A 57,671-nucleotide genomic window follows, 5' to 3' on the forward strand; every position below is an offset into this window, starting at 1 on the left:
ACACCATCTTTTTTGCTTAATGAATCAAGTAAACGAGCAATAAGCTGCGCCGCACCTGGGCTGGTGCGAATAATTACCATCACATTATTATGCACAATATCGAGAACCAGCTGCTTTAACGGGCTTTTAGCCGTAGGCATGCCTAGCTCAGGCGGAAGGCAGTACACCATATCGCCGCGGGCATTGCGGGTACGTACCGCACCAAACTTACTTAGCATGCGAGAAATTTTAGACTGGCTAATATTGTCATGACCTTGAGTTTTAAGGGCATCCACTATTTCACCTTGAGATCCATAGCTTTCAGCTTTCAAAATTTCTTTAAAGGCTTTAATCAGTTGCTCTTGTTTTGCGTTGGCCATAGCATCCTGCACATCAGTTAGCGGTAATAAGTTAAATAATCATATATGTTATATTGTGCCTTACAGGTGACCTTTGCGCAATTTAATTGCATAATCATGCATGATAGTGAATATCGACATAAAAATGCCTTAAATGGCCGTATTAAGACCATCAGATGATTGAGTTTTCCCCCGCGTTGCATTAGTGTGACGTTCCGTTTAAATACGTGAGTAATCCCATAGGAGAAATGGTATGAAAGTAGCCGTGTTAGGTGCTGCCGGTGGTATTGGCCAAGCGCTGTCTTTGTTGTTAAAAACACAATTGCCAGCTGGTTCTGAACTAGCGCTTTATGATGTAGCGCCAGTTGTTCCTGGTGTAGCTGTTGATTTGAGCCACATCCCAACTGCAGTAAAAGTAACCGGTCACGGTAAAGATGACCTAGCTGGTGCATTAACAGGTACAGACGTTGTTCTTATTCCTGCTGGTGTTCCGCGTAAGCCGGGCATGGATCGTTCAGACTTGTTCAACATCAACGCTGGTATTGTTAAGAACCTTATTGAAGGTGTTGCTGACAACTGTCCAGATGCTTGTGTTGGTATTATTACTAACCCAGTTAACACAACAGTGGCAATTGCTGCTGAAACGCTTAAAGCGAAAGGTGTTTATAACAAGAACAAATTGTTCGGTGTTACTACCCTTGACGTAATTCGCGCAGAGACTTTCGTTGCTGAGCTTAAAGACGTAGACGTTGCTTCTGTACACGTACCGGTAATCGGTGGTCACTCAGGCACAACTATTCTTCCTTTGCTTTCGCAAGTTGAAGGTGTTGAGTTCTCTGATGATGAAGTTTCAAGCCTAACTACTCGTATCCAAAATGCGGGTACTGAAGTTGTTGAAGCTAAAGCTGGCGGCGGTTCTGCAACCCTATCTATGGGTCAAGCAGCTGCACGTTTCTGCTTATCATTGGTTGCAGCAATGCAAGGTGAGAACGTTGTTGAATACACTTACGTTCAAACTGACGACAGCGACGATGCTGCATTCTTCGCTCACCCTGTTCGCCTTGGTGCAAACGGTGTTGAAGAAATCTTGCCATACGGCGAGCTAAGCGCATTTGAAGAAAAAGCGAAAAACGACATGCTTGAAGGCCTTCGTGGCGATATCAAGCTAGGCGTAGATTTCGTAACTGGCTAAGGAAGTATTAGGCCCCGGCATCCGATTTGAAATAAAATCGTAGCCACGCCGTAAATACTTCCATGTAGGCTCCGCCACCGCATCCATGCGGTGGAGGGGCTACTTATTTAATTTCAACTCGTATACCTACCCACACATATTTGCCGCACTCAGTAAATTTCCTTTATGTAAGACAGCATCCATGCTGCTGACAGTTTGTTACAAGCTTACCAATCCTGCTTTTTTGTTTGTGGCACCCGCATAATAGCCACGCCATAAATACGTCCATGTAGGCTCCGCCACCGCATCTTTGGCAACACAAGGGCTACCTGTTAATTTCAACTCGTATATCGACCCTAACTTCACACTCAGGCGTACGATGCTGTTCTAGTTGGGGCGTGGTAAGGGACTTAATTGCGAACTCTATATAAGGTAAACGTCATGCTTTCTAGTGGTTTGTCCTTATAAACTGAATAAGCATAGCCGCTTAGAGAATCTGCTATTGGAAAAGTAAACAGGAGGGAGTTGGCAAAGGTGGGATGTGATGTTTTAACGGTATATACGCTTCCTTCCTTATGAATATCTTCAGGGTTGAAACTCGTTTGATTGGTATAACTGCTACCATTTATAAACCGGACTAAACGGCCTTCTTTATTTGGGTAAATCTCAATGCTTATGAGCTCATTTTTACCACTAATGCGCATTATTCCCACCCACAAGCCATAAATATCTTCAGTAGCCGAGTTGGCTAATTCTTCTATTGAGTCTCGGTATATATCTATAAAGTTGCGCACGGAAGATTGGTTCTTCTGCTTGTCCAATTGATAGGTGTTACTCAAGATAGGTTTACCGTTTTTACGTGTAGTCGATTCTAATACTTTGTAACCGGTATCTATGTAGGGAGATAAAATTAGATGTTTAACATACCCTTCATCAAACGAAGGAAATGTTACTTCACAATTTAGCGTACTACATTTTATATCTTCATTATCAAATGGTAGCCGTCGGATATGACGAAACGCATTGCCTATGCCAGCTTCAAACAGGAAGTGTTCCCCGTTTTCATTTATCTGGAGTAACTTATACTTATAGTCAGACTCACTGACGCCCTCCCATAACCCAGGGGGCATAGTAAGGGGTTCGGATTGCGCCAACATAGACGTTAGCGCCAAGTAAAAGGTGAGAGTCAGGCTTGCAAGTAGTCTGTTCAAATGAGACGTCCTGTCTTAAGGATTAACGACTGAATTCGATTGGCTTTATCCTACGACATATCAATAGAGTTTTACAAAAATAAGATAAAAGACCTAGAAAACTCATAATCATTGCCTACGCTTTCTTTAGTTAATTCTACATGAGTATGTTGATGGATAGATTTATAAGGTCTTGTTTTCTCAACGTAAGGTTTAATGATTTTCTAATCGTTAAACCTATTCGTCAGCATCGAAAAAACTCACTGTAGTAATGGTCATCTAATAACTAGAATAAAATAATACCAATTAATAGATTGTATTGATGAAATCCTTTGTCGAACAGCAAGAGGTAACAAACATGAGTAACGCGAAGCTAGGCGATGTAAATGACTCAGGGCGTAAGTGCCCTGTTATGCACGGCGGCCTGACAGCTACTGGCAGTACAAATATGGATTGGTGGCCTGAGGCGCTTAACCTAGATATTTTGCATCAGCACGATACAAAGACAAATCCAATGGGTGATGACTTCGATTACCGCGAGGCCGTTAAATCTCTCGATTTTAATGAATTGAAAAAAGACATGATAGCGCTAATGACCGATTCTCAGTCATGGTGGCCAGCAGATTGGGGACACTACGGTGGCCTTATGATCAGAATGTCTTGGCACGCCGCCGGTTCGTATCGTATTGCTGATGGTCGTGGTGGTGCGTCTACGGGTAATCAACGTTTTGCGCCGCTCAACTCTTGGCCGGATAATGTTAACCTTGATAAAGCGCGTCGTTTATTGTGGCCAATCAAGAAAAAATACGGGAACAAGCTTAGTTGGGCCGACCTTTTAGTGTTTGCTGGTACTGTTGCTTATGAAAGCATGGGGCTTAAAACTTATGGTTTTGCATTCGGTCGCGCCGATATTTGGCACCCAGAAAAAGACACCTACTGGGGTGCTGAGAAAGAATGGCTAGCGCCAAGTGATGAGCGTTACAACGATGTTGAAACCCCAGAAACAATGGAAAATCCATTAGCTGCTGTGCAAATGGGGCTAATTTACGTTAACCCTGAAGGGGTGAACGGTAAACCTGATCCACTTAAAACCGCATTGCACGTTCGTGAAACTTTCGCCCGTATGGCCATGGATGATGAAGAGACAGTGGCATTAACAGCAGGTGGTCACACCGTGGGTAAATGTCACGGTAATGGCAGTGCAGAGCGTTTAGGGCCAGATCCAGAAGGCGCTGATATTGTTGAGCAGGGCTTGGGTTGGATGAATCACGAATCACGTGGAATAGGCCGCGATACAGTATCAAGCGGTATTGAAGGTGCGTGGACGACTAATCCAACACAGTGGGATAACGGTTACTTTGAATTGCTACTTAACTACGACTGGGAATTAAAAAAATCACCAGCGGGTGCAGAGCAGTGGGAGCCTATCGACATTAAAGAGGAAGACAAACCTGTTGATGTTGAAGACCCTTCAAAACGTTATAACCCTATTATGACCGATGCCGATATGGCCATGAAAATGGACCCAATCTATCGAGAAATTTCTGAGAAGTTTTACAACAACCCAGACTATTTCAGTGAAGTGTTTGCTCGAGCTTGGTTTAAACTTACTCACCGTGATTTAGGGCCAAAAGTACGTTATATCGGTCCTGAAGTACCACAAGAAACGCTTATTTGGCAAGATCCTGTGCCTGTAGGCAGCACGTCTTACGATGTGAGTGCATTAAAAGCGAGTATTGCGGATTCTGGCCTAAGTATTGGTGACATGGTATCTACGGCGTGGGACAGTGCTAGAACCTTCCGCGGTTCAGACTTACGTGGCGGTGCTAATGGTGCCCGCATTCAGTTAGCGCCTCAGAAAGACTGGGAAGCGAACGAGCCGGAAAAACTAGCTAAGGTATTGTCGGTGTTAAAACCACTTGCTGAGGCCGCCGGTGCAAGTCTAGCTGATACCATAGTGTTGGCCGGTAATGTAGGTGTAGAGAAGGCCATTGAAGCAGCTGGTTTCAGTGCTGAGGTTCCTTTTGCCGCAGGCCGTGGTGATGCGACTGATGATATGACGGATGCTGATTCTTTTGCTCCGCTAGAGCCGCAGGCCGATGGCTTCAGAAACTACTTACCAAAAGATTATGTAGTTAAACCAGAAGAGCTGTTGTTAGACAAAGCACAATTGCTTGGGTTAACCGCTGCAGAAATGACGGTGTTAGTAGGCGGTATGCGTGCAATGGGCACGAACTACCAAGGCACTGCACACGGCGTGTTTACCGGTAGTGCTGGCTCACTAACGAATGACTTTTTCACTACTATTACGGATATGCAATACACGTGGAAGCCCACAAGTAAAAGCACGTACGGTATTGTAGATAGAGTGTCTGGAGAGCAAGTTTATTCAGCTACTCGTGTTGACTTAGTCTTCGGTTCAAACTCTATATTACGTTCTTACGCTGAGGTTTATGCGCAAGACGATAACAAAGAGAAGTTCGTTAAAGACTTTGTTAGTGCTTGGACTAAAGTGATGAATGCTGATCGCTTTGAATTACAAGCTTAACATTCAGTATGTAATATAAACTCACTAAAAAGCCCGCTTTACGCGGGCTTTTTTATTTGTGCTATTTGTTTCAATAGCATGATTATGTATCTATTAATTTAGGTATTAACCTGTATTACGCATACCGGTTGCGATACCTGTAATAGTTACCATCATGGCACGCTCTAAATCAGGATTATGTACATCATCTCCTGCTTTACGAATTCTGTCTAGCAACTCGATTTGTAAATAATGAAGCGGTTGCAAATAAGCGGCGCGAATTTCCATCGACTCTTTGCCTAGCGGATCGGTCTTCATAATGTCGTCTTCACCAGTAAGCTTCAGTAATGAGGCAATACTTTCTTTGAGCTCCTCTCGAAGTGCTGCACCGAAATGCTTAAGCTCTTCTGGTACTAAGCGCTCATCGTAGGCTTCACTAATACGGGGATCCGCTTTATGGAATACCATGTCAAGCATTGAAAGACGCGAACGATAAAATGGCCATTCGGCAAACATTTCATTCACGACTTTTTCATTTTCGGCATTTTTCACGCTATCGATAGCGCGCATTACACCCAACCATGACGGCAATACAAGGCGCGTTTGTGCCCATGCAAATATCCAAGGGATAGCACGCAGACTTTCGATACCACCTTGTGGTTTACGCTTAGAAGGGCGACTGCCTAAGGGTAACTTACCCAGTTCCTGTTCAGGCGTAGCCACGCGGAAATAAGGTACAAAATCTTTATCATGGCGAACGGTGCCGCGATAGTTATCACGACCTTGCCCCGCCATAGTGGTAATAAGTTCACGCCACTCTTCTTTTGGCGCCGGGGGTGGGAACAACATGGCTTCAATTATCGCGCTGGCATAAATGCCTAGGCTGCGTTTAGCCAGTTTAGGCATACCGAACTTATAACGGATGGTTTCGCCTTGTTCTGTAACACGGAATCCACCTTCCAATGAACCTGGAGGCTGCGAGTAAATAGCAGCGTGTGCAGGTAGACCGCCGCGACCAATCGTTCCGCCACGACCGTGGAACAAGGTAAGTGAGCAGTTAAACTCTTCAGCAATAGCCACAAGCGCTTCTTGCGATTGATACTGAGCCCAACCTGCCGCTAGTGCGCCAGCATCTTTGGCAGAATCTGAATAACCAATCATCACGAACTGACGGCCTTTCACATAACCGCGATACCAGTCGATAGAAAGCAATTTGCGCATAACACTTGGCGAGTTGTTAAGGTCGTCTAATGTTTCGAACAAAGGCGCTACTGGCATTGGCCAATCAACACCGCTTTCTTTTAACAGTAATTGAACCGCAAGTACGTCTGATGGCTCACTCGCCATTGAGATAATGTAGATACCAAAACCGTGCTTGCTGTGCTTAGCCACTACTTTACAAGTATCTAGTACTTCTTTCACATCTTCCGATGCGCCCCATTGAGCAGGGAATAGCGGGCGTTTCGAGCCAAGCTCACGTAGCAAGAAGGCTTGTTTATCTTCTTCGCTCCATTGTGAGTAATCACCAAGGCCAAGGTAACGGGTCAGTTCGCTAAATACATCAGCATGACGTTCTGAATCTTGACGAACATCTAAGCGAAGTAAGTGAATACCGAATACATGAGCGCGGCGAATGGTATCTAGCAATAAGCCTTTCGCTACCACACCCATACCGCAATCGATAAGTGACTGGTGGCAAAGTAGTAGGGCTTCTAATAGCTCGTCATTACTTTCAATCCAGTTCGACGTATCCGGATTTCTACCGGCTAAATAGTTAGCAATACCATCGCGGGTGGCTATAAAGCGGTCTAGTAATGGGCGAAGTAGGGCGCGATAAGGTTCGTTTGCATCGCCTACTTTTTCTCGCAGTGCATCATTACAGTCGTACATAGACAACTCAACTTGCAAGCGGTCTAAGTCTAAAGCGAAAAGTTTCGCGGCGCGTTTACGCGCTAACAATAATACTTGCTCGGTAACTTTAGAGGTTACGAACGGGTTGCCATCGCGGTCACCGCCCATCCAAGAACTAAATTGTACCGGTGAAGCATCTAGCGGAAGCGACACACTGTAGTCTTCTTGCAAACGGCCATCTAACTCGCGCAAGAAGTCAGGAACGGCTTCCCACAGTGAATTTTCAATAACTGAAAATCCCCAGCGAGCTTCATCGACAGGGGTAGGGCGCACAGAGCGAATTTCTTCGGTATGCCAAGCCTGACTAATTAAATCAGCAACACGGGTTTCAACTTTACTTCTGTCTGCGCCAGTGAGTGATTCTTGATGAACTTCTTGTAGGCAGTCTGCTAGCTCTTTGTGTTTATGAATAAGGGTGCGACGTGTTACTTCGGTAGGGTGTGCCGTTAACACTAGGTCGATATTTAATTTGCCTACTGCCTCTTGCACTTTATCAGCCGTGAGTTCGGCTTTATCTAGATGCTTAAACAATGCATCAATAGACGCGTCAACGTTCATGGCACTGTTATATTCTTGCTCAGCAATATTACCTAGATTTAGAAACTGTGCGAATGCACGACCTACCGTCAACAAGTCGCTGTCGGTCATCGTTTTGAAAGTTTCTTTCAGTTCGTCACTACAACTCGTGTCTCCCTGATAAGACGCTCGGCCGTCTTTTCGAATCTTCTCAATGCGATCAAGCCACTCTTGGCCTAATTGGTTTTTGATGGTTTCACCTAGCGTTTTGCCAAGGTATCTAACTGTATCTTTTAGTTCAGCATCGTAATGAGTGTGCATGCTATCCTCCCAATTATATGGCCTTCACCATACTAAGTACTTAACAAGTTGTAAAACCACTTTGCGTTATAATTTACAATATTTTGTTCCATTTGCACCCATCTATTTAATGCTCAAGGCAAGATAAATTCTGGTGTGCTACACTCTTGCACCGGAAAATGCAGAAACATATTCGTGAAACGCGGTTTGTTTGAAATTTGTACTGCATTTGTAATTTAATTTCAGGAGTTCTTGTGACTGATACATTCAACACAGTAGAAACCCAAGCAAGTTACGGCATTGGTTTTCAAATGGGTCAACAATTGCAATCTAACCCTTTCGAAGGTTTAGCGATTGACGCAGTAGTGACAGGTTTAAAAGATGCTTTCGCGGGTCAAGCTCCGCAAGTTGATAACGACGCACTGCGTGATGCATTCGGCGAAATCCATAAGCGTATGCAAGCTGAGAAAGAAGAAGCAAGCAAAGCGGTTATCGAAGAGGGTGTAAAATTCCTTGAAGAAAACGCAAAGCGTGAAGAAGTTCAAGTGACTGAGTCTGGCCTACAATACGAAGTATTGGCTGAAGGCGATGGCGAAACGCCAACTGCAGATAGCACAGTTCGCGTTCACTACCACGGTACACTTACCTCAGGTGACGTTTTTGACAGTTCTTACGATCGTGGTCAACCGGCTGAATTCCCAGTTGGCGGCGTGATCAGAGGCTGGACTGAAGCACTACAGCTTATGAAAGTTGGTGCTAAACTACGTTTATACGTACCACACGATCTTGCGTACGGTGAACAAGGTGCTGGTGCAGCAATCGCACCTTACAGCACGTTAATTTTTGATGTTGAATTGCTTGATATCTTAGGTTAATTCACACAAAAAGGTGAGCTCTTGTGGGGGCTCACCTTTTTATTCATGTGTAGTCATGATTCACTCCACATCATATTCAACGCCACATTTCACACTTCACTTTCCTGTCTTGGCCTTACTTATTTTCAGTTCGTAATATTGTTTCAACCCTCTGTTTCAACCCTCGTTTATTAATTTGCTTCTAGCGCAATAGTCGCTAATCACTTTTGTTTTCGTATACATTACATAGCGTTCCAAGATATTCTTTCGATATAGATTTAAAAAACCGCTTTCGAACTGCGCTACCCGTTTGTACATGTGTATCTTTTTGATGAATAAGGTGTTCGGTGCTTAGTTAGTGTCATCTGCTCCGAGTTGTTATAAGCCTTTGCACGTTTACAATAGGCGCACGCTTAAAAAAGGAAAATGATTATGGTTATCAAGCCTAAAGTGAGAGGCTTTATCTGCACAAACGCACATCCTGTGGGTTGTGCAACGTCAGTAGAACAACAAATTGCCTATATTGAAGAGAAAGGCAGCTTAGGTGATGGCCCTAAAAACGTGCTAGTTATTGGCAGCTCAACCGGCTACGGGTTGGCATCGCGTATTACTTCTGCATTTGGTTATGGTGCAAAAACCCTTGGCGTTTGCTTCGAAAAAGCGCCAACAGAACGTAAAACCGGTACAGCGGGTTGGTACAATACTGCAGCCTTCCATCAGCAGGCGTCTAAAAAAGGGCTTTATGCTGACACTATCAATGGTGATGCGTTTTCTGATGAAATTAAAGCGCAAACGATAGATAAGATTAAAGCCAATATGGGCAAGGTCGACCTTGTGATCTATAGCTTGGCGTCACCGCGCAGAACAGACCCAGATACGGGTGTGGTATACAAATCTACCCTTAAACCCGTAGGGCGTGAGTACACTACCAAAACTTACGATACCGACAAAGATAAAGTACATGATGTTACGTTAGAGGCAGCAAACGACGACGAAATCTTAAACACCATTAAAGTGATGGGCGGAGAAGATTGGGAGCGCTGGATGGATAAGCTTGCCGAAGCGGGTGTATTGGCTGAAGGTTGTAAAACCACGGCGTACACTTATATTGGTAAAGCCCTTACTTGGCCTATCTATGGTCAAGCGACCATTGGAAAAGCGAAAGAAGATTTAGACAGAGCCGCTGCCGCTATCATTGGCAAAAATACCGAATTATTGGTTGAAGCGAATGTCAGTTCGTTGAAAGCCTTGGTCACGCAAGCCAGCTCTGCTATTCCTGTTATGCCGCTGTATATCTCATTAATGCAAGAAGTGATGAAGCGCGACGGCACCCATGAGGGCTGTATTGAACAAATTCATGGTTTGTTCTCTACCTGTCTATTTGGTGATACGCCAACATTAGATGAGGCAAACCGCTATCGCATGGACGGCATTGAAACCAATGACGTTACGCAAGCTAAGATTCAAGCCTTATGGGACAAAGTGACCCAAGAGAACTTTCATGAACTAAGCGATTATGCTGGTTATCATCACGAATTTTTAAAACTGTTTGGTTTTGATATTGAAGGTGTTGATTACGAACAGGATATTGACCCACTCGTGAAATGGTAAAGGTTTACTATACTTAAATAAGCCTAATATTGAGTAGAGCCGTCGAATCAGACGGCTTTTTCGTTGTTTACTTACTACTTAAACGTAAATGGGGTTTACATTAAATTATAGAAAAGTTGCTCTTTATCTATGATTTGCGTGGCACAAACCGCTCGGTTAATGCTAAAATCCCGAAATTAAGTAGGGGTCTATTCTACTCCTACTCAACAACAGCGTTAATCGCAGTAATACAACAACAAAAATAAGTGTGAATTTTCACTGTTGGTCTATAAAAGAAAAGGCGTATAACGTCGCTTATACATTTGGAATGTAAGTTACGGCTTCATAACAGGCTGACCGTAACAGTAAGTAAATTCCGTCAATCTAAATATTAAAGGTGTTCTACACCTTAAAAATAGTACGCTTTTGCATGCTGATAAGCAGGGTTCTCTGCGGTCATGCAAAAGAGTATTTCTATTAGAGTAGTGCGATTACATATGATAAAAATCAAGAAAGGTCTCGACCTCCCAATAGAGGGAGCGCCGAAGCAGGAGATCACTGAAGGGTCTGCTGTTTCACGCGTTGCCATTCTGGGAGAAGAATATGTGGGTATGCGCCCTACCATGCACGTCCAAGTTGGCGATGTAGTGAAAAAAGGCCAGATGCTTTTTGAAGACAAAAAGAATCCTGGCGTTAAGTTCACTGCTCCAGCTGCGGGTGAAGTGGTAGAGGTAAACCGTGGTGCAAAGCGTGTTTTGCAATCAGTAGTAGTTAAAGTTAGCGGCAGCGATGCAGTTAGCTTTGATAAAATTGCTGCAGACAAAATCGCCAGTACTGAGCGGGAGCAACTCCAATCAATCCTTGTTGAGTCAGGTATGTGGACAGCGTTACGTACGCGTCCATTTAGCAAATCACCAGCCCTTGACTCGGTACCAAATTCAATCTTTGTTACAGCAATGGACACCAATCCGCTAGCCGCGGATCCAGCGGTGATTATTGCTGAGCGCAACGATGACTTCGTGAACGGCTTAAAAGCGTTAACGCAGTTGAGTGGCGGCAAGGTTTACGTTTGTAAAGCAGCGGGCTCATCAGTAGCAACTGGCGATGCCGCAGTAGACGTAGAAGAATTCGGTGGACCACACCCAGCAGGCTTAGCAGGTACACATATCCATTATTTGGATTCTGCTGGCTTGAACAAAACGGTTTGGCACATTAGCTACCAAGACGTAATGGCCTTTGGCGCATTGCTAACTACTGGTGAGCTAGACACACGCCGCGTTATTGCTATCGGCGGTCCATCTGCTAAAAACCCTCGCCTGGTTCGTACCTCTATCGGTGCTGATTTAGAAGAGTTGCTAGCAAACGAACAACAAGACGGTGACGTACGTGTCGTTTCAGGTTCCGTGTTAAACGGCGTAACGGCACAAGGTGTTCACGGCTTCCTAGGTCGTTTCCACACCCAAGTATCACTGCTTAAAGAAGGTCGCGAGAAGAAATTCCTTGGCTGGATCACACCTGGTTCAGACAAGCATTCTGTTACGCGCGCTTATCTTGGTCACTTAGGTGGCAGCAAGAAGTTTGATATGACAACAACAACCAATGGCTCTGAGCGCTCTATGGTGCCAATTGGTAATTACGAACGCGTTATGCCCCTAGATATCATTCCTACGCTTTTGCTTAGAGACTTGATTTCTGGTGATTGTGACAGTGCTCAGACATTGGGTTGTTTAGAGTTGGACGAAGAAGATTTGGCTTTGTGTACTTATGTATGCCCAGGCAAATACAACTACGGCCCGATTTTACGCGACTGTTTGACCACCATTGAGAAAGAGGGTTAGTCATGGGTTTAAAAGCGTATTTAGAAAAGATTGAACCAAATTTTGAGCCAGGTGGAAAGCACGAAAAATGGTATGCACTGTATGAAGCAGCGGCAACGATTTTCTATACTCCTGGTAAAGTAAACAAAGCTAACACGCACGTGCGTGACAGCATTGACCTTAAACGCATCATGATTTTGGTGTGGTTAGCAACATTCCCAGCAATGTTCTTCGGTATGTACAACATTGGTTTCCAAGCGCAAGAAGCTATTGCTGCTGGTGCCGGTACACTTCCTGATACATGGCAAGCAGGGTTATTCACCGCCTTAGGTGGAGACTTAGCGAATTCTGGTTTGCTAGGCATGTTCTTCTACGGTGCCTGCTTCTGGTTACCTATCTATGCAGTTACCTTTATTGTTGGTGGCTTCTGGGAAGTATTATTTGCTTCGGTACGTAAGCACGAAGTTAACGAAGGTTTCTTCGTTACCTCGGTACTTTTCGCATTAACCTTACCGGCAACTATTCCGCTTTGGCAGGTTGCATTAGGTATTACCTTTGGTGTGGTTATCGCTAAAGAAGTCTTCGGTGGAACTGGCCGTAACTTCCTTAACCCTGCATTGTCAGGTCGTGCGTTCTTATACTTCGCATACCCTGCACAAATCTCTGGCGACCAAGTTTGGGTTGCTGCTGATGGTTACTCAGGTGCAACGTCATTGAGCCAAGCGGCTTCAGGCGCGCTTGATTACGCTAACATGGACCTTTGGTTTGACAGCTTCTTCGGTACTATCGCAGGTTCTGCGGGTGAAGTATCTGCATTGGCTATCTTAATTGGTGGCTTGTTCATTATGTACATGCGTATTGCAAGCTGGCGAATTGTTGCTGGTGTAGCAATCGGTGTAGCCGTGTTTGCCACCTTGCTGAACATGATTGGTAGCGATACCAACTACATGTTTGCAATGCCTGCCTATTGGCACTTTGTTATTGGTGGTCTTGCCTTTGGTATGTTCTTTATGGCGACAGACCCTGTGTCTGCATCGTTTACCAACCAAGGTAAGTGGGCATACGGTATTTTCATCGGCTTTATGACAGTACTTGTTCGTGTGCTAAACCCAGCCTTCCCAGAAGGTGTAATGTTGGCCATTCTTTTTGCCAACCTTTGGGCGCCACTGTTCGACTATTTCGTCGCACAAAGCAATATCAAGCGGAGGGTAGCTCGTGTCGGCTAAGAAAGAATCTTTAGGAAAAACGATTGGCGTTGTAGTTGCCGTTTGTCTTGTGTGTTCAATTGTTGTATCAGGTGCAGCGGTAGGCTTACGCTCGCTACAACAAACCAATGCGTCGCTTGATAAAAAGAGCAACATTTTGAACGCAGCAGGGCTTTACGAAACAGGTATGACCGGTAAAGCAATCGAAAGTACATATAGCGAAAAGATTGAATCTCGCTACGTTGATTTGGAAAGCGGTGAGTTTGTAGAAGCACCTGAGCCTGATTACGATATGTATAAAGCAGCTAAACAAACTGAGTACAGCACAAAAGTAACTAGCAGCAACGTTGGCTTCCAACGTCGCCCTAATGTTGCCAGTGTTTATTTGGTACGTGACGAAGCTGGCGATGTATCTCGCATTATCTTGCCTGTGCACGGTAGTGGTCTATGGGATCTTATGTACGGTTTTCTTGCCCTTGACGCCGATGGTGAAACAGTTCGTGAGTTGATTTACTATCAACAAAAAGAAACACCAGGACTTGGTGGCGAAGTGCAAAATCCAGCGTGGCAGGACAAATGGGATGGAAAGAAACTATTTGAAGATGGTGAAGTGGCTATCCGTGTAGTGAAAAACGCAAACCCAAGCAATCCACACACTATTGATGCGCTTTCAGGTGCTACCTTAACCAGTAAAGGTGTTGAAAACACCATTCAATACTGGGTAGGCGAGCAAGGCTTCGGCCAGTTCCTGAAGACTCAGGCATGGCGTTCATAAGGGGAGTCTCATGGCAGATACTAAAGAAATGAAAAAGGCCCTCTTTGGGCCAATTATGGACAACAACCCAATTGCCTTGCAGGTACTTGGTATTTGTTCAGCACTGGCTATTACTACTAAGCTGGAAACAGCCTTGGTAATGTCTTTGGCGCTAACCACGGTTGTTGCGTTCTCGAACTTGTTTATTTCAATGATTCGTAACCAGATCCCATCAAGCGTTCGTATCATCATCCAAATGACTATCATAGCGTCGTTGGTAATCGTAGTTGACCAAATATTGAAAGCGTATTCGTACGAAATTTCGAAGCAGCTGTCGGTATTCGTTGGTTTGATTATTACTAACTGTATCGTAATGGGTCGTGCTGAAGCCTATGCAATGAAGAGCCCACCTCTGATGAGCTTTTTAGATGGTATTGGTAACGGTTTAGGTTACTCATTCGTATTGATTGTTATTGGTACAATCAAAGAGCTATTCGGTTTCGGTACTATTTTAGGTTTCGAAATTCTTCCTTTAGTTCAAAACGGTGGTTGGTATCAGGGTAATGGTTTGTTAATTCTACCATTTAGCTCATTCTTCTTAATCGGCGGTATGATTTGGGTTATCCGTACCCTTCGTCCCGAGCAAGTAGAGCCTAAGGAGTAAGTCATGGAACATTATTTGTCGTTATTTGTTCGCTCAATTTTTGTTGAGAACATGGCGTTATCACTTTTCTTAGGTATGTGTACCTTCTTGGCGGTATCGAAGAAAGTTAAAACTGCTATGGGTCTTGGTGTTGCGGTAATCGTAGTACTGGGTATTTCTGTACCGGTTAACCAAATCATTTATGTCAACATTCTTGCACCTGGTGCGCTAGCGTGGGCTGGTTTCCCTGACGCAGATTTAAGCTTCCTAAACTTCCTAACCTTTATCGGCGTTATCGCGGCATTGGTTCAAATTTTGGAAATGAGCTTAGACAAGTTTTTCCCTGCGCTTTATAACGCGCTTGGTATCTTCCTTCCGCTAATTACGGTTAACTGCGCCATCTTTGGTGGTGTAGCATTCGCGGTACAACGTGAATATAACTTGACCGAAAGTGTCGTTTACGGCGTAGGAAGTGGTATGGGCTGGGCAATCGCCATTGTGTTATTGGCCGCCGTACGTGAAAAGCTTAAATATGCCGATATGCCTGATGGTATTCGTGGTCTGGGCTCTGTGTTCATGATTGCGGGTCTTATGGCACTTGGCTTCCAGTCATTCACTGGTATTCAGCTGTAATCGAGCTCGGGAGCATATAAATGAATCAAGTAGAAATTTTCCTAGGCGTCGGCATGTTTATTGCCATTGTATTGGCGCTAGTATTTATCATCATGTTTGCCAAGTCGAAGCTGGTTCCAAGCGGTGATGTAACCATCACTATTAACGGTGACCCAGACAAAGCAATTAAAACTGAGCCAGGCGGCAAGCTTCTTGGCGCACTAGCTGATGCAGGGTACTTCGTATCTTCAGCATGTGGTGGTGGTGGTTCTTGTGGTCAGTGTCGTGTAGACGTGCATTCAGGTGGTGGTGAAATCCTTCCAACTGAACTTGATCACATCACTAAAGGTGAAGCCCGTGAAGGCTGTCGTTTATCATGTCAGGTTGCGATTAAGCAAGACATGGAAATCGAGCTTGAAGAGTCGGTATTTGGTGTTAAGAAGTGGGATTGTGAAGTTATTTCTAACGATAACAAAGCCACTTTCATCAAAGAACTTAAGCTTCAAATTCCTAACGGTGAAAGCGTACCTTTCCGTGCTGGTGGTTACATTCAAATTGAAGCCCCTGCGCACCACGTTAAGTACAAAGAGTTTGAAATCCCTGATGAGTATCGCGGTGATTGGGAACGTTTTGGCTTCTTCGATATCGAATCTAAAGTAGATGAAGAAACCATTCGTGCTTACTCAATGGCTAACTACCCAGAAGAAGAAGGCATTATTATGTTGAACGTGCGTATTGCTACGCCGCCACCTAATAATCTAAGCCTACCTGCTGGTAAAATGTCATCGTACATTTGGAGTCTTAAAGAAGGCGACAAGGCAACAATTTCTGGTCCATTTGGTGAGTTCTTCGCTAAAGAAACTGAAAACGAAATGGTGTTTGTTGGTGGTGGTGCAGGTATGGCGCCGATGCGCTCACATATCTTCGACCAACTTCGTCGCTTAAAAACTGATCGTAAGATGAGCTTCTGGTACGGTGCACGTTCACTTCGTGAAATGTTCTATACAGAAGACTTCGATGAGTTAGCTGCAGAAAACGATAACTTCAAGTGGCATGTTGCCCTTTCAGATCCTCAGCCTGAGGACAACTGGGAAGGTTACACTGGGTTCATTCACCAAGTTCTTCTTGAGAACTACCTGAAAGATCACCCTGCGCCAGAAGATTGTGAGTTCTACATGTGTGGACCACCTATGATGAACGCAGCCGTTATCAACATGTTGAAAGAGCTAGGTGTTGAAGACGAGAACATCATGCTTGATGACTTCGGTGGTTAATCCGAAATCTACAAGTGAGTAAAGGGGGCGAGAGCCCCCTTTTTGTTTAGTTAAAGGACCCAAAACGTGATTCGATTCTTTGCCAGAATAGCATTAGCGGTTATTGCTATGAGCATCCTTTTTATTGCCAGTTGCAGTGAAAAGCCACTTACGGTTGTGCATTTGCAAGGCCAAACTATGGGTACGACTTACAATATTAAGTACGTACTTGGTGAAGGTGAAACTGCAGTAGAAGGTTTGCAGGAAGAAATTGACGCTAAGTTAGTTAACATCAATAAAATGATGTCGACCTACGATACAACGTCTGAGTTGTCTCGTTTTAACCAATACCGATATTCAGATAACTTTGCGGTGTCTCCAGAAACACTTACCGTGGTGAATGAAGCGCTTCGCTTGGCCCGTTTGAGCGATGGTGTGCTAGATGTTACGGTAGGGCCCTTGGTTAATTTGTGGGGGTTCGGTCCAAATAAACGACCAGAAAAAGTGCCAACCCAAGCCGATATTGATGCCGTTCGGGATTATGTAGGTTATGAGAAATTATCTACTACGCCAACCGGTCTTATGAAAGCAAACCCCATGTTGTATGTTGATTTATCAACCATTGCCAAAGGTTATGGCGTGGACGAAGTGGCAGCCATTTTAGATGCTCATGACTTGCAAGACTATCTTGTAGAGATTGGCGGTGAAATGCGGGTTAAAGGCGAACGTGGTGATGGCAGTGAATGGCTAATTGCGATTGAAAAGCCGGTAACGACAGAGCGCGCGGTGCAAAAAGTGGTGTCCATAGGCACTAACGCCATAGCCACATCAGGTGATTATCGTAACTATTACGAAGAAGATGGGAAACGCTATTCTCATTTAATTGACCCAAATACTGGCTCGCCGATAACGCATGATTTGGTGTCGGTGACGGTGGTAAACCCATCTTCAATGATTGCGGATGGCTTAGCCACTGCGTTCAACGTAATGGGGTGGGAACGCGCTATCGACCTTGCAGAGCAAGAACAACTTGCTGTATTCCTCATTCGTCGCACAGCAGACGGATTTGAAGAGTATGCCACGGCAGAATTTGATAAACTGGTAGAAGTAAATAATTAAGGAGTAGGCTATGTCTACGTTTATTTTAGCATTCGGTTTTTTCCTCACCATGGTACTTGCCATGGCGGTAGGCTACTTAGTGCAGCGTAAAACGATATCGGGTAGCTGCGGTGGACTAGGCGCATTGGGTATCGCTAAAGCATGTGATTGCCCAGAGCCTTGTGACAGAAAAAAATCTCGCATGGAAAAAGAAGAAGCGAGAGAAAAGAAATTGAATGAATGGAAACAGAATCAGATCCTTTAATCTGATCTAGTCGCGCTTTTGCTAAGTCAGAAACAATACGCAACAGCGCCACAATGTATAAATATAGATGCGCGGTAAGTTAAAAGCTTACCGCGCTTTTTTGTATGCTTCATTTATTACTTGCGCAGTAATACCAGTCCGCATTGATAATTACCCTCTCAGCGAGACTTAAAATGTTCGTAATCGCGGCGTGTTACCACAGGTATAGTGGTTCTACACCAAGGTAACACAACAAAGAGTACGGACATTTTAAACTCGCCCTTCGGGAAGGTCTGGCAAGCTTCCTAGCTTCATTCTGGGAATTTGAAAGGGAACAGCCATTCCTGCATTCCCACGCTTTGCTAGGAAACTTGCCAGCGCCTTCTGAGTGGGCGATTATCTATGCGGATTGGTATAAGTAGTTGCTCACTATTCATCTCGTTCGCTGGTAAGGCGAATTAATATGCTCTAGAATACTGTCTTTCTATACAGTTTTTTGTAAAGCGGTTCAATTCGTTTGGCAGTTTAGGGGGCAATACGGCATGCGAAAAATCATCCATGTAGATATGGACTGCTTTTATGCTGCGGTTGAAATGCGTGACAACCCTGCGTTACGTAATATCCCTATTGCCATTGGTGGTAGCTCACAGCACCGTGGCGTTATCTCTACCTGTAATTACCCTGCCCGTAAATATGGCGTACGTTCCGCCATGGCCACCGCATACGCGTTTAAGCTTTGCCCAAACCTCACCTTAGTAAAAGGGCGCATGGAGGCTTATGTCAAAGAGTCTCAACGAATTCGCGAAATCTTTGCCGACTATACCGATTTAATTGAGCCACTTTCCTTAGATGAAGCTTATCTAGATGTCACCAATAGCCAGTATTGCGGGGGGAGTGCCACATTAATTGCCGAAGAAATTAGAAGCCGAATTGAAGCGGAATTGGGGTTAACCGCATCAGCAGGCGTAGCACCTTGTAAGTTTGTGGCCAAAGTGGCGAGCGATGAAAATAAGCCTAATGGTATTTGTGTTATTACCCCCGATAAATTAGACAGTTTTGTTAGCGCTATGCCCCTTAAAAAAATTCCCGGGGTGGGCAAGGTAACAATGCAAAAGCTGCAACGATTAGGCCTAGCCACCTGCAACGATGTGCGCTCTTACCCCTTTGAGCGTATACAAAAGGAATTAGGTAAGTTTGGAGCGGTTTTATGGGAACGAGCGCACGGTATTGATGACAGAGAACTATCGGTATCACGAGAGCGCAAGTCTATAGGCGTAGAACGCACCCTAAGCAACGATATTCACTCGTTAGAAGAATGTCGAGATTTTATGCCTCACTTACTAGAAAAGCTTCAGGAGCGCATGGAGGCCCATGAAAAGCGCACAGGCAAGCCTGTTCGCATACGGACTCAAGGGGTAAAATTGAAATTTCAAGACTTCCAACTTACTACTGTTGAACATCGATGCCCTTCGTTAAATGCCCATTACTTTGATACCCTATTGCAAGAAGCTTACGAGCGCGCCAAAGGCCGCGGTATACGATTAGTCGGACTGCATATTGGCCTAGGTGAGGCGCAAACCATACATCAACTTCCTTTGCCCTTAGAAGGTGAGTAGGGGAGTGAATAAAAAGCGAACAAAAAGTGACTAGCAGGAGCCATCATGACTACCCCAGAACCTAAAATCCCAGAGTCTAAAATTCCAGAGTCTGAAACCCCCGAACTTAGAACCCCAGGTCGCTACCGCCACTACAAAGGCAGTGACTATGATGTTTACGAAGTGGCGACGCATTCAGAAGATGAGTCTTCCTTAGTGGTGTATCGTCCATGTTATGGCGAAAAAGCCCTGTGGGTTCGCCCATTGAGTATGTTTCAAGAAGAAGTGGTGATAGAAGGCAAATCTGTTCCGCGATTTGCTTATATTGGTGACATCCCAGATGATGAAAAAATGATCTGAACCGGAAACTAGGTCATAGTGTATGTAGACCTAGTAAATAATAAGCACCTCCTAAGGAAACCCTAATGGCGCAACCACTTACCCGTAGTTTGCTACTTGCTGCAAGTTTAGTATCAACGACCTTCATTCCTGCCGCTTTTTCACAAGACCGTTTTGAAAAGGTTGAAATAGAAGCAACAGCACTTAAAGGTTCCGTGCATATGTTAACGGGGATGGGCGGCAATATCGGCGTTTCTGCAGGCGATGACGGTATTCTTATTATTGATGATCAGTTCGCTCCGCTTGCAGAGAAAATAGCTGCCGCGCTAGGGGAGCTGGGTAGTGATAAGCCCAAGTATGTAATTAACACCCATTACCATGGCGACCATACCGGTTCTAATGCGTTCTTTCATAGTCACAAAGGCGCGACTATTTTAGCCCATGACAACGTGCGTGTTCGATTGGCCAACGATGAAAAAGTCTCTCCTGATGCGCTACCGGCTATTACCTATGAAAACGGTATCAAGCTACATTTTAACGGTGAAACCATTCACATTATGCATCTTAAATCAGGACATACAGACGGCGACAGCATCGTATGGTTTGAACAGCCGGATGTCATGCACACTGGCGACTTGTTCTTCAACGGATTATTCCCTTTCATCGACTTAAATTCCGGCGGCAGTGTTAAAGGCTACATAGAATCAGTTAAACAAGTGATGGCGAAAATAGATGACGATACGGTCCTCATTCCAGGCCATGGTGCACTTAGTAACAAAGCCGAGTACACCAGCTTTCTTGCAATGATTGAAGAGACCTTTGCTTTTGTAAAAGCACAGAAAGCAAAAGGTATGAATCTTGAAGCCATTACTGAAGCAGGGCTTGATAGTAAATGGGATAAGTGGGCATGGAGCTTTATCTCGGAAGAGAAGTGGATTGCTACACTTTACGAAGAGGCCTAATCAAGCCGGTTTAGGAGCAGTCATAGCACTGCTCCTACTCCGACTCGTAGCTATATAGTTGCGTCAGTTTTATTCACCCCAGACTCCGGCATTAATACCTCATCAGTATGTGTACTATTGTTAGGACTAGACGCGGTGTCGATTACGCTTTTCTTTGCTGCTTCGTTTGTCGCTTGAGCAACCATTTTAGGTTTGCGTGGTGTTTTATATAGCGGCCAAACGAGTTGCTCTACCCAGTTAGCGTAAAACATTCCTTCAATACCATATTGAGCTGGGTATTTTCGCGTGATTTTGGCAGTTCCAAATAACACGTCCCAGAAAAACAATAGATTTCCGTAATTACCTTTATAGTTGGTGATGCCATCGTCAGCCTTTAGGCCGTGGTGTGCGCTATGGGTAGAGGGTGTCGATATTGTCCTTTCCACAATCCACGCTAGCTTGTTAAGCATTGGCGTTTGGTATAAAAATCTGTCCCATTTCCATTCGGCATGCGCACCGGTAATGACACTTAGCTTTACCACAAGATAGAACGCGTAGGTCCAACCTAATCCTAAATAGATAAGCGCGCCTGAAAACCAAAGCGACGGCATCAACAAGTAATAGAAGACGTTATTGCGATAGATAATGCGCACGCTCATGTACTTGCCGTTGTGGTGTGCACGATGCAGGTTATACAGGAAACGGGTGGAGTGAGACAGGCGGTGCCACCAATATTGCATCATGTCATCGAATATCAGCAGCAATGCAATATGCAGAAAAATTGATGAGTCGCCCAATGCTCCTTGATTCAAAGCCCCTTGATTTAGCGCCCCTTGGTACTGAGGCACAATAAGCAACATTAGCGCTCCAGCACTAAAAAGCACCAAAGGTTGGGTAATGACAAAAAGCACTAAGGTGCCAATGAGTTCGACTTTTCCATCATCACTCACTTCTGCGCTTTTCTTAAAAAGCTTACCTTGCTTTGCTTCCAGTAACGCAAATATCAAGAAAATACCGATAATCGCAATTTGATAGTTCATAGTTCTCTCCACGTATTGCAGTAAAGTTAACACCCTATTAACATGGTAAATATATAGAACTATAGATTTGGTGGAAAAGTGTCTTATATAAAAGCGCTCAATCAAATTATCATGCCTGAATCATTACTTGCGCTGTGCACGCAATTTGGTACGCCAATTGAGTATGACAAGGGCGCTATGATCCACAATCGAGGGGATTTAAAACCTGGGCTTTCTATCGTGGAGGCTGGGCAGGTGAAGGTGGGCAACTATGGCGTGGACGGTAATTATCAACTTACTACAGTGCTAGAGCGGGGCGACACTTTTGGTGAATTCACTTTATATGCATCGTTAGCCAGAACCCACCATGCGCAAGCAATGTCCGACTGCACCGTGCTGCAAATTGATGAAAGTCGCTTTCGGCAACTCGAAGCTGCGCACCCTGAAGTGGGTGTGTTTTTAACACGCAATCTTGCCATAAAGCTTCACGCTACCTTAGAGCGGTTAGATGACATTTTACGCTTACCGACTCATGTGCAGTTGGCAAAATTGATTTACCAAACCAGCGTAGCGCAAGCAAACTCAATTGAAACTAACACCTTTCAAGCTGACTCTTTTCAAGCTCGCTCAGGCCAAACTAGCACTGCAGTAGCGCTTAGGCAAAGCGACTATGCTGAGCGTTTAGGGGTAACTGTGCTAACCGCCCACAAAGCGCTAAATAAGTTGGTGTCCCTTTCACTAATTCGAAAGCAATATGGGAAAGTGGAGATTGTTGATATGCAAGCAATGTCGAAGTGGCTAAATGACAATGTATCTTTGTTACCTGTCTGAGACGTGATCGCTCATTGAAATCTCCGCTTTATCCAACCATTTCAATTGCGCGAGGGGATAGCCTAAAAAGAACTTTTCTCTGGATAAAATAATCCGATTTTCAATGCGCTTAATACCAAGCTCTTCTCTGTCACTAAGCAATGTACAGGCGTCGTTGAGTTTAGCGATATTTGCAAAACAACTGAACGACACATAATCCACTTTCCCCGTTATTTGCATGCAATCCATGAACTCAGGTATTTCTTGAATAGCGGAAATGAAGCGCCGTTTGAAAGGGGCGCTGTTATCATGCAAGGTAAATTCAACATACGCAAAAACATGTTCGCACATAGCTTCAATATTCACGTCTGCATGAAAGGTACGAAAGTAGCCGGCTTCTTTTAGTGCCTTTACCCGCTGGAAGCAGGCACTAGGTGAAAGGTTAACGCGTCCCGCTAATTCCACGTTGGTGAGGTCTGCTTGCAAATGTAATATGGCCAATATCTTTTGATTGTAGCTGTCTAAATGAATAATCTTTTTCATAAGGTGATTTCTTTTGCCTTAAACACACGTATTGCCACATTTATGATGGTCTTGCGCGCCGAATGTTATTACTCAGCTACACCAAATTGCACCTAGGTAGGAGATAAAGCATCTTGTGTATGTGAAATAATATTTTTAGGAAATAGTAATAAGTTCGTGATTGTCGGTGATTTCAGTACTCAGGTTATCAAAAGTTAGCAATTAACAAAATATTATTTTGTGGAAAGTTTGCACAATAGTGTTAGCCGTTTAAATAGGATGTGTATAGCGATTAATGCTTCGTTTAACGTGTGCGTTCTTTATACGTCAGCCAAATAAATTCAAACCAAAAATGCGGGAAAGCGTAAGCTGTTTTGCCCAACATTTGTCGAAAGCCGCAACCTAACAGGGATAACAAATAGATGACGTCTGAAAGTACAACAGATACTAACGACTATGCCCTAGAGCCTGTGCCTGAAAGTGCACAAACAAGCGGTGTGGCGGTAGGTATGATCAACGGGGCATTGGCCTTTGCGGTACCTGGACTAATTACAGGTATAGAAATAGGCGAAGCGTTAGGTTTTTGGGATAGCCTTGCCGCTTTTCTGGTAGGCGGCTTAATTTTAGCTTTCTTTGGTACGGTGACTGCGCTGGTCGGGCATGCTAACCGGCTAACATCGTTTGTCACCATACGGCATGTGTTTGGCGTGTGGGGCGCAAAGCTGGTGTCATTTTGTTTTGTGCTGTCGTTACTCGGCTGGTACGGCGTCAACCTCGACTTGTTCGCGTTGGCCACCAACGGTTTGTTAGTTGATTACTTGGGCATAACCTTTAACACCAGTGCTATTGAGTGGGGCGTTAGTGCCGTGATTGTTATCACTACCTTATACGGCTTTCAGCGGATGGAAATATTATCCACTTGGCTGGTGCCCATAATGGGAGTGGTCACATTATTCCTATTAATAAAAAGCGCCATGGCGATAGAGCCCTCAGGCGGCTTGGCGGTGGTAGAGTCTTCAGGAGGCTTGGCGGCGGTCGAGCCTACAATGGGTTTTGGTACGGCGGTATCGGCGGTGGTAGGAAGCTTTATTGTGTCTATTGTTTTACTGCCTGACTTAGCACGCTTTTGTCGAACAAAACGAGATGCGTGGTCAGCGTCTTTCATTCCTTTCTTTCTACTAAGTACGTTTGTATACATCGCTGCCTCTTTAGCCGCAAATGTATTCGGCAGTGACGATATTCTTGCGCTTATGGTAAAAGTGGGACTAGGGCTAGCTGCCTTTGTACTACTTATTTGTTCAAGTTGGCTCACCAATGTGTTGAATCTATATAGCGCCTCATTGGGAGCTGCGGCAGTTATTAACGGCGGGAAACAAAAGGTATTGATCATAGCTATGGGTGTGATGGGAGCTGTAGCGTCATCCCTTAATTTGCTTGATAATTTTTCTGAGTTTTTATTCTCGTTGTCCATCATGTTTACCCCGGTTGCCGCTATCTACTGTGCTGATTTTTTCATTCTAAGAAAGCAAGCTGTGTACCGGGCGCATGACTTTATTCCCTCTTTTAATGTTTGCGCCATAGCAGCGTGGATAACCGGCATCCTGTTTAGCTTTACAAGCGCTGAAACAGGGCTGTTCATCACGCCCATTGAAGCAATAGACGCTTTGATTGTGTCATTAGCCAGCTACCTCTTTCTATATTACATGACGTTTTACATGACGCGCGCCTTCGGGGCTAAGAACAACAGATTAACCAGCAACACAGATGGCAGCATCGATAGCCCTATCAAGAACAGTACTAAGAGAGAAAACCCATGAAAGAGTTAAGCTTTCAAGATATGAAAGACATTTTGCTAGGCTGCACTGTGCTAGGTACAGGGGGCGGTGGCGAAATGAGTGAAGGCCTAGCACTCATTGATGAGGTAATCGAAAAAGGCTTGCCAATACGCCTAGTAGGGCTTGATGAAGCGCCTGATGATGCATGGATTTGTACGCCTTATTTACTGGGTGCGCTAGATTTAAGCGCCAAAGAGGCCGACGAATACAAAGCGCTACCTAGAAATACTGAGCCAGCAATTTGCAGTGCGTATAGCCGCATAGAATCTTATTTTGATAGGAAGTTTTATGGCACCGTGTGCTGTGAAATGGGCGGTTCTAATACGGCAGTGGCATTTTATACCGCGGCGTTGAATAACGGTGTGGTGATTGATGCTGACCCTGCTGGGCGGGCAGTACCAGAAATTACCCATTCAACCTATTATCTAAATGGCCTTGATGCCGCGCCTGTTATTGCCGCCAATAACTTTTGCGAAACCTTTGTGTGTGAAGGCTTGCGTGACGATCAAAGAGCCGAGCATGTTATGCGTGCACTTTGCCAAGTGAGCGCCAACGACATTGCGGCTATCGACCATGCTATGCCTGTAAAAGACATTCGCCACGCTCTTATTGGCGGAACGATTTCAAAAGCATGGGCGCTAGGTAAAGCGGTGTCGGCTGCCAAGCTGCAAGGTGGTGATGTTGCCAAAGTGATTGCAGACGTGGGTAAAGGCTTTGTTGCCTTTAGAGGCAAAGTGACCGCCTTTGAATTTGATACGGTAGGCGGTTTTTCTGTTGGAACCGTCGATTTAGCTGGCACCGCTGATGACGAAGGCTATACCTATCAGATAGGGGTTAAGAACGAAAACTTAATTAGTTATTACGATGGTGAAGTAGATGTGACTATCCCAGATTTAATCTGCGTGATAGATGATAATACGGGGGAGCCCGTGACTAATCCGCATTATGAAATTGGTCAAACGTTAGCGGTTATTATCTTACCTGCCCCTGATGCGTTTTTGACCCAAAAGGGTTTAGCCACCTTTGGCCCAGCCTATGTGGGTGTGGACGCGCCTTATCGCCCTGCTAGCTTGCAAAATAGACATAATAAATAGGTGTAAATTAAACGTATTGCGCGTTGCTTAGCGCGCCAAGCTTGTTTATGCTCAATGCCTGCTAATATTTACGTTCTAAAAAGGGTATATCGTGTGTGAACTGCTTGGCATGAGTGCCAACACGCCAACTGATTTGTGTTTTAGCTTTACCGGCCTCACCCGACGCGGTGGCGAAACAGGCCCGCACAAGGACGGTTGGGGTATGGCATTTTATGAAAGCAAGGGCATACGCCTTTTTCACGACCCTGAACCCTGTGCTACCTCTCAAATTGCAGAGTTTGTTTCCCATCTGCCGATTAAAAGCGAAACGGCTATTTGTCATATTCGCCAAGCCAATGTCGGCAATATTAACCTAGCCAACACTCACCCCTTTACCCGAGAAATGTGGGGTAAATACTGGGTGTTTGCACATAATGGGCAGCTACCTAACTTTGTGCCTCGTGAAGGCATGTATGAAGCGGTAGGTGATACCGACAGCGAAGCCATGTTCTGCGATTTAATGAATCAAGTGCGGGAAAGCCTGCCTCGAGATGCTATGCCGCAACAATTGGCCGATACGCTGGTAAATATCGCCAAAGGCTACGCAGAGCAAGGTGTATTTAATTGCTTGCTCAGCAATGGCGAATGGTTGTTTTCATTTTGCAGTACTAAAATGGCCAGTATTACCCGCCGCGCGCCGTTTGGCCCAGCTTGCTTAAGTGACGTGGAAGTAGAAATTGATTTTGCCGCTGAAACCACACCCAATGACGTGGTAAGCATTATTGCCACCGCGCCGCTTACACACGACGAACAGTGGGATATATACGAGCGTGGTGAATGGAAGCTATGGCAGCAAGGCGAAGTGATTGCTAGCGGCAAAGTAGATGTACCCGTTCATAAATCTGAAGCCGCTATGACCAGCCCCGATCCCGATTTGAGTGCTCAACAAGCAAGTTGACCTCGCATCGCGTGTGACTTATCTAATTGATTTGGTTGATTTAATTAACTTAGCTAATTTCGAGCGCTTCAACAATTAGCGATTGAATTTTCTGATAGCGAAGTGGCAGTGAGCGGTGTGGCGTTTTCACAAAATACAGCGGCTCTGTTACATCGTGCTTCGCGGGGTAAATGGTTAAGCTGTTTGCCGCATCAGCAAAACTATCAAGCACCTTAATAGGCAGTACGGTGAAGCCTAACCCTTTGCTAACCGGCAATAAAATTTGAGACAGTTGGTTTATATAACCACGCTGTGGCAATCGGTTAGGATCTAACTGCATCAGCGCTTGCTCGCCGCTGTGACTAAAATAAAGCTTTAAGTAGTGCATGGCATCTGGGTGATTTATCAATCCAAGGCCGAGCAATGTATCGTCAATGGTCTCATAAGGCGTACCCTTGGGTAAAATAAGCCCCAGTGATTCATGGCCTATCTTTTCAGATGAAAACAATTCCTCGTCAGGCTGCTGGGTAACTATGCCTAGTTCAAGGCTAGACGCTTGAATGTTGTTTAATATGGTACGGTTTGGGGCAACTTCTAAATGTATGCTCAAGCGAGGATGGGTGACTTGTAGCTCAACTAACACAGGGTACAAACGCTGTGCTAATGCACCAGAACACCCAATTACGCACTTACCTTCATAAGGTGCATCAAACTTTAAACTCTCTATAAGTGCCTGCTCATGCTTACTCAAACTTTGCGCATAGTCGTAAACTCGCTGGCCTTGTTCGGTCAGTTCAACCCCTTTACCCAAGCGAATAAGTAGCGCACAGCCACAGGCCTCTTCAAGCTTCTTAATATGCTGGCTCACGCCTGGCTGGGTCATAAACCGTTGTTCTGCGGTGCGGGTAAAATTACCCGTTTCAACTAACACCTTAAAGGTGTCGAGCCACAAAGGATTCAGCATGCTATAAATTTATATTATGGATTTGAGAAATAATCATAATTTCCAGTAGTGGGTTTGTCTAGTTAATATACCTGCATACTTTACATCGAAGAGATAAAGATGACTGAAGCAGTTAAGACCCCTTATCCACGTACGTTTTCACATATTGGTATTTCGGTTCCAGACCTTGATGCCGCCGTTATATTTTACACTGAAGTACTAGGCTGGTACTTAATCATGAAGCCAACTGAAATTGTTGAAGATGACTCAGCCATTGGTGAAATGTGTACTGATGTATTTGGTGCAGGTTGGGACAAATTCCGCATTGCTCACCTTTCAACGGGCGACCGTGTAGGTGTTGAAATATTTGAATTTAAAAACCAAGAAAATCCTGAGAACAACTTCGAATACTGGAAAACGGGTGTATTCCATTTCTGTGTTCAAGACCCTGATGTTGAAGGCTTGGCAGAAAAGATTGTAGAAGCCGGTGGTAAGAAACGCATGAAAGCCCCGCGTTACTACTACCCAGGCGAAAAACCGTACCGCATGATTTATATGGAAGACCCGTTTGGTAACATCCTTGAAATTTATAGCCACAGCTATGAACTTCATTATGCGAGCGGTGCCTACCAATAAATAAAGAAGCCAGTAGGTAAAGAAGCGCAATAGGTAAAGGCGAGTGGCTCACTCGCCTTTTTTAATGGGCAGAAAACTGTTCTATTGGCTCTTCTACTGGTTCTTGTATTAACACGTCTTATAGCCACTCAACCCCATTGCGATGCAACGTAAGGGTTACTGTCTTTTTCTTTTGCTACCGTGGTGGTAGGGCCATGACCAGGATAAATCACCATATCATCAGGTAGCGTTAAAATATTCGCGTTTATTGAATCGATCAGCTGTTGATGATTTCCCTGAGGGAAATCAGTGCGGCCAATTGAACCAGCAAAAATCACATCACCCACAATAACCTTGTTACTTATTCGCTCCACGAGAACCACATGGCCAGGGGTATGCCCCGGGCAGTGCAATACTTCAAGCGTTAGCTCGCCAACTGAAATGGTATCCTTGTCGTTTAACCATAAGTTAGGTGCAAAGGGCGTGGCAGGGGGAAAGCCAAACATTTGGCTTTGCTGCATAAGCGCATCTAGCCAGAATTTGTCACCTAAGTGTGGCCCCACAATCGGCACATCGTAATGTTTAGCCAGTTCGACAGTGCCGCCTACATGGTCTAAATGACCGTGGGTAAGAATGATTTTTTCAATAGTTACCTGATTATCTGACGCCGCGCAGATGAGCTTCTGTATATCTCCGCCAGGGTCAACAAATGCCCCTTGCTTGCTACCTGCGTCCCAAATAAGCGAACAGTTTTGAGCAAATGGCGTCACCGGTATAATAACAATTTCCAATGTGCTTCCTCCCAACAACGGCTATTTCGAAAACACTTTTTTGCCTGCTATGTAGGTAGCCTGCACTTGGGTTTTCCAAATATCCTTTTTATCTATGCTAAAGATATCTCTATCAACCAATATAAAATCCGCCCATTTGCCCGGCGTAAGGGTGCCAAGGGTGTCTTCCATATGTCCCGCGTAAGCAGCATCTAAGGTAAAGCCTTTAAAGGCTTGCTTAATCGTAAGCGCCTCGTGGGCATACCAGCCTTTAACGGGTTGGTTTTCTCTGTCTTGGCGAGTTACCGCAGCATGTAATCCATAGAAAGGGTTAGCCAACTCTACTGGGAAATCTGAGCCTAGAGGCAAAGGAATACCTGATTCCAGTAAAGTTTGCCACGCATAAGCGCCTTCCATTCTGTCCTTGCCAATACGATCTTCAGCCATGTTTTTATCGCTAGTAGCATGTGTTGGTTGCATGGATGGCAATACATCTAACTCGGCAAAACGAGCGAGATCTTCAGGCGCGATAACTTGCGCATGTTCTATCCGATTACGTAATTCACTACCGCCAATAGCCGTAAATGTTTTTTCAAATTCATTAAGCGCAACATGATTCGCTTTATCGCCGATGGCATGATAATTCAATTGGAAACCAGCACCGATTACCGAGGTAAATAACGGTGTCATATCCTCAGGCTGAGTGAGTAATAAACCATGCTGGTGGGGAGCGTCAGAATAGGGGGCTAATAAGGCTGCGCCTCTACTGCCAAGCGCACCATCGCCATAGGCTTTGACTGAACGAATATATAAATAATCGTTAGCGTCACGAATGGGCCCTTTTCCTAATAGTTTACTTAAGTCGGGGTCAGTGGCGCTGATCATGGCGTATATTCGAATAGGTAATTCAGCTTGAACCGCTTGTTTAATATAAAAGTCGTACACACCACGGCCGACACCTGCATCATGCATTGACGTAATGCCATTTGATAGTAAGTGCTTACCTGCTGCATCGAGTTGGCGTTTATATACCCCATTACTTTGCGTCGGCAAATAGGGTTCGACTAATGCCATGGCATTGTCGATTAATACCCCCGTTGGTTCACCATTAGCATCTTTTACAATTTCACCACCAACCGGCGTGGGTGTATCTTTCGTAATACCCGCCAAGGTGAGGGTTTTAGTGTTTGCCCAACCCGCATGGCCATCTACACGGGTTAGCCAAACAGGGCGATCAGACACTTTTTTGTCTAAATCGTTGCTGGTGGGAAAGGCTCTGTCAGACCATAACTCTTGGTTCCAACCACGGCCAGTAATCCACGGTTGTGTGCTATTTGCCAGTGCATATTCCGCTACGCTATCTGCGGCGTTGCCAGCACTGGTGCTTTCTCGTAAATCCACTTCAAGTAGGTTTGCTCCCAAGCCTAATAAATGCCCGTGAGCATCAATTAGACCCGGCAGCATAACGCGGCCTTCACCATCAATGGTTTCTGTTATCGACACATCATCAGTCATGCCTGCTTTAGTGTCTTTTGCACTGACGTTTAGCGATACCACCTTACCGTCATCAATAAGGATATTTGAGAAGGTCACCAACTCAGCATCATCATTCAGCGTGTAACCTTTTACGTTGGTAAAAAGTGTTGCTGCACAAGCGATACTGGATAGTGTGGCTATAGCAAGCGCACCACCGAATTTAAGAATGGAGCGCTTTATGACGCGGCTGTTATTTTGACTAAGGGTAATTTCACTTACTATTTCTGTCGTATTAACGTGCATTTTTAGCATGCTTATTCTTCCGTGTTAATAATAGGGGGTTGAAGCAAAAAGTCTCGTTCCCAAATTGCGGCCATAGAGGCTTGGCTAATATTGCCACCAGACAACATAACCAAAGCCGTTTGGCCAGGTGTTGTGTTAGCAGCCCATGCCGCAACCGCCGCCATACTCATGGCGCAAGTGGGTTCTATGTGAAGTTTCAATAGGTGCTGCAGCCACTGTGTCCAGTAGGCTATTTGCAATTCGTCCACTTCGTAAAAATCATCAAGCTCTTGTAATAGAGGAAAGGTCACATTGCCCACTGAGGGTGTTGCAGCGCCGTCGGCAAGGGTCACCGGCGGTGCATCAAGGGCAACTATCTCGCCTTGCTGCAATGACTGAGAGGCATCGTTGGCGGTAAGTGGTTCAGCCCCAATCACTAACGCATCGGGTTGTAACGCTCGAGCAGTAAGTAACGTGCCCGATAGCAAGCCACCGCCACCACAAGGGGCAAAAATCGCATCTACCCTGCCTACATCTTCTAACGCTTCCATGGCAGCAGTACCTTGGCCAGCTACAATATCAGGGTGGTTAAAGGGCGGTATCCATACCGTGTCTGCTTCCTCAGCCGCATTGGCCACGGCAATATCGGCTTCTTGGCGGGTAGGGAAGCGCTTCAACTGCGCCCCATAGCTTTCAGTGGCTGCTGCTTTGATAGGAGAAATGGTTTCGCTAGCGAAAATAGTCGCGGGAATACCATATTTTGCAGCAGCATAAGCCACGGCCTGGGCATGATTGCCTGAACTATTGGCAACCACCTTTTTAGGTAGTTCACCCCGTTCATCTAAGTGGGCCAAGAAATTTAATGCACCACGTAGCTTAAACGCCCCAATAGTTTGCAAGCACTCAGCTTTAAATAAAATGCGATGTCCCATCCATTTATTTAACAGGCTCGATTCCATAATAGGTGTGCGCTTAACGTGGTCTTTAATTCTGTCATACGCTTGAATTATGGACGAGTAGGAGAGTTCCGTTTCACTAGGGTGCATGAGTAACGCCTTGTATCTGCATTAGAAATACGTTTATTTAAACGCAGTTATTATTAAGTAAAGGTATACCCTACCATTTAAATGCTAAAAGGCTAATTCATAAAAAATTCATCTTCGCGGTTTATAGTCCCACCCTCTCGATGAGAGGTAATCGTAATGCAATCAAGAGTTACCCAGCGAATATACGGGCTGCCCCTAGTGCTGTTCGCGTTTCTATCCCTGCTTTTTGTCGCAGCAGGTGTCTATCTAGACAACGAAGACAAGCGAGTTCGAATTTCGAAAGCCCAATCCGTTGCCGAACAGGTAAAGATTAGCTTAGAAGTATTCTCTACGGAACGTATTCAAGCCGTTCATAATTTAATGCGAAACTGGCCAACCTTTGCGCCCAACCAAGTGGATTGGTTTAATGCGCAAGCGATGTCGTTGATGGGAATGCAGCGCGGGTATAGTTCGCTAACCTTTGCTGATCAAAACGGTGTCATTCAGTGGGTAGCGACCCCTAGCCATGGAACGAAAACTCGCCTATCAAACGAACTTATCGGCAAGCCACTCGCATCGGTAGGGCTCACTATTCCCAAACTTGCTGAATCGTTGGCCAGTACATTGGTTCATTCGTCGGTAACGGGGCATTATCATATTATTGTTGGCCGTACCATTAGCCCCCAAGAACTCAATCACGGGTACTTACTGGCGGGCTTTGATGCACAAACGATTTTGGGCGTTATGCTTGGTGAGCTAGAAGGTCCTCAGTTTAATTTTGCGCTTCAAGACGCTGGTCGCACCCTGTTTAGCAATGGTGAGTTAGTTAATGACGGGACCGTGATTGCGACTGAGCCGTTCTCATTTATTGGTCGTCAGTTTTCGCTGTCTATGCAGACCGAAGTGGGGCGTTATAGAGCAGGTGTATTAGTCGCGGTAATAGGGCTTTTCATGTCGGCGCTGGCCAGCTGGATTTTTCATAAGCAAATGAAAGGTGCGGTGAATCTATCGGCCAGTCAAAAGCGTTACCTTACGGCCAGTGAGGCATCCTTAGATGCGTTAGTTATTTATCGCCCTGCAGGCAATGATTATGAGTTAGTTGAAGCTAACCGCTACAGTCGATTCCTATTTCGTGGGGCATGTTCAGAGTTAAGTACTAAAACACTGAAAGATCAGTTAGCGTTTCTAGGCAAAGCTGACTTGTTTGATAGCGTAATTGCGGTGGCCATGAACCACACGCCCTTTGAAGAGTATGTCGCTGTTAAGGGCAGTAAAATTGCGCCTGAATGGCTGAAGGTCCAAGTGGTTAAAGCCGGGGATAATCTTGCCTTAACCGCAAGGGATGTCACAGAGAGATTTAAGGCTCAGCAAGCACTTAAACATAGCGAAGAGCGCTATCGCAGGTTGGTAGATGGCATGCACAGGCACTTCGTTTATACCAAAACCGCTGAACATAAGTTTATTTATGTGAGTGCTGGAATTAGTACTATCTTAGGTTTTACTCCAGATAATTTCATCGAAAAACAATCTCGATTGGTCAGGAGAATACCAGACGAGACGTTCGATATTCGAGCGAAATCGGTGCAGGGGGTAAAACCCGACCCTTATCTGGTTCACTACACCAGTTATGATGATACCGAGTTGGTACTAGAGTTTTCAGATACCCCTATATTAGATGAATCTGGCATGCTACTTGCGGTGGAAGGCATCGCCAGGGATGTGACGAAAGAGCAAGAATTACAAGCTGAAGTGGCGTATCAAGCAAATCACGATCAATTAACGGGTCTACTCAACCGCTATGCTTTTGATAAGCAACTACGAGAAATTTTAGAGGTCAATACCGCCAATATACCTGTGACCAATGCAGAAATTGACAGACACAACGTTACTGCCATATACCCTTCACGAGCCTTGGCTGATACTAAAACCGCTGGCGTAATGTGCTTTATCGACATGGACAGGTTTAAGTTAGTGAACGACAGCTGTGGTCACCCCGCTGGCGACAAGTTACTTCAAGAAGTGTCTACTATATTTAGGCAGCACATTAGTGATAAAGACTTACTTGCCCGCATAGGCGGTGATGAGTTTTGTATTATTTATCATGAACAGCCTCTCGATAAGGTAAAAGTAAAGCTCGATAAGCTGTTAAAGGCCATCTCTACTTATCGATTTATGTATGGAGATAAACTATTTTTCGTTGGTGCAAGCATTGGTGTCATTGAAATAAACCCTCAAGAATATAACGCGGCAGAGCTTATAAAGGCCGCTGATAATGCCTGTTATAAGGCCAAGCATTTAGGACGAAACAGATACTTTGTCTATCACGCTCAAGATGCACAGCTAGGCATGGATAGCAGCGAAAATGACGTACTGCACACCCTGCATAAAGCGCTTCAGTTCGATGGTTTTGAACTATATAGCCAGGCCATTATGCCGCTTAATAGCATAGGTGAAGACACGGCCACCGCGCTTGAACACTATGAAATATTGCTACGCTTGACGGGAAGCGACGGCAGCCTTATTAGCCCAGGTTTATTTATTCCTCTTGCCGAGCGTCATGGCTTAATGAACAAAGTGGACTATTGGGTGGTAGATAATACGTTAAAGACGTTGGAGGCCAATCCGTTGCACGTAGACAATGTGGCTAAAGTGGCCATTAACTTGTCTGGGATTACCCTTGGTGACGAAATCACTTTGTTGAAAATTACCCAGCGGCTTCAAGGCACCACAGTACCGCTAGAAAAAATCTGCTTTGAAATCACCGAGACCACCGCAGTCACTAACTTAAGTGCGGCAAAGCATTTTATCTCTACGCTTCGAGCAATAGGCTGTAGCTTTGCCCTCGACGATTTTGGTGCGGGCATGTCGTCGTTCACTTACCTTAAGAACTTGGATGTAGACTACGTCAAAATTGACGGCTCCTTTGTTCGAAATATTGTTCACGATCCAATCGATCATGCTACAGTTACCGCGATAAATAACATTGCTCACAGTATGGGTAAGCAAACGGTGGCGGAGTTTGTGGTAGATACCGCAACGGCAAATGTACTAAAGGTATTGCAGGTAGACTACGGTCAAGGTTTTGCCTTAGATAAGCCCCAGCCCCTTGCTCATCGCGTACAGTGGCTTACAAAACTCGTGTCTGTTTAGGAGAATAAAATGGGCTTATTTGACACCTTGCTAGGTAACGCTAGTGAAACCAGCGCTGAAGCGGTAAATGAAGAACTCTCACCCATACTGGCTGAAAATGAAACCGTCACCGCCGCATTTAAACTAGTAAGAGATTTAAGTGTATTTACCAATAAGCGTTTGATTCTTATTGATAAGCAAGGACTAACAGGCAGAAAGGTGAACTACCACTCTATCCCTTATAAGTCGATCACGCAGTTTGTGGTAGAAACGGCAGGCCACTTCGATACCGATGCAGAACTAAAAATATGGTTATCAGGTAAAAGTGATGCTATCGAAATTGAGTTAAGTAAAGCGTCGGCGCAAGATGTGCAGAAGAACTTAGCCAATCAGATGTTCGCCTAACGCTATATTTTCTTACTACCGGCCTAGGTTTAACGGCGGGTTAAAAAAGAATAAGCGAAGTATAAATAAAAACGGCGGTGCTTTTAAAAGCACCGCCGTTTTTTTATTAAAACCTTTTTTCAAAGCTTAAAAATCTAAAACCTTATTGCTCAGGCGTTAAATTTCTATCGAAGAAGTTAGTAATGGTTTTGTACAAATGGATCCCCGTTTGCTTGCCACGAATACTGTGCTTCTTACCTGGGTAATCCATGGTTTCAAATGGAATTGCCAAATCCTGAAGGTGCTTGTATAGCATCGTAGAGTGGGTGAACAACACATTGTCGTCAGCCATTCCGTGATAAATAAGCAAATCACCCTTTAAGTCTTTTGCGTATGGGAATACGGAAGAGGCTGTGTACGCATCATCATCGGTTTTAGGGTTACCCATATAGCGTTCGGTGTAATGGGTGTCGTATAAGCGCCAGTCGGTAACCGGTGCACCAGATACGCCTGCTTGGAAGTAATCACCCGCTTTAAACATGGTCATTAGGGTCATGTAACCGCCATAACTGTGGCCATGAACACCAATACGCTTAGCATCTACGTACGGTAGGGTACGTAAAAACTCAACACCTGCTACTTGATCGTCAACTTCAATAAAGCCCATTTTCTTGTAGATAGGATCTTCAAATGCTTTACCACGGTAGTTAGATCCGCGGTTATCAAGGGTAAACACCACATAGCCTTTATCTACCCAATGCTGCATCAGCAGTCCACGGTTACCTGCCCAGCTATTCGTCACAACTTGCGCGTGTGGACCACCGTAAAGATACACAATAACAGGGTGTTTCTTTTCAAGGTTTTCAGGTTTGTAAATACGGTACTTTAAGGTTGCGCCATCTTTGGTGGTAATGTCACCAAATTCAGGTTTAGTCCACGTATCCATATAAGCATGTAGCGGGTGGCCTTCTTCAACTTTGTTTTCTTCAAGCCATGTAATACGCTTGCCAGAAGCATCATTTAAACTCACTTGGGCAGGTGAATTAATGGTAGAGAAACGGTCGATAAAGATAGAAGCATCTTTGCTAAACGATACGCTGTGATAAGCACCTTCATTGGTAATACGTGAAATATCACCGCCGTCTAATGACACTGAATAGGCGTGGCTTTCAAGCGGTGTGTCTTTACGACCCGCGAAGTAAATTCGGTTGCTCTTAGCATCAACTGCCTCAATGTTATCAACCACCCAATCGCCTTGGGTTAGCTGACGCACTAACTTACCGCTGTTCTCATAAAGGTAAAGGTGCTTGAAGCCATCTCGTTCAGAAGCCCAGATAAACTGGTCTGAGTCAGACAAAAAGTACAAATCGTTATGCAAGTTAACCCAGGTATTACTGGTTTCGCTTAACAACACGTCCTGCTTTTCTGTTGGAACGTTATACGCTCTAAGCTCAAGCGTTTGTTGGTCGCGAGTCTGCCACTGATACGTGAAGGTTTCACTGTTAGGCATCCACTTACCGCGGGCAAGGTAAATGTCTTTGTCTTCGCCTAAATCTATCCATCTGCGAGCACCGTTATTGATATTTTGAATAGCCAGTTCAACAAGCACATTATTGGTGCCTGCTTTCGGGTATTTCTGTTCAATGGTTTTAATGTCGTCGGCATAAATTTCAGAACGGGAAATGACATCTACAGGGCTTTCATCTACTTTGGTAAATGCAATAAAGCTTTCGTCTGGTGACCACCAGTAACCGGTCATTCTACCCATTTCTTCTTGAGCAACGAATTCGGCCATACCAAATTTAATGTTACCGCCACCTTCTTTTGTGATGGCGGTTTCCTTACCCGACTCAATATGTTTTACAAACAAGTTTTGGTCGCGAATGAAAGAAATGTAATTTCCTTTAGGAGAAAGCTTAATATCCGTTTCGAACACATCGGTATCAAGAAGTTGCTTTGCCCCTTTTTCGCCGAGCTTGTGGTAATACACATCACCACCAAGCGGGAAAAGTAAGGCCTTACCGTCGGCAGACCATTGATAGCTTACAATACCGCTACCCGATAAACGCATACGTTCGCGACGGGCTTTTTCTTCGTCACTTAATACTTCTTCGCCACTTTGAAGGTCATTAGAATCGAAAAGAAGGCGGGTTTCACCACTGTCTATATGGTATTCCCATAAATCGAGACGTTCATAATCGGTCTGTTTTCCTTTTAAGAACGTAACTCTTTCTCCATCAGGAGAAACTTTAAGTGCGCGAGGCGCATTGCCATCAAGGGAAGGAGAAGCGAAAATACGCTCAATATCGAGCGGTTTGGCCTGTACAGCGGTAGAGAGCATAGCGGCTCCTATTAAAAGGGCTTTTTTCATTTTTATCTGCATATTTTTAACTGTCGAATGGTTGATTGTAGAGAAACTGTCTTAGGATACAAGGTACTAAGTATGAAAACCGCAATGGTGCTAGGAGCGACCGGATTAGTGGGACGAACGTTGGTAAATATACTTTTACAGGACCGTCGCTACAGCGAAGTAACCTGTTTGGTAAGAAAACCGCTGCCGTCCAGCCAGTTTGCCGATCCATATAACAGGCTGAAACCTGTAGTTATCGATTTTGATAACCTGCAAAATTACCAAGGATATTTTGGTGTCGATCACGTGTATTGCTGTTTGGGTACCACGCTCAAACAAGCGGGCTCTAAATCGGCGTTTAGGCGTGTTGATTTTGAATACGTGCATATTGCCGCGCAACTAACTCGTGCACAGCGAACCGGTAGTTTCGTATGGATTTCATCGGTAGGGGCACATGCCAAAAGCAGTAATTTTTATTTGCGAGTGAAAGGTGAGTTAGAAAACGCGATAATGCGTATGCCTCAGCTTCCTCATGCGGCGGCAGTTCGTCCTTCACTTCTGTTAGGCACGCGAAGCGAATCTCGCACTCTAGAAGATGTGGCACAAAAAACCGCACCAGTTTGGAGAATGCTAATGCAAGGGCCGTTAAAGAAATATCGACCCGTGCATGCGGTTGATGTGGCTAGAAACATGATGACCAGACAAAAGTGGTAGGGCAGAGCGCAGCGCATTAAAAAACCAAAACCAAAAACAAAAACCAAAAAATAGAAATATAAAGAGAACCACCATGTTTCGCTGTAAGCAATTCGTTGTTAATCAAACCAATTGTGCCATGAAGGTAAATACCGACAGTATGATTTTAGGCAGTTGGGCTAAGCCCAATCAAGGTGCCCATATTCTTGATATCGGCACCGGCACGGGTATTCTTGCGCTAATGATGGCGCAACAGTCTATCCCATCGGCCAAAATTATCGCTATCGATATTGATAAAGGGGCTGCATTACAAGCAAGCGCTAACGTTGCTGCTTCGCCTTGGCCAACAAAAATAACCGTGCAGCATACCAAGTTGTCCGACTTAGCCGCGGATACCGCTTTCGATTTCATCGTGTCTAACCCGCCCTATTTCGAACAGGTTAAAGGCGATAGCCACGCCTACCAATTACAAAGTGAAATAAGAGAACATGCTAGGCAAACTGTTTCACTCACCCCTGCAGAGCTTCTTTCATTTGTTGCTGAAACACTTACCCCTACTGGTGAGTTCTATTGCCTTTATCCGTTTGCCCGAGAAAGCGAAATTATAGGCATGGCTGCTGAATTAGGTTTATCCACAAATCGTATATTAAGAGTGCAGCACAATGACCAGCGCAACCCTTATGTAACGGTATTTTGTATGAGCAAGCAACAGAACCATAAACAGAAAGACATTGAACACCTGGCGATTAGAGATGGCGCCGGAGATTATTCAAGTGGTTTCAAAGCGCTCTGCCGCGAATTTTATTTACGCTTTTAACAAAGGTAGTTAGGCATGTTGATTGTAGCTGAAGCGTTCGGTGCCATTGCCGTCGTACTTAATTTTATTGGTTATAGGCAAAATAGTGTTGAGCGCTATTTGTTTATCTCTGCCTTTGCTTTGCTGAGCTTAAGCGTACACTTTTTTATGCTTGATGCCATGGCTGCCGGCGTGGGTACATGCTTAGCGGGGTTACGTAATTTTATCGCCATTAAAAATCGTAGCCGATGGGTACTGTTTATTTTTGTGGCCGCCAATATCCTGTTCATGCTGTATGAGTGGTTTATTTTGCACCATGACTGGAACATTTTTATTGCCTATGCCTCATCACTTATCTTTACGATAGGCTCAATTGTGTTAAGAGAGACAGATAAAATAAGGCGTTATTTCTTGCTCGCAGAAACATTAGGGCTCATGTACGCCCTATCAGTAGGCAGTATTTTTGGTACTATTTTTAATATCAGTAACTTATTTAGTATTGTGACAAAGATGATTAGTGATAGAAAGAAGGTAAACCATTAGTCTAAAAGGGCTGCGGGAGGTTTTTAAAAAACCTTTTAAAACATTGCGTTATGCTTTCTACTTTATGCTAATAAGCCAAAGTTGAATTTAATCACACCACTTCAATGGGTATAAAGAATCATCTGAGGGTATCAGGCCCGAGATTTTTACCTTGCAAGAGAATTTATAAACTCTTCCGTAGTTTGAGAAGTGGTGTATTTTATGAATGTAGTGAACTTGCACGCTCATCGAGTGACATCGCTTGCCGAGCGTCATATTGATGAAGCAGCCGAGCCCTGTGCGAAGCTGATTGGTGGTCAATCTAAAGAAGAGACCGAACAACTTTGGAAAAAACGTCTTAACTTATATGTTAATGCAGAAAAAAAGTTGTTAAAAATTAAACGACTGCGTAAAGTAACAGGGGTTGTTACCTTAGCCTGTATGGGAGCATTATTTTTCTCTTTGTACATGGCACCTATTCTTACTCCTTTCGTGTTTTTTAGTATGGTAGCGGTAATGGCACTGGGCGTGGCAACGTATCCTGCTTGGTTTTTATTGGGGCGTAGTAGCCAGAAAACTCGCGATAGCATTTCTCGAATGTTTTACCAGAGTAACCACGAGCTCGAAATTGCAGACGGTAAGGTTACGTTAATCAATAGAGCGAGCTATGCTAACGTGACTCACGTTAATATTTTGGATAGTAACCTTGGGCAATTCGTTAACTAATAAGCATCACACTCGTTATCTTCTAATTGCCCTATTTATTGCCTCAACACTCCTAGGATTACTGCTTCTTGCCCCTATGGACGCAGCAGGCCAGCTAATCTCTTCTTCTGTTATTCTGGTTATCATTTCAATATGTAGCCGTGAAGCAAATTTCGCACAACGATTTCAATATTTCTTTAGAACACTCGCGCTGGTACTCGGCGTCGCTATTACTTTGCGCTATTTATTCTGGCGGGGCTTGTATACCCTTTCAGCCACTGACGTGTTTTCATTTATTGCGATATGGCTTCTTTTTCTAGCTGAAATTTATGCTGGAATTACTTCGATACTGGGGTGTATTGTAAATGTATTCCCACTTAGTCGCCCTCAGCTTACTCTTGATGATATAGATAAAACACAGTTACCCACTGTGGATGTCATGATCCCCACCTACAACGAATCACAAGATATTCTAGAGATAACCATCCGTGCAGCCAGAGTGATGGATTACCCTGCTGATAAAGTCAGCATTCACCTGTTAGATGACGGCGGCACTGACGAAAAAATTAACCAAGCAGACCCACAAAAAGCGCAAATAGCTGTGGAGCGACGTGCAGAATTAAAAGCGCTCTGTGAAAGGTTGGGAGTAACCTACCATACCCGCGCGCAGAACCTGTACGCAAAAGCCGGAAATGTGAACAGTGCCATCAATAATACCTCCGGCGAGCTCATTGTTATCTTAGATGCTGACCACGTCCCCACTAGCGACTTTTTAAGCCGAACCGTTCCTTGGATGGTTAAAAAAGAAAAAGTGTTCTTGGTACAAACCCCTCACTTTATGGCTAACCCAGACCCCGTCGAACGAAACTATTTCTCGGCGTTTACCCGCATGCCCTCTGAAAACGACATGTTTTACGGCACTATTCAAAAAGGTTTAGATTACTGGTCTAGCTCGTTTTTTTGTGGGTCGGCCGCGCTATTGCGCCGAGCACACTTAGAATTGGTAGGGGGCATTTCGGGAGAATCTATCACTGAAGACGCAGAAACAGCCCTCGATTTACATAAAATGGGCTATGAATCAGTGTATGTTGATCGCCCAATGGTAAGCGGATTAGCGCCAGAAACCTTTGATGCTTTCATCCAGCAACGTATGCGCTGGGCACAGGGTATGACCCAAATTTTATTGCTGAAAAAACCCTATAACGCGAAAGGCTTGTCTTGGTATCAACGTGTTGGCTACATGAGCTCTATTATGTTTTGGCTGTTTCCCTTCGCACGGGTTGTCTTTCTGTTAATGCCGCTGGGTTACTTGGTGTTTGGCCTACAGGTTTACCATGCCTCAATGATGGAAATTCTAGCGTTTACCATGCCCCACGTTATTGCAACCTACATGATTTCCACCATGCTATTTGGGCGAACCCGATGGCCGCTGGTCTCTGAGTTGTACGAAATACTACAATGTGCTTTTACACTGATGGCGCTCATCAAAGTATTTTTAAAGCCTCGCGCGCCCTCATTTGTGGTTACTCCCAAAGGGGAGAGTTTAGATAAAAACTTTGTTTCGCCACTTTCTAGCGTGTTTTACTGGATAACCGCACTACTTTCGTTTGCCATGATTATCGGCATTTATAAATTCATTAATGAACCGCTTACCCGAGAGCTTACACTCGTTGTATTACTGTGGAATGGTTTTAATTTATTGCTGTTGTTCAGCGCTATGAGTGTATTGCTTGAGCGTAAACAGCTTCGAAGCCAATCGCGACTACCCGCCACTGATAACGTTGTGATTAGAACGCACGAAGGACAAGCCTGGGTAGGGGAGTTAAACGACTTGTCTTCTAGTGGGGTAAAAATACAAATTAGGGGGGATTTACCGATGATTCCTTCTAATGTGGTATTAAGTTCGTGGGCAGAGGCACTAAAAACTAATGTAGATTTACATCTTAAAGTGGTTGAATTCGATAGCAATAAGAAGACCTTACGTGCAACGTTTAATCCACAAAGTGATGTGGAACGAAATAACGTTGTGGCCTATTGTTTATGTGACAGTAGGCGTTGGCAATCGTTTCAACGACGCCGAACTCGTCCAATATCATACTGGTTTGGTATGCGACATGTTTTAAATGTAGGGCTAGGTCCTATATTTGCTCATCTGTTTTTTTTACTAAAGAAACTTCTTCTACGATTAAAATTGCGTACTGGGGTATTGAAGGAATAATAATGATAAAACCTTACTTCTTACTAATGTTTAGCTTGTTTTTCTCTGCAAGCATTATGGCTGAAACACAAACATTTCGACTGAGTGATTTTTATGCTGGTGACAGTATTGCGCGCTTAGAAGGGAAGTCTAGTAGCGTAGATATCGCAATACCGCTAAGTGCCATTAGTGACATATCAAAAGCGTCTCTTAAATTAGAAATTGTGAGTTCACAAGCGCTAATTGAGAAACGTTCACAAATGTATGTGCGATTTAACAATGCCACTATTGGGCAGATAGCCTATGCCCCAAATCAACCCAATATTATCTCTACAATTGATATTCCTTCTCAGCTTTGGCGAGAAGGCTTTAACAATTTAACGTTGGCGGCCAGCCACCAATACGCGATGCAATGCGTCAATGGTAACTCGCCGGAATTATGGAGCGAGGTGAACCTTTACACTTCTTCGCTCACAGTCGACGCCGATATAGATGTAGATGATTTTGGCATTAAAGATTTATCCGGATTCTTTAGTGCAGGCATTGGCGGGCAGCGTAGTGTTCAGTTACTCAGTGCTGAAGATGCTGATAGCGGTATTATTGAAAATACGTTGCCACTAGTAGCGCAAGCGCTGGCACTCAGAAACCAATATCAACCTCTTGGTGTCATGCATACGCACATTCCACAAGGATATGTTTTACCTAAAGTGATTCAAGAAGAAGAGGGATTTTGGAGTGAAAATAGAATAGATGCATATGAAAAAACAGCGTGGTATTTAGATGAAACCAAGACGCGAGAGATTCATGTTCTGGTAGGGAATAAGCAAGCATTGTCGCCAGTACTATCTGACGCGATGGTAAATGAAATTAACGGCCCTTTTCTAAAAGTGCAACGCACCGAAGCGTTTGTCGCTGCTGATAAAACCTGGGTACCAGCAGCGTATCGGCTTATTGTCAGCGGAAATAATAATGATGAGGTTTTAGACGCAGCGAAAGCTTTGTCGGTAATGGATGATGTATTAAACCCTGGTGCTCGCACTATTGTTCGTTCTCAAACGCAAATGGACGCAATAGGGTTACAACAAACTGCTGCATTGCAACCTGGTGAAAGTTACACCTTCAGCGATTTAGGGGTATCTAGCGATCAGTTTGTTGATGAAGGGCGCTTTGAGAAAAATGTCACAATGAAGCTACCTGCTGATTTCTTTGTACCGGAAAATGCCAGCGTAGCGTTTCTTCTCGATTTCGGTTATGGGGCGGGCATTGGCCCGGGCTCTTCAATGAACGTTAGTGTGAATGGTGAACTCGTTCATGGCTTGTACCTTGGCGAGGTGAATGGTGAATCTTTTAGAGATTATCAACTGAAGATCCCTGCACGTTTTTTTAAAGGCGGAACGAACAACGTCAGCTTTATCATTACTATGCGCCCGCCTGTTTCTGGGCTCGCGTGTAACGATGTGCAAGGCTCTCATCTGTTGTTCCAATTTAACAACAGCTCTAGCATACAACTTCCCCAAGCAGGTCATGTAGCCGTGCAGCCTGATTTGGGCTTATTTGGTGATACGGGGTATCCTTTAGCACGCTTTAATTCAGCGCCTAAAAGCCAAATATTTATACCATCTAACGACTATTTAGACAGTGCACTGACCCTTGCTGGCAAGCTTGCTCAAGTTGCAAAAATTCCCCTGCTGAATCTTTCAATCACTAAAGATGCCAGTGAAGGTGAGGGCTCATTAATTGTATTAGGAAGCCCAGAAACACTAAACAACCTTGAACAAGATAGTTTTGTTACTGCCATTGGAAATACTAAGCGTTGGCCCTACCGCGCACAAAATATGTTGTACAACCGTGTGAGGGATTTCAGCAACGATAAATCCTACCGCCAAATGCTTACCGAAGGCACTACAGTGCAGGAAAGTGACTTGGGCGACAATGCGGTGTTTGTGGCACAGCGTCACCCCAATGGCACAAATTCCGACACCCTGTTTTTATTGGTTGCACAAACACCTGAAAAATTGGCCGCCAGAGTGGATGATTTGATTAGTTTGTCTTTGTGGGGACAAATGGCTGGCGACTTCTTCGTTTGGAATGATAACGAATCACCATTGCTGGTTATGCAGGTTAACGATAAATATGAAATGGGTGAGCCGGACGATGTTTTACTTACCCTTCGCTTGTGGTTGTCTAACAATCCTTGGTATTGGTTAGTCACCTTCATGGTACTAGTATTCTTCGTCAGCTTATTCATTTACTTGTTGCTACGACGCCGCAATAAAAAAGCACAAGATTCATGGTAGCGGGTAGCAGGGGCATGCGGTTCATTCGACTCGTCGGCCTGTTTGGGCTGCTAGGTATTTTGGTGTCATGTAGCAACCCTAAAGAGCGTGAAATACAAGAAGCATTTCAAGCTTATAAAGCCTTATTCATCGACAATGGTCGTGTCATCGATACAGGTAATGGCGATGTATCTCATAGTGAGGGGCAAGGTTATGGTTTGTTGTTCGCCGTTGCTGCAAGCGATAGAGCAGCGTTTGATGGTATATGGACGTGGACTCACACTGTACTTCAGCGAAACGATAAGCTATTTCATTGGCGCTACCGCCCCTGTGAAAGTAAAAATAAGCAATGTATAGACGACCCTAACAACGCCTCAGATGGCGACATACTTATTGCTTGGGCACTATTGCGTGCAGCTGATAAGTGGGGAGACAAAAGCTATCGGCGTGATGCTCAAGCCATCATAACGGCAATAGAAGAAAAGCTGTTTATTGAAACCGAAGAGTACCTAGTGCTGTTGCCGGGAGAATTCGGTTTTAACAGTGATAAGAATAGTGATGAGGGCATGCAAGTCAATTTGTCTTATTGGGTGTTTCCTGCCATTGACGCGATTGCAGAGGTTTCGTCTAAGCCGCTTCGCTGGAAAGCATTACACAGTAGTGGTACTGCGTTTATTTACAAAGCGCGCTTTTCTGAACACAAACTGCCGCCCGACTGGTTAAGAGTGAACGAAGGTGAGTTGTCTTTAACCAATACGGTTTCTCAGGAATACGGTTTTAATGCCTGTCGTATACCCCTTCACCTTGCGTGGGCAGGTATTGATGATGCGGCATTTTATTCTGATTTTAAACGCTGGTGGGATATAGAAAGCACACCGGCTACGGTCAATTTAATCACAAACGACACGGCTGAATATTCGATGACACCAGGGATGAAAGCGGTTGAGTCTGCGGTAAAACATATTATTGATGATAGCCCACTGTCACTTCCATCGATTGACAGAAATATGGATTATTATTCAGCGAGTTTAACCTTGCTTTCTATGATTGCTGTTATGGATGCCAAGTCTTAATGCCTTCACTACTTTATTGCGAAAAGCGCCCATCAAAACTTTTTTTAGCCATGTTGTCGGCCAGTATGGTAGGCACGATGTTAGGCGGCGCCCAAGTCAGCGCTCAAGTCTCAACTACGTATAAAGAGCAACAAGATAGACAAGGACAAGTAACGCAATATGGCAAACCTGATGTTACGGGGTTGTGGTATCACATTAATCAAAAACAGACACAACTAGCAAACCAAGAATTAGGCCGACTTAAAAGCGCGTTTCCGCAATGGATAGTACCTAGCGACATTGAAACGGCATTGTATCAATTGAACAACCCTTCCAAGCCCTCTGATGTTGTTACAAATCAGGCTGCTTCGAATCCGGGGTCCTCAAAAACGCCATCGAAAAACAAGGTGGCGAAAGACGTACCACTGCAAAAATTTGCACAAAAAACCTCCGCGCAGCGTGCACTCATTAGCGCAGGTGAGCTTACGCAGTTATCAACGTTAGCTAACAACCTAGCCCGTTACGATTATCACATGTTATTGGGGTGGACTGCCCTAGACAAAGGCTTGCTAAGCGATGCTCAGCATCATTTTGAGCGTGCTGAAGCCTTACATGAAACTGTAGTGCAGAAAAAAGGCGTGGTTGATGGCAAGCGTGCCATTGTGAATGCGCGTATTCAAAGTGCTCTTGGCAACAGCGCTAGCAACGTAAACATAAAAGACAGCATTACCAGAGAAAGCACGGCGCAACTCAAGTCGATGTTGTTGGGTGCCAATGGCCAGCAGGTGAGTGAAACGCTACTGGGCGAAGCCTGGAAGCGTTATGACGCCGAACGCTATCAAGGGGCTTATGTGTTATTTGTACTGTTAGATAATCATGAAGGCGTGTGGCTGAGTCTGCGGGGGCAGGGGGAGAATGCAAAGGCGGGGGCTTATGCGTGTGAACAAGCAAGCTCGCAAAAATTCCTCACTCGCTGCGCTGATTTTTTAGCTTCCGAGCAGGCCGAATATTACAACAACGGGCAATTCCAGCGCAGTGTAGATACAGGATTAGCATTGCGAGATATTCGGCGTTTAAGCCCTGATGAACAAGCGCTGTTGGGCTGGAGTGCGTCACAAGCAAGCACGAGTCTTACCGATGAAAATGCTCAAATTGCCAGAGATGCTTTTTCCGCTACTCTTGCATCACAACGTACTGCAGGTGAGGCGAGTAACATCGATATCGCCAATGCGCTTGTACGGTTAGAAAATGCCGAGGGGCGTGCTGCATTAGCTGAAAAATACCCTTCGGTTGCACATATTTTGCAGCAACAAAACGCGGCGAGTGCATGGCCAAGAAAGCAATTTATCTTATCGTATAATCTTGAAGATGCTAGAGCGACAACAGCGCAAACTAAAGATGCACATACTGTGGTTGCAGGCTTAACTACTCGGTCTCGAAGTGGTGATGAGGGACTGGGTAATTTTGATGTGTTCACGAGTTATATTGGTGTTGGCGGTATGGTAGACAGTTGGCAATGGCAGGTAGCACTCGATTATCAACAGTTGTATAGCGGTAAGCCTGTAACGAACAGTTGGTTTGCCGATGGGCAAGCTTCAGATGACTTTGCGGGCATTGCTGGTTTTGAAGATAAAGGGCTGCGGGCAGAAATCACGTATCAACAAACTGCTTTCAATTTTTACGCTAACCTAGAGTATGAATTATTTGACCAGCCTGTGGACGCAGAGCTAACAGGGCAACTTTCTGCAACGTGGTTTTTACCTGAAGTCACGTTGGCGACAACGCTATTTCATTTACCTAAAACCGATAGTCTATTAAGTCAGGCCGGTACCTTTAATAGCGAACAAAACGAACGGTGGGGTTATGTTATTGCAGACGGCATTTCGGTGCTAGCTGCACACAGCTTCAAACCACAGTGGTCGGTTGCGGGGACATTAACGTGGGCAAGTTTAAGTGGCGATGGGGTTGCCGATAATAAATATTTATCCCTTCGTACGGATGTGAACTATAACCTTGCGCCACAAATATCGACTACGTTGGATTACTGGCGCGTAGGGCCTTTTTTCAGTTATTTAGGGTACGATGAAAATCTAAGCGGTTTTACTTACGGGCATGGTGGGTATTTCAGCCCAAATTATATGCTAAGTATTGGCGGGTATTCTGAACTGCTGACGATGGAAGCGCACCGTTGGCAATTTAAATTGAGTACCTCACTAGGGCTGTCTAGATTAGCAGAGCCTAGCGATCCTAGGTTTCCTCTATTAACGGTTAATGATACGAGCAATTCGCTATCAAGCTTAAACCTGCCTTATAGTCGTAGCACGGGCTTAAGCGGTAATATGATGTTTGAAGGCCAATATAGATTATCTGATGAATGGATAGTAGCGGGGTACATAGGTAAAGCCTTTGCGGTGGAATATCAGGCCTTTGAGGCAGGGATACAAATACGTTGGCGACCAGGAAAAGGCGAAGGCGTAACCAGTGACGAGCTAATGCGCTCGTCACCGCGGTTATCAGGCTTTGCGCTTTAGTTTATTACGAATAAACACTACCGCGAATGCAGGAAGCATAAGAAGTATTGAGCCCGGCGCAGATACCTGCGTTACGCCGAAACTATAATTATTGACTTGCCCAGTGGGCGCTAAATATTCAACGGCATTATCATTGGTTAGGTAAACTTCTGGGGTAAACACGCTACTCGCGATGAGATTCCCATCAATATGGCCGTTGTAAAAAGCAATATCGGCATAAGGCGCTAATATACTTCCCTTTACCCCAATTGACTGAATAGTCACGCTGGTGGCATCTACAAAGTTAAATAGAATATTATTGGTGTAGGTGCCGTCGTGACGATAATCTGCATTTTGGTCGTTATCTTGATATTGCCCAGCAAACGCAGTGTTGAAAAAGCCGGTATTAAACAAATCGACCGCATCACCCGTTACGTTGATGATGTTGTAGCTAGTGGTTGAGAAGTCGTAAGTAATACTCTTGTTCGCCACAGATAACCAATCGGCATCGATGTCGTAAATATTGATACTGTCGTCACCAGAGAACACGATACCATCTACGTCACTGCTATCTGCACAGCTTGTATCACCTTGGCAATAAAAGGTGGTACTGCCGTTTGCTGTCATGTCAGCGAATTCTAACGACTGTGCTTTGATTTCAGATTCTATAGCGTCAAAGTCGATATTATCTATCGCCGAAGATGTGACAGTGTCTGCAATGATGCCGTCACTGGCTGTAGAGTTCATATCTAGGACAACCGTGCCGCCAGCAGCAATGCCGCCATTGGTAACTTCAGAGCTAACGAGAGCAACACTGTCAACTGCACTAATATCACCATTTTCTACGCTAGTATTAGTTAGCTGTACACTGCCCGCATTAATATCGCCGTCACTGATTTGTGCATTAGTTGAGGTAAAAACCCCCCCCACATTAACATCGCCGCTTAAAACGGTACTTTCGGTAATAGTGGCGTTGTCAGCTGCATTAACGGCGCCTTCAAACTCAACATTGTTAGCCACAATATTGCCGCTAACGGTGGTTTGGCCGTTACGAATTTTTCCGTTTGTGTAGACGATATCGCCACCCACAAACAATGAACTTGTGGTTAAATCTGGGGAAAGTTGTAGGCCTACATCAAAGTCGTTCACGACTAGGCTACCGCCAACAGCAAGGCTACCCTCTACATCGGAGTAGTAACCGGTATAGTCTTCGAAGATGAATGCATTGTAGTCGAATGCTTCGCTCAAGGTAATTTGAGCGGCATGACCAATACCTTGTGCACTAAGTGCCAAGGTTAGCGCGCCAAGGGAACTGGCGAGTTTCGTTGAAATTGTGTGTTTACGTATCGTTGACATATTTTGCTCCAGTGAAATCAGCAACTGGAATCAATTTTCAACATGGATTTCCAGGCACACCGAATGGTACGATCAGAACAAAATGTGCGCATCACCACAAGAGATACTTTCGTATAGGTATAGATACGAAAAAGCCGCCCTTGAGGCGGCTTTTTTAAACTTTCGAAAGAACTAGCCTTTCTTAACCAGTACCGAAACTTTAGCGATACCAGCTACTTTAACCTGGTTCATTACTTCTACCACTGTACCGTGTTCAGTATCTTCATCAGCTTGAATAGCTGCTGAGTCAGTGTTGTTTTCCGCTAAAAATGTTTGTGTATTTGCTACAACACGGCGGATATCAACTTCACGGCCACCCATCATAATAGTGCCGTCGGCATCTATACGGATAGACAATGCTTTAGAAGGCTGATCATTTTTAGCCTGATTGTCTTCTGGGCGGTTAGTATCTAACCCTTTTTCTTTCACGAACGAGGTCGTTACGATGAAGAAAATCAACATGATGAACACGATGTCCAACATGGGGGTCATATCAATCTGAGCCTCGTCTTCGGCCGAGGTATGCTTTTTTCTTTTCATCTCGTCTTCTTTTTTCTGTTACGTTCGAGCGCATTAGTATACTGCCTGTAACAAAAATAAACAGGGTTTTGTACAAAACAGCGTGCTCGTTAACACTTGTTGCTGAAAAATTGCTCAGTTTCCATCGTAAAACAACAAACTTAAGATTGTTTGTGGGAAATGGCGACGCCTAATTGGTAAAAATACAACATCAACGACTCATTGAGCGCTATACGCAAATTACCATGAGGATAAATGCCAAGTCTAGCCTCTGTTGATCTTTTTGTGCCTTGAACCAAGAAAGCGTTTTTGATCAAATGGTCTTGAATGCAGGCCTCAAAGGCTCTGGCGGCCATTTCTTGTGGCATTGCGTAATAATAGATTTTTAATGCGCGATCCGCCTCTACAGATCGTACAAAATAATCGTTAGGCCGATTATTGTTGTCTAAAAACAACGAAGAGAAGCATTTACTCAGTTTTTCATTAAGTGGGTGGGGGTTAAGTTGCGCATTATCTAACCAAGCTTGCGAGGCAAAACTGCCTACACCTACATCGGCAAACATTTTGGGCGCGATATAATGATCAAACGCATGAAACCACTCATGGGCTAATGCCCCTGCGCCGGCATTCTTGGCTAATGCGAGTTGTCTTCGTGCACTATTATAGTGGGCACTAGCGCCTTTTTGACCGCCACTGCCAAAAGCCAACGACAATGTGCCGTTTAAAGACAGCACTTGTTCGTTAACATTTAAAATGGTGGCCAGATCATACAAGGCGTCGAAGAATAGATTCGCCGCTATTTGCTGTTCATCAGCCGTTACCCATTTTCCAATGGTGATACTCGAAAAGTTAAACAGTTTGCGAATATCTTGAAAAGTGACATCGGCACCATCTCTATGGCTAGGGCCATTACGATAGAAGTCTTGATGTATGCGCCCTTGGGTCACAGCTAACCCGCTAACGATATAAGCAGTTGTTCACACCATGCAGCAATACGCTCATCTGATTTGTCGTATTGGTTTTCGTCGTCTAACGAAAGCCCTAAAAACTGTGACTTGTCTTCGGTCAATGCTTTAGATGCGGTGAACTCATAGCCCTCGTTGGGCCAATAACCAATGATAGTGCAGTTGGATGGGGCGATAGCGTCGTGCAGCATGCCCAAGGCGTCTTGAAACCAATCAGCATAACCAAGTTGGTCGCCCATGCCATACAAAGCCACGGTTTTACCTTCCAAATTAAGCTGGTGGGCTTCTTCCCAGTGAGATTCCCAGTCTTCTTGCAGTTCACCAAAGTCCCAGGTAGAAATACCAAAGATAATAACGTCGTAGTCGGCGGTTCTAGCCAAACTCACATCTTTAATGTTGTGAACATCTACAATGTCTTCGTCGAATAAGCTGTTCAATTGTGCCTGAATTTTTTCCGCTGCCATTTCCGTATAACAGGTTGTTGAACCGTAGAACAAGCCAATCGACAGCGCATTATCACTCATGAAAACCTCTTTCGTACAAACTAATCATCTTTTAAGGGCGGGAATTCTACCTCTTTACCGTTGCTCAACAAAGCTTTGCAGCCAACAACTGTACTATTTTGTGAAATTTGTAATATACCGATGGCGCAGCCATTATAAAGCTCACCGTATCCTGATGAAGGTTCTCTGGCGGTGACCGACATATTTCTGCGGCGTGTGAACACGTTAAGCACAGATTTTGGCCCGTAGAAAACGCGGTTGAGCCTATCTAACCAGCGAATTAAGCCATCGGGAAAGGCGTTCTTTAATCCGCTACAAGTAAACTGGGTAATGTGAGGGCTATTGCGACGAAAGCGTAATCGTACATCGTATACAAACGAGTAGTGAACATCACCAGATAAGATTATAAATTCAGGGGGTGTTTTGTAATGTCGAAAAATGTTCAACATGACATTCGCAGTGCCCTTGTGCGCCATCCAGTTCTCGGCGTCCACAGTAAGTGCCTTGCCAAAAAAGGTGAAAGTCTTTTGAATAGCTTCTATAAACTTCACCCCATAAATAGGGGCAGCCGACACCACTATTACGGCATCCTTTCCAATAATATTGTGCTGAAAGTCGCACAAGGCTTCCCAGTCCATCAAGCCAGAGGGTTTTTTCATACTCGATTCAGAGCGCCAGCGACGGGTTCGGGTATCTAACACTTCAATAGGTGGCGTAGTGTCTAAGCGGTAATTCCAATGTTCAAAGTCTAACAAGTGGTCGATGAGTTCATCTTGTTTCACCATGCCACTGTCGGTAAAGGCTTCACCGGCTTTAGCTATTAACGTCGCGCACTTTTGCGGCGCATTACCCCATCCTTGGCAAAGTAAATAGCCGATAAGGGCGTTACCAATCATACGTTTAGAGAAAGGATTTCCGTAAACTTCTTGTTCCCAACCTCGTGTAAGATTCCAGTCATCGGTGACATCATGATCGTCAAAAATCATATAAACAGGAATATGCGCCAGTGCCCGTCGAACGTTTGGCAACTTACTTACAAACCCTTCAATGGCACTTTGTTCTTCTTCAAAGGTGTCTTTGTGTTGTGCGGCTATATCATTGATATGAAACGTCACGTTTCGCCACAGGACAGGCGACCACACCAAGAAATACATGGCCATCACTTCGGCGCAGCTTATTAAGTGATTTTGCGCATTAACCGAAGTGAAAATGGGCTTTCTTTTGGCACCAAAAAAGAGTGATGAAAGGGCGGTGTTTGTTTCTGTTTGTGGCAGTAACTGCTCGCGTTCATAAAAGCCATGGGGGTGAGTAGGCAACTCTGCTGAGTTATCTAATACCGCGCCATCAAGAGGCTCTTCGAAAAGCCCAAGTAAGGCGATAGTTTGGTGAATGGCTTGCAGGGTAGGGCCGGCGACATCATCGGTGTAAACTTGATCTCCTGTCATCATAAGCACATCAGGGCGAGCGCTGTTTGAAGCAATGGCACTATCGATCAAGTTATCGACTTGGGCGAGGGCGTCGTCACCATCAAAATGAGGCTTTCGACATGAGCCATGCAGTATGGTTTCCGGCTTGTTGGTCCAGCAAAAGCTCAAAGCAGTTTGATTGGTATAAAGTAAGTCTACTTGCTCTTGTTGCCACTTTTCTTGGCATTCAGTCGCTGCAAAGGTGAGTTGGTAGTAGATAGGTATATTGGCAGTAAAGCTTTCATCTACAGTGGCAGACAATAAGTGAATGAATGCGTGCTTACCTACTTGCACGCAAGTGCTTGTCACCTCTGCGTTAAGCTGCGACTCATGTTGAGTAAGTGCAAACGTTGGCGCTTTAGCCTCAGAGGTTACTAGCCAGATATGACACGCACTTTGTGTGACTCGCCTAACCATTGGGCCTGCAATCACCGCAGGAATATACTGCTTAGAAATAATATGCTCCTACCAAAAGCAATAAGAAGAAAAATGTACCTTACTCTTTTTTGGCTTTAAACGGTATGGTAGATATACTCGCTTACATTTTTTATCCTAACGGGCTTAACTCGTGACGGTTTGCGCCCATAAATTTGCCTTTGCCCAACGGCTAAAACTGCAGGCGGTATCGTAAATGACGGTATCGCAAATGGTGATATCGTAAATGGTGATATCGTAAATTTGACCGGCAGTAGAATTATAGGCCCTGATCCCGTTTGCGGGCTGATTTGTTGCCAGCAGTTTACTGATAGCGGTTTGTTGATAATAAGTTAGCGCTTACGGTTTATGCCAGGCGTGCGCTAAATGGGCATCTTAATGTTGAAGGAAGTGAATACCATGTTGAAAAATTGGCCGGTTGCCGCGTGTATTGTCGTAGCGTTAAGTAGTGTTATGGCAGGCTGTAGCGAGAACAAAGATGCCGCATTTAGCGAAGACGCAGCTAGCGCCACAACTAGCTCGGTTTTAACCTCTGTTGGGCGTTGGATATCCACTGATACTAGCGATGTAATGCAAGACCCTCAAACCTCAGGACTCATTGAAATTGATGGCCAGCTAGTCACCATTGCAGATGGGAGTGCCGCGTTCGAGCAGCAAAGAAAACTGCATTTTCTTAATAAAGATACGGCAACACTGACTAACTCAAGTAATGCATTTAAACTTGCCACAAGAGTGCGCCGAAGTTGTTTTAGTGACTATTTAACCAATGCACCAGATTTAGAAGCGCTAGCAAGCGACCCAAGTAACCCGAATGTGATTTATACCGTAACTGAAGATGCCACCCGCACGGGGACTCTCTCTACCCGCTGCGAAAAGAAATATCAAAACACGGGCTCAACCGATTATCCCACCTTGTTGGTTCGATTAGAGCGGGATGAGAAAGATAGCGTCACCATGACCCATGTTCGTCCTTTGCAATTTCCTACCGAATTTGAAGTGGGTAACTTTCCCAACGACGGTATTGAGGGCATGGCCATGGCAGAAGATGGCACCTTGTACTTAGGTCTTGAGAAAGACAAAGCGGGGCAGCCGCGTATTTTCTCGCTAAACATAACCGATGATTTTTGGCAAAGTGCGGACTTCGCTGTGGTAGATGAATCTGATTTATCGGTTCCTATTTTTGATGCGGGTAGCCACCCTATTAATGGCTTAGCTCTTTATAATGCTGAGGGCGGTAATAACTTTTTACTGGCCGCGGCCCGAAACGATAACGAGGTCTGGGTTATTGATGTTGCTGGTAAGGTTGAAACAAAACGTATCTCTATGCAGTTTAATGTGAGTGCGGATAATGAGTGTGGCGAATATGTAATGGATAACGCCTCAATTGAAGGACTGGTAGTAGTAGAAGATACCTTGTGGCTAATAAACGATCCGTGGAAAGTAAACTACTTGAAGAACATCAAATGTGACGCAGAGACACCACGTTACGAAGCCATGGCACCTTTATTGTTCTCAGTACCTTTAAATGACGCATGGTTTCAGTAGTGCTATGCGTCAGTAGCACTAAGCTTCAGTAGCAAAAAACTCCAAAAATACTGAGTTGCAATAGCGCTGTGCTTCAATGCACGGGCTATCAATAGAAATAAAAAATGCGGTTACAGATTTTAATCTGTAACCGCATTTTTGTTTGGCCGTTCAACGCGAGTAAGCCAAGCTAATTCTATTGTGGCTGCTTATGCCTGCGTGCGTAAACGTGAAGCAAATGTCTTTTTAAACTTCGCTAGTTTAGGTGCAACTACCATTGAACAGTATTGGTTTTGTGGATTATTTTTAAAGTAATCCTGATGGTAGTCTTCAGCCTGATGGTAGTTATCAATGGGCACAACTTCGGTGACAACCGGATTAGGCCAAATCTCCTCAGACGTAATCTCTGCAATAATAGCTTCGGCAGCGTCTTTTTGCGCATCGTTGTGATAGAAAACCGCACTGCGATATTGGGTGCCCACATCATTGCCTTGACGGTTCAATTGAGTAGGATCGTGTAGCGCAAAGAATATCTCTAATATTTCTCGATAACTGATGTTATCTGCATCATAAGTCACTTGAACCACTTCAGCGTGACCAGTACCGCCACCACAAACCGATTCATAGGTTGGTGAGGCATCTTCGCCGCCTGCATAGCCAGATACTGCCTTTTCAACACCTTCAACCGTATTAAATGCTGACTCTATACACCAAAAACACCCGCCTGCTAGGGTGGCTACTTGTAAATTTGCCATTGTGTTACCTCAGAAAAAACTTATGACATCAGTGTGGGTGTGAGCGCGGGTAAACTCAAGTCATCCAAGTGCATTTTTTTAGCGTATAAAAGCATAATAAATAAAAAGCCCAAAATACGAACAGCTTAAAACATAGAAAGTACAAAAACATAGAAAGCTACCGCCAAGTCAGAGGTGACTACATTGATAATTTTTTACGATGGCTACTGCCCCTTGTGTAAAACAGAAATGCGCCATTTACGAAAACGGGATAAAGACGGCGCATTAACCCTTGTAGATATTCAAACACCAGAGTTTGCCGCTCAATACCCTGAGTTAGATTGGCATGCGCTGAATGCCAGAATTCACGGGTTATTACCCGATGGCACGCTTATTACTGGGCTAGATGTAACCCACCAAGCGTGGAAAGCCGTGGGTGTGGGGTGGCTATATGCCCCTTTGCGCTGGCCTGTTATTCGAATTGTTGCCGATTGGTGTTACCTCAAATTCGCTAAGCATCGCTATACCATTTCGTATTTACTGACCGGTAAAAAACGTACCTGTGACCGATGTGTGCCTGGCGACGTTCAACAAGAATCACCCAGTGATGCAAATGCTGCGCATACTAAAAGCACAGCTGGGGCGAAAAATAATGCGAGTATCGAAAGCACAAAAGGCACAGGTGGCGACAATGACTGATAATCCCAAAGCCGAGCAAAATACTGCTGAGCAAAACGCTAGTACGGTGTCTCTTGTCATTGGGGCGTCGGGCGGGATAGGTAAGGCTCTGGTTCAATTATTGGCAAGCGCTGACGCCGGTGAAGGCGAGAACCCTAAAAAGGTTATAGCGCTTAGCCGCAGTGGTTATAAAGACCCTACGTGGCCAGATAATGTGATGGCAATTAGCTTGCCTGAACACAATGAAGCCAGTATAGCGGCGTTTGTTAAACACCTTAAAGCTCAAGGTACACGAGTGAAGTTAGCGATTGTCGCTACCGGCGTACTTCATAACGACCCCTTGGGGCTTCGGCCAGAAAAACGGCTTGAAGATATTAGTGAAGAAGCGCTAGCAACTTACTTTGCAGTCAATAGTACGATGCCCGCTTTATGGATGAAGTACTTGGTGTCTGTAATGGTGAAAGAAAGCCCGTCTATTGTTTGTATTAGTGCGCGGGTGGGCAGTATTTCTGATAACAAACTCGGGGGCTGGTATGGATATCGAGCTTCAAAAGCCGCGCTTAATATGTTGGTAAAAACAGCCGCGGTAGAGTACACACGGCGTTTAAAAGAGCCACTCTTAATGTGCTATCA

At 44.7% G+C, this 57,671-nt stretch carries 48 protein-coding genes and 1 pseudogene (2 of these 49 cut by a window edge); 33 read left to right on the forward strand and 16 right to left on the reverse strand.

The features are described from left to right. Nucleotides 1–359: the 5' portion of a transcriptional regulator ArgR gene (gene argR / locus J8L84_RS17195; RefSeq protein ID WP_013782583.1), read on the reverse strand. Its footprint begins 106 nt before the window's first position; the window shows 359 of its 465 coding nt (coding positions 1–359); the start codon lies at nucleotides 357–359; its stop codon lies off the left edge, out of view. Nucleotides 360–591: 232 nt separating this feature from the next. On the opposite strand from argR, the gene mdh reads away from it, so the two are divergent. Further along, nucleotides 592–1,530 carry a malate dehydrogenase gene (gene mdh, locus J8L84_RS17200; RefSeq protein ID WP_129740136.1) on the forward strand — a complete coding sequence of 313 codons (939 nt, stop codon included), beginning with the start codon at nucleotides 592–594 and terminating at the stop codon, nucleotides 1,528–1,530. Nucleotides 1,531–1,919: 389 nt separating this feature from the next. Here the strand turns inward: mdh and J8L84_RS17205 are convergent, their stop codons facing one another. Then, a complete protein-coding gene (locus tag J8L84_RS17205) occupies nucleotides 1,920–2,720 on the reverse strand; it encodes a hypothetical protein (RefSeq protein ID WP_211071774.1) in 801 nt (266 codons plus the stop codon). 337 nt (nucleotides 2,721–3,057) lie between these two features. On the opposite strand from J8L84_RS17205, the gene katG reads away from it, so the two are divergent. Beyond that, nucleotides 3,058–5,247: a catalase/peroxidase HPI gene (katG, locus tag J8L84_RS17210; protein ID WP_211071775.1), complete on the forward strand. Its 2,190-nt coding sequence runs from the start codon at nucleotides 3,058–3,060 to the stop codon at nucleotides 5,245–5,247. A gap of 105 nt (nucleotides 5,248–5,352) precedes the next feature. Here the strand turns inward: katG and ppc are convergent, their stop codons facing one another. Beyond that, the gene (gene ppc, locus J8L84_RS17215) at nucleotides 5,353–7,974 is read right to left on the reverse strand and encodes a phosphoenolpyruvate carboxylase (protein WP_211071776.1); all 2,622 of its coding nucleotides are present in this window, start codon (nucleotides 7,972–7,974) and stop codon (nucleotides 5,353–5,355) included. 233 nt (nucleotides 7,975–8,207) lie between these two features. Here ppc and J8L84_RS17220 point away from each other — a divergent pair, with 233 nt between their 5' ends. From J8L84_RS17220 to J8L84_RS17280, 13 genes are all read left to right on the forward strand, one after another. Further along, nucleotides 8,208–8,828 (forward strand): FKBP-type peptidyl-prolyl cis-trans isomerase, encoded by a 621-nt coding sequence (locus J8L84_RS17220; RefSeq protein WP_057789303.1) that lies wholly within the window; start codon nucleotides 8,208–8,210, stop codon nucleotides 8,826–8,828. Between the two features lie 411 nt (nucleotides 8,829–9,239). Further along, nucleotides 9,240–10,418: an enoyl-ACP reductase FabV gene (gene fabV / locus J8L84_RS17225; RefSeq protein ID WP_211071777.1), complete on the forward strand. Its 1,179-nt coding sequence runs from the start codon at nucleotides 9,240–9,242 to the stop codon at nucleotides 10,416–10,418. 476 nt (nucleotides 10,419–10,894) lie between these two features. Then, nucleotides 10,895–12,235, forward strand: coding sequence for a Na(+)-translocating NADH-quinone reductase subunit A (locus J8L84_RS17230; protein ID WP_211071842.1), 1,341 nt, complete (start codon nucleotides 10,895–10,897; stop codon nucleotides 12,233–12,235). Nucleotides 12,236–12,237: 2 nt separating this feature from the next. Beyond that, nucleotides 12,238–13,440 carry an NADH:ubiquinone reductase (Na(+)-transporting) subunit B gene (locus J8L84_RS17235; RefSeq protein ID WP_013782591.1) on the forward strand — a complete coding sequence of 401 codons (1,203 nt, stop codon included), beginning with the start codon at nucleotides 12,238–12,240 and terminating at the stop codon, nucleotides 13,438–13,440. After that, complete coding sequence (locus J8L84_RS17240) at nucleotides 13,430–14,194, forward strand: Na(+)-translocating NADH-quinone reductase subunit C (protein ID WP_013782592.1); 765 nt, start codon at nucleotides 13,430–13,432, stop codon at nucleotides 14,192–14,194. The genes J8L84_RS17235 and J8L84_RS17240 overlap by 11 nt, the downstream gene beginning before the upstream one ends. 10 nt (nucleotides 14,195–14,204) lie before the next feature. Beyond that, nucleotides 14,205–14,837 carry an NADH:ubiquinone reductase (Na(+)-transporting) subunit D gene (locus J8L84_RS17245; protein ID WP_013782593.1) on the forward strand — a complete coding sequence of 211 codons (633 nt, stop codon included), beginning with the start codon at nucleotides 14,205–14,207 and terminating at the stop codon, nucleotides 14,835–14,837. 3 nt (nucleotides 14,838–14,840) lie between these two features. After that, entirely contained in the window at nucleotides 14,841–15,449 is a 609-nt protein-coding gene (nqrE, locus tag J8L84_RS17250) for an NADH:ubiquinone reductase (Na(+)-transporting) subunit E (RefSeq protein WP_013782594.1), read from the forward strand. 20 nt (nucleotides 15,450–15,469) lie between these two features. After that, nucleotides 15,470–16,702, forward strand: a complete 1,233-nt coding sequence (gene nqrF, locus J8L84_RS17255) for an NADH:ubiquinone reductase (Na(+)-transporting) subunit F (protein ID WP_126872854.1) — start codon at nucleotides 15,470–15,472, stop codon at nucleotides 16,700–16,702. Nucleotides 16,703–16,768: 66 nt separating this feature from the next. Further along, nucleotides 16,769–17,800 carry an FAD:protein FMN transferase gene (locus J8L84_RS17260; protein WP_211071778.1) on the forward strand — a complete coding sequence of 344 codons (1,032 nt, stop codon included), beginning with the start codon at nucleotides 16,769–16,771 and terminating at the stop codon, nucleotides 17,798–17,800. Between the two features lie 10 nt (nucleotides 17,801–17,810). Continuing rightward, nucleotides 17,811–18,044, forward strand: a complete 234-nt coding sequence (nqrM, locus tag J8L84_RS17265; protein ID WP_013782597.1) for a (Na+)-NQR maturation NqrM — start codon at nucleotides 17,811–17,813, stop codon at nucleotides 18,042–18,044. A 521-nt stretch (nucleotides 18,045–18,565) separates the two neighbouring features. Next, nucleotides 18,566–19,639: a DNA polymerase IV gene (gene dinB / locus J8L84_RS17270; RefSeq protein ID WP_211071779.1), complete on the forward strand. Its 1,074-nt coding sequence runs from the start codon at nucleotides 18,566–18,568 to the stop codon at nucleotides 19,637–19,639. A gap of 45 nt (nucleotides 19,640–19,684) precedes the next feature. After that, nucleotides 19,685–19,978, forward strand: a complete 294-nt coding sequence (locus J8L84_RS17275; RefSeq protein ID WP_211071780.1) for a DUF1653 domain-containing protein — start codon at nucleotides 19,685–19,687, stop codon at nucleotides 19,976–19,978. A 65-nt stretch (nucleotides 19,979–20,043) separates the two neighbouring features. Continuing rightward, a complete protein-coding gene (locus J8L84_RS17280; protein ID WP_211071781.1) occupies nucleotides 20,044–20,919 on the forward strand; it encodes an MBL fold metallo-hydrolase in 876 nt (291 codons plus the stop codon). A gap of 50 nt (nucleotides 20,920–20,969) precedes the next feature. Here J8L84_RS17280 and J8L84_RS17285 read toward each other — a convergent pair whose 3' ends face one another. Next, nucleotides 20,970–21,938, reverse strand: coding sequence for a sterol desaturase family protein (locus J8L84_RS17285; protein ID WP_211071782.1), 969 nt, complete (start codon nucleotides 21,936–21,938; stop codon nucleotides 20,970–20,972). A 78-nt stretch (nucleotides 21,939–22,016) separates the two neighbouring features. Here J8L84_RS17285 and J8L84_RS17290 point away from each other — a divergent pair, with 78 nt between their 5' ends. Next, nucleotides 22,017–22,748, forward strand: coding sequence for a Crp/Fnr family transcriptional regulator (locus J8L84_RS17290; RefSeq protein ID WP_211071783.1), 732 nt, complete (start codon nucleotides 22,017–22,019; stop codon nucleotides 22,746–22,748). Here the strand turns inward: J8L84_RS17290 and J8L84_RS17295 are convergent. Next, the gene (locus J8L84_RS17295; protein WP_211071784.1) at nucleotides 22,737–23,270 is read right to left on the reverse strand and encodes an Lrp/AsnC family transcriptional regulator; all 534 of its coding nucleotides are present in this window, start codon (nucleotides 23,268–23,270) and stop codon (nucleotides 22,737–22,739) included. The genes J8L84_RS17290 and J8L84_RS17295 overlap by 12 nt on opposite strands. Nucleotides 23,271–23,671: 401 nt before the next feature. On the opposite strand from J8L84_RS17295, the gene J8L84_RS17300 reads away from it, so the two are divergent. From J8L84_RS17300 to J8L84_RS17310, 3 genes are all read left to right on the forward strand, one after another. Then, the gene (locus J8L84_RS17300) at nucleotides 23,672–25,066 is read left to right on the forward strand and encodes a cytosine permease (protein ID WP_211071785.1); all 1,395 of its coding nucleotides are present in this window, start codon (nucleotides 23,672–23,674) and stop codon (nucleotides 25,064–25,066) included. After that, entirely contained in the window at nucleotides 25,063–26,178 is a 1,116-nt protein-coding gene (locus J8L84_RS17305) for a DUF917 domain-containing protein (RefSeq protein ID WP_211071786.1), read from the forward strand. The genes J8L84_RS17300 and J8L84_RS17305 overlap by 4 nt, the downstream gene beginning before the upstream one ends. A 91-nt stretch (nucleotides 26,179–26,269) precedes the next feature. Beyond that, on the forward strand, nucleotides 26,270–27,115 hold the full coding sequence (locus tag J8L84_RS17310) for a class II glutamine amidotransferase (RefSeq protein WP_211071787.1): 846 nt from the start codon (nucleotides 26,270–26,272) through the stop codon (nucleotides 27,113–27,115). A 49-nt stretch (nucleotides 27,116–27,164) separates the two neighbouring features. Here the strand turns inward: J8L84_RS17310 and J8L84_RS17315 are convergent, their stop codons facing one another. Further along, nucleotides 27,165–28,058 (reverse strand): LysR family transcriptional regulator, encoded by an 894-nt coding sequence (locus tag J8L84_RS17315; RefSeq protein ID WP_211071788.1) that lies wholly within the window; start codon nucleotides 28,056–28,058, stop codon nucleotides 27,165–27,167. 99 nt (nucleotides 28,059–28,157) lie between these two features. Between J8L84_RS17315 and J8L84_RS17320 the strand changes: the two genes are divergently transcribed. Then, complete coding sequence (locus J8L84_RS17320) at nucleotides 28,158–28,673, forward strand: lactoylglutathione lyase family protein (protein ID WP_211071789.1); 516 nt, start codon at nucleotides 28,158–28,160, stop codon at nucleotides 28,671–28,673. Nucleotides 28,674–28,801: 128 nt separating this feature from the next. Here J8L84_RS17320 and J8L84_RS17325 read toward each other — a convergent pair whose 3' ends face one another. The 3 genes from J8L84_RS17325 to J8L84_RS17335 are packed head-to-tail and all read right to left on the reverse strand — an operon-like array spanning nucleotide 28,802 to nucleotide 32,226. Continuing rightward, nucleotides 28,802–29,443, reverse strand: a complete 642-nt coding sequence (locus J8L84_RS17325; RefSeq protein ID WP_211071790.1) for an MBL fold metallo-hydrolase — start codon at nucleotides 29,441–29,443, stop codon at nucleotides 28,802–28,804. Nucleotides 29,444–29,464: 21 nt separating this feature from the next. Continuing rightward, nucleotides 29,465–31,210 carry an amidohydrolase gene (locus J8L84_RS17330; RefSeq protein ID WP_247670852.1) on the reverse strand — a complete coding sequence of 582 codons (1,746 nt, stop codon included), beginning with the start codon at nucleotides 31,208–31,210 and terminating at the stop codon, nucleotides 29,465–29,467. 2 nt (nucleotides 31,211–31,212) lie between these two features. Next, the gene (locus J8L84_RS17335; RefSeq protein ID WP_211071791.1) at nucleotides 31,213–32,226 is read right to left on the reverse strand and encodes a serine/threonine dehydratase; all 1,014 of its coding nucleotides are present in this window, start codon (nucleotides 32,224–32,226) and stop codon (nucleotides 31,213–31,215) included. 156 nt (nucleotides 32,227–32,382) lie between these two features. Here J8L84_RS17335 and J8L84_RS17340 point away from each other — a divergent pair, with 156 nt between their 5' ends. Next, a complete protein-coding gene (locus J8L84_RS17340; protein ID WP_211071792.1) occupies nucleotides 32,383–35,355 on the forward strand; it encodes a bifunctional diguanylate cyclase/phosphodiesterase in 2,973 nt (990 codons plus the stop codon). Between the two features lie 9 nt (nucleotides 35,356–35,364). Then, nucleotides 35,365–35,739 (forward strand): PH domain-containing protein, encoded by a 375-nt coding sequence (locus tag J8L84_RS17345; protein ID WP_013782610.1) that lies wholly within the window; start codon nucleotides 35,365–35,367, stop codon nucleotides 35,737–35,739. 142 nt (nucleotides 35,740–35,881) lie between these two features. On the opposite strand, the gene J8L84_RS17350 is transcribed toward J8L84_RS17345, so the two are convergent. After that, a complete protein-coding gene (locus J8L84_RS17350) occupies nucleotides 35,882–38,089 on the reverse strand; it encodes a S9 family peptidase (RefSeq protein ID WP_211071793.1) in 2,208 nt (735 codons plus the stop codon). Between the two features lie 72 nt (nucleotides 38,090–38,161). On the opposite strand from J8L84_RS17350, the gene J8L84_RS17355 reads away from it, so the two are divergent. From J8L84_RS17355 to J8L84_RS17390, 8 genes are all read left to right on the forward strand, one after another. Further along, nucleotides 38,162–38,782 (forward strand): NAD(P)H-binding protein, encoded by a 621-nt coding sequence (locus J8L84_RS17355; RefSeq protein ID WP_211071794.1) that lies wholly within the window; start codon nucleotides 38,162–38,164, stop codon nucleotides 38,780–38,782. Between the two features lie 73 nt (nucleotides 38,783–38,855). Further along, nucleotides 38,856–39,578, forward strand: coding sequence for a methyltransferase (locus J8L84_RS17360; protein ID WP_211071795.1), 723 nt, complete (start codon nucleotides 38,856–38,858; stop codon nucleotides 39,576–39,578). 15 nt (nucleotides 39,579–39,593) lie between these two features. After that, the gene (locus J8L84_RS17365) at nucleotides 39,594–40,100 is read left to right on the forward strand and encodes a YgjV family protein (RefSeq protein WP_211071796.1); all 507 of its coding nucleotides are present in this window, start codon (nucleotides 39,594–39,596) and stop codon (nucleotides 40,098–40,100) included. A 201-nt stretch (nucleotides 40,101–40,301) separates the two neighbouring features. Beyond that, nucleotides 40,302–40,805: a hypothetical protein gene (locus J8L84_RS17370; RefSeq protein ID WP_211071797.1), complete on the forward strand. Its 504-nt coding sequence runs from the start codon at nucleotides 40,302–40,304 to the stop codon at nucleotides 40,803–40,805. Next, entirely contained in the window at nucleotides 40,786–43,002 is a 2,217-nt protein-coding gene (gene bcsA, locus J8L84_RS17375) for a UDP-forming cellulose synthase catalytic subunit (RefSeq protein ID WP_211071798.1), read from the forward strand. The genes J8L84_RS17370 and bcsA overlap by 20 nt, the downstream gene beginning before the upstream one ends. Nucleotides 43,003–43,004: 2 nt before the next feature. Next, nucleotides 43,005–45,278, forward strand: coding sequence for a cellulose biosynthesis cyclic di-GMP-binding regulatory protein BcsB (locus J8L84_RS17380; protein ID WP_211071799.1), 2,274 nt, complete (start codon nucleotides 43,005–43,007; stop codon nucleotides 45,276–45,278). A gap of 14 nt (nucleotides 45,279–45,292) precedes the next feature. Continuing rightward, nucleotides 45,293–46,330, forward strand: coding sequence for a glycosyl hydrolase family 8 (locus J8L84_RS17385; RefSeq protein WP_247670853.1), 1,038 nt, complete (start codon nucleotides 45,293–45,295; stop codon nucleotides 46,328–46,330). After that, complete coding sequence (locus J8L84_RS17390) at nucleotides 46,330–48,840, forward strand: cellulose synthase subunit BcsC-related outer membrane protein (protein WP_211071801.1); 2,511 nt, start codon at nucleotides 46,330–46,332, stop codon at nucleotides 48,838–48,840. The genes J8L84_RS17385 and J8L84_RS17390 overlap by 1 nt, the downstream gene beginning before the upstream one ends. Here J8L84_RS17390 and J8L84_RS17395 read toward each other — a convergent pair. The 5 genes from J8L84_RS17395 to J8L84_RS17415 form a co-directional block, all read right to left on the reverse strand. Then, nucleotides 48,823–50,175 carry a choice-of-anchor A family protein gene (locus J8L84_RS17395; protein ID WP_211071802.1) on the reverse strand — a complete coding sequence of 451 codons (1,353 nt, stop codon included), beginning with the start codon at nucleotides 50,173–50,175 and terminating at the stop codon, nucleotides 48,823–48,825. The genes J8L84_RS17390 and J8L84_RS17395 overlap by 18 nt on opposite strands. 171 nt (nucleotides 50,176–50,346) lie before the next feature. Continuing rightward, nucleotides 50,347–50,754, reverse strand: coding sequence for a biopolymer transporter ExbD (locus J8L84_RS17400; RefSeq protein ID WP_211071803.1), 408 nt, complete (start codon nucleotides 50,752–50,754; stop codon nucleotides 50,347–50,349). A 140-nt stretch (nucleotides 50,755–50,894) separates the two neighbouring features. Continuing rightward, complete coding sequence (locus J8L84_RS17405) at nucleotides 50,895–51,680, reverse strand: CLCA_X family protein (protein ID WP_211071804.1); 786 nt, start codon at nucleotides 51,678–51,680, stop codon at nucleotides 50,895–50,897. Between the two features lie 2 nt (nucleotides 51,681–51,682). Continuing rightward, nucleotides 51,683–52,222, reverse strand: a complete 540-nt coding sequence (gene fldB / locus J8L84_RS17410; RefSeq protein ID WP_057789361.1) for a flavodoxin FldB — start codon at nucleotides 52,220–52,222, stop codon at nucleotides 51,683–51,685. 20 nt (nucleotides 52,223–52,242) lie between these two features. Further along, a complete protein-coding gene (locus tag J8L84_RS17415; protein WP_247670854.1) occupies nucleotides 52,243–54,084 on the reverse strand; it encodes an alkaline phosphatase family protein in 1,842 nt (613 codons plus the stop codon). 417 nt (nucleotides 54,085–54,501) lie between these two features. On the opposite strand from J8L84_RS17415, the gene J8L84_RS17420 reads away from it, so the two are divergent. Then, nucleotides 54,502–55,647 (forward strand): hypothetical protein, encoded by a 1,146-nt coding sequence (locus tag J8L84_RS17420; RefSeq protein ID WP_211071805.1) that lies wholly within the window; start codon nucleotides 54,502–54,504, stop codon nucleotides 55,645–55,647. Between the two features lie 188 nt (nucleotides 55,648–55,835). Here J8L84_RS17420 and msrA read toward each other — a convergent pair whose 3' ends face one another. After that, nucleotides 55,836–56,381, reverse strand: coding sequence for a peptide-methionine (S)-S-oxide reductase MsrA (gene msrA, locus J8L84_RS17425; protein ID WP_211071806.1), 546 nt, complete (start codon nucleotides 56,379–56,381; stop codon nucleotides 55,836–55,838). Between the two features lie 183 nt (nucleotides 56,382–56,564). On the opposite strand from msrA, the pseudogene J8L84_RS17430 reads away from it, so the two are divergent. Together J8L84_RS17430 and J8L84_RS17435 are read left to right on the forward strand one after the other, a co-directional pair. After that, nucleotides 56,565–56,957 (forward strand): annotated as a pseudogene (locus J8L84_RS17430) (DUF393 domain-containing protein); the annotation flags it as partial. 94 nt (nucleotides 56,958–57,051) lie between these two features. Further along, nucleotides 57,052–57,671, forward strand: the 5' portion of a protein-coding gene (locus J8L84_RS17435; protein WP_211071808.1) for an SDR family NAD(P)-dependent oxidoreductase. It continues 190 nt past the right edge of the window; the window shows 620 of its 810 coding nt (coding positions 1–620); its start codon is at nucleotides 57,052–57,054; its stop codon lies beyond the right edge, outside the window.

The sequence above is a fragment of the Alteromonas sp. MMG017 genome, assembly GCF_018100795.1.
Taxonomy (GTDB): Bacteria; Pseudomonadota; Gammaproteobacteria; order Enterobacterales; family Alteromonadaceae; genus Alteromonas.

Excerpts from the sequence above, each read along its gene's own strand:
- mdh (WP_129740136.1), top strand. The coding sequence starts at position 592 with ATGAAAGTAGCCGTGTTAGGTGCTGCCGGTGGTATTGGCCAAGCGCTG.
- katG (WP_211071775.1), top strand. The coding sequence starts at position 3,058 with ATGAGTAACGCGAAGCTAGGCGATGTAAATGACTCAGGGCGTAAGTGC.
- ppc (WP_211071776.1), bottom strand. The coding sequence starts at position 7,974 with ATGCACACTCATTACGATGCTGAACTAAAAGATACAGTTAGATACCTT.
- fabV (WP_211071777.1), top strand. The coding sequence starts at position 9,240 with ATGGTTATCAAGCCTAAAGTGAGAGGCTTTATCTGCACAAACGCACAT.
- J8L84_RS17230 (WP_211071842.1), top strand. The coding sequence starts at position 10,895 with ATGATAAAAATCAAGAAAGGTCTCGACCTCCCAATAGAGGGAGCGCCG.
- J8L84_RS17235 (WP_013782591.1), top strand. The coding sequence starts at position 12,238 with ATGGGTTTAAAAGCGTATTTAGAAAAGATTGAACCAAATTTTGAGCCA.
- J8L84_RS17245 (WP_013782593.1), top strand. The coding sequence starts at position 14,205 with ATGGCAGATACTAAAGAAATGAAAAAGGCCCTCTTTGGGCCAATTATG.
- nqrE (WP_013782594.1), top strand. The coding sequence starts at position 14,841 with ATGGAACATTATTTGTCGTTATTTGTTCGCTCAATTTTTGTTGAGAAC.
- nqrF (WP_126872854.1), top strand. The coding sequence starts at position 15,470 with ATGAATCAAGTAGAAATTTTCCTAGGCGTCGGCATGTTTATTGCCATT.
- nqrM (WP_013782597.1), top strand. The coding sequence starts at position 17,811 with ATGTCTACGTTTATTTTAGCATTCGGTTTTTTCCTCACCATGGTACTT.
- dinB (WP_211071779.1), top strand. The coding sequence starts at position 18,566 with ATGCGAAAAATCATCCATGTAGATATGGACTGCTTTTATGCTGCGGTT.
- J8L84_RS17275 (WP_211071780.1), top strand. The coding sequence starts at position 19,685 with ATGACTACCCCAGAACCTAAAATCCCAGAGTCTAAAATTCCAGAGTCT.
- J8L84_RS17280 (WP_211071781.1), top strand. The coding sequence starts at position 20,044 with ATGGCGCAACCACTTACCCGTAGTTTGCTACTTGCTGCAAGTTTAGTA.
- J8L84_RS17285 (WP_211071782.1), bottom strand. The coding sequence starts at position 21,938 with ATGAACTATCAAATTGCGATTATCGGTATTTTCTTGATATTTGCGTTA.
- J8L84_RS17295 (WP_211071784.1), bottom strand. The coding sequence starts at position 23,270 with ATGAAAAAGATTATTCATTTAGACAGCTACAATCAAAAGATATTGGCC.
- J8L84_RS17300 (WP_211071785.1), top strand. The coding sequence starts at position 23,672 with ATGACGTCTGAAAGTACAACAGATACTAACGACTATGCCCTAGAGCCT.
- J8L84_RS17305 (WP_211071786.1), top strand. The coding sequence starts at position 25,063 with ATGAAAGAGTTAAGCTTTCAAGATATGAAAGACATTTTGCTAGGCTGC.
- J8L84_RS17315 (WP_211071788.1), bottom strand. The coding sequence starts at position 28,058 with ATGCTGAATCCTTTGTGGCTCGACACCTTTAAGGTGTTAGTTGAAACG.
- J8L84_RS17320 (WP_211071789.1), top strand. The coding sequence starts at position 28,158 with ATGACTGAAGCAGTTAAGACCCCTTATCCACGTACGTTTTCACATATT.
- J8L84_RS17330 (WP_247670852.1), bottom strand. The coding sequence starts at position 31,210 with ATGCTAAAAATGCACGTTAATACGACAGAAATAGTAAGTGAAATTACC.
- J8L84_RS17335 (WP_211071791.1), bottom strand. The coding sequence starts at position 32,226 with ATGCACCCTAGTGAAACGGAACTCTCCTACTCGTCCATAATTCAAGCG.
- J8L84_RS17340 (WP_211071792.1), top strand. The coding sequence starts at position 32,383 with ATGCAATCAAGAGTTACCCAGCGAATATACGGGCTGCCCCTAGTGCTG.
- J8L84_RS17345 (WP_013782610.1), top strand. The coding sequence starts at position 35,365 with ATGGGCTTATTTGACACCTTGCTAGGTAACGCTAGTGAAACCAGCGCT.
- J8L84_RS17350 (WP_211071793.1), bottom strand. The coding sequence starts at position 38,089 with ATGAAAAAAGCCCTTTTAATAGGAGCCGCTATGCTCTCTACCGCTGTA.
- J8L84_RS17355 (WP_211071794.1), top strand. The coding sequence starts at position 38,162 with ATGAAAACCGCAATGGTGCTAGGAGCGACCGGATTAGTGGGACGAACG.
- J8L84_RS17360 (WP_211071795.1), top strand. The coding sequence starts at position 38,856 with ATGTTTCGCTGTAAGCAATTCGTTGTTAATCAAACCAATTGTGCCATG.
- J8L84_RS17365 (WP_211071796.1), top strand. The coding sequence starts at position 39,594 with ATGTTGATTGTAGCTGAAGCGTTCGGTGCCATTGCCGTCGTACTTAAT.
- J8L84_RS17370 (WP_211071797.1), top strand. The coding sequence starts at position 40,302 with ATGAATGTAGTGAACTTGCACGCTCATCGAGTGACATCGCTTGCCGAG.
- J8L84_RS17380 (WP_211071799.1), top strand. The coding sequence starts at position 43,005 with ATGATAAAACCTTACTTCTTACTAATGTTTAGCTTGTTTTTCTCTGCA.
- J8L84_RS17385 (WP_247670853.1), top strand. The coding sequence starts at position 45,293 with ATGCGGTTCATTCGACTCGTCGGCCTGTTTGGGCTGCTAGGTATTTTG.
- J8L84_RS17390 (WP_211071801.1), top strand. The coding sequence starts at position 46,330 with ATGCCTTCACTACTTTATTGCGAAAAGCGCCCATCAAAACTTTTTTTA.
- J8L84_RS17395 (WP_211071802.1), bottom strand. The coding sequence starts at position 50,175 with ATGTCAACGATACGTAAACACACAATTTCAACGAAACTCGCCAGTTCC.
- J8L84_RS17400 (WP_211071803.1), bottom strand. The coding sequence starts at position 50,754 with ATGAAAAGAAAAAAGCATACCTCGGCCGAAGACGAGGCTCAGATTGAT.
- fldB (WP_057789361.1), bottom strand. The coding sequence starts at position 52,222 with ATGAGTGATAATGCGCTGTCGATTGGCTTGTTCTACGGTTCAACAACC.
- J8L84_RS17415 (WP_247670854.1), bottom strand. The coding sequence starts at position 54,084 with ATGGTTAGGCGAGTCACACAAAGTGCGTGTCATATCTGGCTAGTAACC.
- J8L84_RS17420 (WP_211071805.1), top strand. The coding sequence starts at position 54,502 with ATGTTGAAAAATTGGCCGGTTGCCGCGTGTATTGTCGTAGCGTTAAGT.
- msrA (WP_211071806.1), bottom strand. The coding sequence starts at position 56,381 with ATGGCAAATTTACAAGTAGCCACCCTAGCAGGCGGGTGTTTTTGGTGT.